Annotated in this window: 56 protein-coding genes and 1 other annotated feature; of the genes, 25 read left to right on the forward strand and 31 right to left on the reverse strand. The window is 62.6% G+C overall.

All coding sequences use genetic code 11. The features are described 5' to 3' along the window. Nucleotides 1–363: 363 nt before the first annotated feature. The 3 genes from cysN to QTL56_RS00310 all read right to left on the reverse strand — a co-directional run bounded on the left by cysN (nt 364) and on the right by QTL56_RS00310 (nt 3,617). Nucleotides 364–1,842: a sulfate adenylyltransferase subunit CysN gene (gene cysN / locus QTL56_RS00300; protein ID WP_229572689.1), complete on the reverse strand. Its 1,479-nt coding sequence runs from the start codon at nt 1,840–1,842 to the stop codon at nt 364–366. Between the two features lies 1 nt (nt 1,843). Then, on the reverse strand, nt 1,844–2,800 hold the full coding sequence (gene cysD, locus QTL56_RS00305; protein ID WP_245135429.1) for a sulfate adenylyltransferase subunit CysD: 957 nt from the start codon (nt 2,798–2,800) through the stop codon (nt 1,844–1,846). A gap of 70 nt (nt 2,801–2,870) precedes the next feature. Continuing rightward, entirely contained in the window at nt 2,871–3,617 is a 747-nt protein-coding gene (locus QTL56_RS00310) for a phosphoadenylyl-sulfate reductase (protein WP_245135431.1), read from the reverse strand. A gap of 221 nt (nt 3,618–3,838) precedes the next feature. Here QTL56_RS00310 and QTL56_RS00315 point away from each other — a divergent pair, with 221 nt between their 5' ends. Beyond that, nucleotides 3,839–4,270, forward strand: coding sequence for an RrF2 family transcriptional regulator (locus QTL56_RS00315; protein ID WP_245135434.1), 432 nt, complete (start codon nt 3,839–3,841; stop codon nt 4,268–4,270). A 90-nt stretch (nt 4,271–4,360) separates the two neighbouring features. On the opposite strand, the gene QTL56_RS00320 is transcribed toward QTL56_RS00315, so the two are convergent. The 6 genes from QTL56_RS00320 to QTL56_RS00345 all read right to left on the reverse strand — a co-directional run bounded on the left by QTL56_RS00320 (nt 4,361) and on the right by QTL56_RS00345 (nt 6,408). Continuing rightward, nucleotides 4,361–4,609, reverse strand: a complete 249-nt coding sequence (locus QTL56_RS00320; RefSeq protein WP_245135436.1) for a hypothetical protein — start codon at nt 4,607–4,609, stop codon at nt 4,361–4,363. 111 nt (nt 4,610–4,720) lie between these two features. Continuing rightward, the gene (locus QTL56_RS00325; RefSeq protein WP_245135438.1) at nt 4,721–4,969 is read right to left on the reverse strand and encodes a hypothetical protein; all 249 of its coding nucleotides are present in this window, start codon (nt 4,967–4,969) and stop codon (nt 4,721–4,723) included. 117 nt (nt 4,970–5,086) lie between these two features. Then, nucleotides 5,087–5,335, reverse strand: a complete 249-nt coding sequence (locus QTL56_RS00330; protein ID WP_245135440.1) for a hypothetical protein — start codon at nt 5,333–5,335, stop codon at nt 5,087–5,089. Nucleotides 5,336–5,454: 119 nt separating this feature from the next. Next, a complete protein-coding gene (locus QTL56_RS00335) occupies nt 5,455–5,703 on the reverse strand; it encodes a hypothetical protein (protein WP_245135440.1) in 249 nt (82 codons plus the stop codon). Between the two features lie 114 nt (nt 5,704–5,817). Next, entirely contained in the window at nt 5,818–6,066 is a 249-nt protein-coding gene (locus QTL56_RS00340) for a hypothetical protein (protein WP_245135440.1), read from the reverse strand. A 102-nt stretch (nt 6,067–6,168) separates the two neighbouring features. Then, nucleotides 6,169–6,408, reverse strand: a complete 240-nt coding sequence (locus QTL56_RS00345; protein WP_289393335.1) for a hypothetical protein — start codon at nt 6,406–6,408, stop codon at nt 6,169–6,171. Between the two features lie 557 nt (nt 6,409–6,965). On the opposite strand from QTL56_RS00345, the gene QTL56_RS00350 reads away from it, so the two are divergent. From QTL56_RS00350 to QTL56_RS00370, 5 genes are all read left to right on the forward strand, one after another. After that, on the forward strand, nt 6,966–7,982 hold the full coding sequence (locus QTL56_RS00350) for a sulfate ABC transporter substrate-binding protein (RefSeq protein ID WP_245137780.1): 1,017 nt from the start codon (nt 6,966–6,968) through the stop codon (nt 7,980–7,982). Between the two features lie 146 nt (nt 7,983–8,128). Further along, nucleotides 8,129–8,184, forward strand: a sequence feature (sul1 is cis-regulatory element that is thought to sense ions involved in sulfur or methionine metabolism; They are found in Alphaproteobacteria). 75 nt (nt 8,185–8,259) lie between these two features. Next, entirely contained in the window at nt 8,260–9,747 is a 1,488-nt protein-coding gene (locus QTL56_RS00355; protein WP_229576743.1) for a SulP family inorganic anion transporter, read from the forward strand. 132 nt (nt 9,748–9,879) lie between these two features. After that, the gene (locus QTL56_RS00360) at nt 9,880–10,254 is read left to right on the forward strand and encodes a DUF6152 family protein (protein ID WP_229576742.1); all 375 of its coding nucleotides are present in this window, start codon (nt 9,880–9,882) and stop codon (nt 10,252–10,254) included. Nucleotides 10,255–10,258: 4 nt separating this feature from the next. Further along, complete coding sequence (locus QTL56_RS00365) at nt 10,259–10,729, forward strand: DUF6644 family protein (RefSeq protein WP_245137779.1); 471 nt, start codon at nt 10,259–10,261, stop codon at nt 10,727–10,729. Between the two features lie 114 nt (nt 10,730–10,843). Beyond that, the gene (locus QTL56_RS00370; RefSeq protein ID WP_245137778.1) at nt 10,844–11,215 is read left to right on the forward strand and encodes a hypothetical protein; all 372 of its coding nucleotides are present in this window, start codon (nt 10,844–10,846) and stop codon (nt 11,213–11,215) included. Nucleotides 11,216–11,271: 56 nt separating this feature from the next. Here QTL56_RS00370 and QTL56_RS00375 read toward each other — a convergent pair whose 3' ends face one another. Further along, entirely contained in the window at nt 11,272–11,865 is a 594-nt protein-coding gene (locus QTL56_RS00375; RefSeq protein ID WP_245137777.1) for a TetR/AcrR family transcriptional regulator, read from the reverse strand. A gap of 71 nt (nt 11,866–11,936) precedes the next feature. Between QTL56_RS00375 and bdcA the strand changes: the two genes are divergently transcribed. After that, nucleotides 11,937–12,650, forward strand: a complete 714-nt coding sequence (gene bdcA, locus QTL56_RS00380) for an SDR family oxidoreductase (RefSeq protein ID WP_245137776.1) — start codon at nt 11,937–11,939, stop codon at nt 12,648–12,650. A 70-nt stretch (nt 12,651–12,720) separates the two neighbouring features. On the opposite strand, the gene QTL56_RS00385 is transcribed toward bdcA, so the two are convergent. Beyond that, a complete protein-coding gene (locus QTL56_RS00385) occupies nt 12,721–13,371 on the reverse strand; it encodes a DUF2161 domain-containing phosphodiesterase (protein WP_245137775.1) in 651 nt (216 codons plus the stop codon). A 107-nt stretch (nt 13,372–13,478) separates the two neighbouring features. After that, nucleotides 13,479–14,702 carry a hemolysin family protein gene (locus tag QTL56_RS00390; RefSeq protein WP_245137795.1) on the reverse strand — a complete coding sequence of 408 codons (1,224 nt, stop codon included), beginning with the start codon at nt 14,700–14,702 and terminating at the stop codon, nt 13,479–13,481. A gap of 304 nt (nt 14,703–15,006) precedes the next feature. Between QTL56_RS00390 and QTL56_RS00395 the strand changes: the two genes are divergently transcribed. Continuing rightward, nucleotides 15,007–15,264 (forward strand): Ada metal-binding domain-containing protein, encoded by a 258-nt coding sequence (locus QTL56_RS00395; protein ID WP_245137774.1) that lies wholly within the window; start codon nt 15,007–15,009, stop codon nt 15,262–15,264. Between the two features lie 18 nt (nt 15,265–15,282). On the opposite strand, the gene QTL56_RS00400 is transcribed toward QTL56_RS00395, so the two are convergent. The 3 genes from QTL56_RS00400 to QTL56_RS00410 form a co-directional block, all read right to left on the reverse strand. Next, the gene (locus QTL56_RS00400; RefSeq protein WP_229576735.1) at nt 15,283–16,593 is read right to left on the reverse strand and encodes a TRAP transporter large permease; all 1,311 of its coding nucleotides are present in this window, start codon (nt 16,591–16,593) and stop codon (nt 15,283–15,285) included. Further along, nucleotides 16,593–17,132, reverse strand: coding sequence for a TRAP transporter small permease (locus tag QTL56_RS00405; RefSeq protein WP_245137773.1), 540 nt, complete (start codon nt 17,130–17,132; stop codon nt 16,593–16,595). The genes QTL56_RS00400 and QTL56_RS00405 overlap by 1 nt, the downstream gene beginning before the upstream one ends. Nucleotides 17,133–17,206: 74 nt before the next feature. Then, nucleotides 17,207–18,241 (reverse strand): TRAP transporter substrate-binding protein, encoded by a 1,035-nt coding sequence (locus QTL56_RS00410; protein ID WP_245137772.1) that lies wholly within the window; start codon nt 18,239–18,241, stop codon nt 17,207–17,209. Between the two features lie 371 nt (nt 18,242–18,612). Here QTL56_RS00410 and QTL56_RS00415 point away from each other — a divergent pair, with 371 nt between their 5' ends. From QTL56_RS00415 to QTL56_RS00425, 3 genes are all read left to right on the forward strand, one after another. Beyond that, nucleotides 18,613–19,755, forward strand: coding sequence for an alpha/beta hydrolase (locus QTL56_RS00415; protein ID WP_245137771.1), 1,143 nt, complete (start codon nt 18,613–18,615; stop codon nt 19,753–19,755). Between the two features lie 212 nt (nt 19,756–19,967). After that, nucleotides 19,968–21,287, forward strand: a complete 1,320-nt coding sequence (locus QTL56_RS00420; RefSeq protein ID WP_245137770.1) for a phosphatidylglycerol lysyltransferase domain-containing protein — start codon at nt 19,968–19,970, stop codon at nt 21,285–21,287. After that, nucleotides 21,287–22,708, forward strand: a complete 1,422-nt coding sequence (locus QTL56_RS00425; RefSeq protein ID WP_245137794.1) for a virulence factor family protein — start codon at nt 21,287–21,289, stop codon at nt 22,706–22,708. The genes QTL56_RS00420 and QTL56_RS00425 overlap by 1 nt, the downstream gene beginning before the upstream one ends. 4 nt (nt 22,709–22,712) lie before the next feature. Here QTL56_RS00425 and betA read toward each other — a convergent pair whose 3' ends face one another. The 3 genes from betA to betI form a co-directional block, all read right to left on the reverse strand. Continuing rightward, nucleotides 22,713–24,365 (reverse strand): choline dehydrogenase, encoded by a 1,653-nt coding sequence (betA, locus tag QTL56_RS00430; protein ID WP_245137769.1) that lies wholly within the window; start codon nt 24,363–24,365, stop codon nt 22,713–22,715. A 77-nt stretch (nt 24,366–24,442) separates the two neighbouring features. After that, complete coding sequence (gene betB / locus QTL56_RS00435; protein ID WP_245137768.1) at nt 24,443–25,906, reverse strand: betaine-aldehyde dehydrogenase; 1,464 nt, start codon at nt 25,904–25,906, stop codon at nt 24,443–24,445. Between the two features lie 131 nt (nt 25,907–26,037). Further along, nucleotides 26,038–26,685 (reverse strand): transcriptional regulator BetI, encoded by a 648-nt coding sequence (gene betI / locus QTL56_RS00440; RefSeq protein WP_245137767.1) that lies wholly within the window; start codon nt 26,683–26,685, stop codon nt 26,038–26,040. A gap of 344 nt (nt 26,686–27,029) precedes the next feature. Here betI and QTL56_RS00445 point away from each other — a divergent pair, with 344 nt between their 5' ends. Then, the gene (locus tag QTL56_RS00445; RefSeq protein WP_245137766.1) at nt 27,030–28,862 is read left to right on the forward strand and encodes a bifunctional diguanylate cyclase/phosphodiesterase; all 1,833 of its coding nucleotides are present in this window, start codon (nt 27,030–27,032) and stop codon (nt 28,860–28,862) included. Nucleotides 28,863–28,933: 71 nt separating this feature from the next. After that, nucleotides 28,934–29,401, forward strand: coding sequence for a GNAT family N-acetyltransferase (locus QTL56_RS00450; RefSeq protein ID WP_245137765.1), 468 nt, complete (start codon nt 28,934–28,936; stop codon nt 29,399–29,401). Nucleotides 29,402–29,424: 23 nt separating this feature from the next. On the opposite strand, the gene QTL56_RS20915 is transcribed toward QTL56_RS00450, so the two are convergent. Next, nucleotides 29,425–31,140, reverse strand: a complete 1,716-nt coding sequence (locus QTL56_RS20915; RefSeq protein WP_245137764.1) for a flagellin N-terminal helical domain-containing protein — start codon at nt 31,138–31,140, stop codon at nt 29,425–29,427. 224 nt (nt 31,141–31,364) lie between these two features. On the opposite strand from QTL56_RS20915, the gene QTL56_RS00460 reads away from it, so the two are divergent. Further along, the gene (locus QTL56_RS00460; protein WP_245137763.1) at nt 31,365–32,366 is read left to right on the forward strand and encodes an NAD(P)H-quinone oxidoreductase; all 1,002 of its coding nucleotides are present in this window, start codon (nt 31,365–31,367) and stop codon (nt 32,364–32,366) included. A gap of 79 nt (nt 32,367–32,445) precedes the next feature. Here the strand turns inward: QTL56_RS00460 and QTL56_RS00465 are convergent, their stop codons facing one another. Next, nucleotides 32,446–33,612 carry a GGDEF domain-containing protein gene (locus QTL56_RS00465; RefSeq protein WP_245137762.1) on the reverse strand — a complete coding sequence of 389 codons (1,167 nt, stop codon included), beginning with the start codon at nt 33,610–33,612 and terminating at the stop codon, nt 32,446–32,448. A gap of 347 nt (nt 33,613–33,959) precedes the next feature. On the opposite strand from QTL56_RS00465, the gene QTL56_RS00470 reads away from it, so the two are divergent. Next, the gene (locus QTL56_RS00470) at nt 33,960–34,655 is read left to right on the forward strand and encodes an Ntn hydrolase family protein (RefSeq protein ID WP_229576721.1); all 696 of its coding nucleotides are present in this window, start codon (nt 33,960–33,962) and stop codon (nt 34,653–34,655) included. 227 nt (nt 34,656–34,882) lie between these two features. Here QTL56_RS00470 and QTL56_RS00475 read toward each other — a convergent pair whose 3' ends face one another. Both QTL56_RS00475 and QTL56_RS00480 read right to left on the reverse strand, forming a co-directional pair. Next, nucleotides 34,883–35,908, reverse strand: a complete 1,026-nt coding sequence (locus tag QTL56_RS00475) for a hydroxyacid dehydrogenase (RefSeq protein WP_245137761.1) — start codon at nt 35,906–35,908, stop codon at nt 34,883–34,885. A gap of 45 nt (nt 35,909–35,953) precedes the next feature. Then, nucleotides 35,954–36,259, reverse strand: coding sequence for a hypothetical protein (locus QTL56_RS00480; protein WP_245137760.1), 306 nt, complete (start codon nt 36,257–36,259; stop codon nt 35,954–35,956). Between the two features lie 145 nt (nt 36,260–36,404). Here QTL56_RS00480 and QTL56_RS00485 point away from each other — a divergent pair, with 145 nt between their 5' ends. Continuing rightward, a complete protein-coding gene (locus QTL56_RS00485; protein WP_245137759.1) occupies nt 36,405–36,824 on the forward strand; it encodes an NIPSNAP family protein in 420 nt (139 codons plus the stop codon). A 341-nt stretch (nt 36,825–37,165) separates the two neighbouring features. Here QTL56_RS00485 and QTL56_RS00490 read toward each other — a convergent pair whose 3' ends face one another. Beyond that, nucleotides 37,166–37,900 (reverse strand): DUF3750 domain-containing protein, encoded by a 735-nt coding sequence (locus QTL56_RS00490; RefSeq protein ID WP_245137758.1) that lies wholly within the window; start codon nt 37,898–37,900, stop codon nt 37,166–37,168. Nucleotides 37,901–37,972: 72 nt separating this feature from the next. Between QTL56_RS00490 and QTL56_RS00495 the strand changes: the two genes are divergently transcribed. The 3 genes from QTL56_RS00495 to QTL56_RS00505 all read left to right on the forward strand — a co-directional run bounded on the left by QTL56_RS00495 (nt 37,973) and on the right by QTL56_RS00505 (nt 41,731). Next, on the forward strand, nt 37,973–38,980 hold the full coding sequence (locus tag QTL56_RS00495) for an asparaginase (RefSeq protein ID WP_245137757.1): 1,008 nt from the start codon (nt 37,973–37,975) through the stop codon (nt 38,978–38,980). Between the two features lie 133 nt (nt 38,981–39,113). Then, nucleotides 39,114–40,397 carry a GNAT family N-acetyltransferase gene (locus QTL56_RS00500; RefSeq protein ID WP_245137755.1) on the forward strand — a complete coding sequence of 428 codons (1,284 nt, stop codon included), beginning with the start codon at nt 39,114–39,116 and terminating at the stop codon, nt 40,395–40,397. Then, nucleotides 40,394–41,731: an oligosaccharide flippase family protein gene (locus tag QTL56_RS00505; RefSeq protein ID WP_245137753.1), complete on the forward strand. Its 1,338-nt coding sequence runs from the start codon at nt 40,394–40,396 to the stop codon at nt 41,729–41,731. Before QTL56_RS00500 ends, QTL56_RS00505 begins: the two co-directional genes overlap by 4 nt. 38 nt (nt 41,732–41,769) lie before the next feature. Here QTL56_RS00505 and QTL56_RS00510 read toward each other — a convergent pair whose 3' ends face one another. After that, on the reverse strand, nt 41,770–42,525 hold the full coding sequence (locus QTL56_RS00510) for a DeoR/GlpR family DNA-binding transcription regulator (protein ID WP_245137751.1): 756 nt from the start codon (nt 42,523–42,525) through the stop codon (nt 41,770–41,772). A 120-nt stretch (nt 42,526–42,645) separates the two neighbouring features. On the opposite strand from QTL56_RS00510, the gene QTL56_RS00515 reads away from it, so the two are divergent. Continuing rightward, complete coding sequence (locus QTL56_RS00515) at nt 42,646–43,002, forward strand: DUF4406 domain-containing protein (RefSeq protein ID WP_229576712.1); 357 nt, start codon at nt 42,646–42,648, stop codon at nt 43,000–43,002. A gap of 49 nt (nt 43,003–43,051) precedes the next feature. Here the strand turns inward: QTL56_RS00515 and QTL56_RS00520 are convergent, their stop codons facing one another. Next, the gene (locus QTL56_RS00520) at nt 43,052–43,711 is read right to left on the reverse strand and encodes a glutathione S-transferase family protein (RefSeq protein ID WP_229576711.1); all 660 of its coding nucleotides are present in this window, start codon (nt 43,709–43,711) and stop codon (nt 43,052–43,054) included. A 304-nt stretch (nt 43,712–44,015) separates the two neighbouring features. Between QTL56_RS00520 and QTL56_RS00525 the strand changes: the two genes are divergently transcribed. Then, on the forward strand, nt 44,016–44,570 hold the full coding sequence (locus tag QTL56_RS00525) for a DUF2087 domain-containing protein (RefSeq protein WP_229576710.1): 555 nt from the start codon (nt 44,016–44,018) through the stop codon (nt 44,568–44,570). A gap of 48 nt (nt 44,571–44,618) precedes the next feature. Here the strand turns inward: QTL56_RS00525 and QTL56_RS00530 are convergent, their stop codons facing one another. Both QTL56_RS00530 and QTL56_RS00535 read right to left on the reverse strand, forming a co-directional pair. Beyond that, nucleotides 44,619–46,457: a putative bifunctional diguanylate cyclase/phosphodiesterase gene (locus tag QTL56_RS00530; protein WP_245137749.1), complete on the reverse strand. Its 1,839-nt coding sequence runs from the start codon at nt 46,455–46,457 to the stop codon at nt 44,619–44,621. A gap of 124 nt (nt 46,458–46,581) precedes the next feature. Then, the gene (locus QTL56_RS00535; protein WP_245137748.1) at nt 46,582–47,961 is read right to left on the reverse strand and encodes a TIGR03808 family TAT-translocated repetitive protein; all 1,380 of its coding nucleotides are present in this window, start codon (nt 47,959–47,961) and stop codon (nt 46,582–46,584) included. A gap of 217 nt (nt 47,962–48,178) precedes the next feature. Here QTL56_RS00535 and QTL56_RS00540 point away from each other — a divergent pair, with 217 nt between their 5' ends. The 3 genes from QTL56_RS00540 (at nt 48,179) to QTL56_RS00550 (ending at nt 50,557) form a co-directional block, all read left to right on the forward strand. Further along, on the forward strand, nt 48,179–48,382 hold the full coding sequence (locus QTL56_RS00540) for a hypothetical protein (protein WP_229576707.1): 204 nt from the start codon (nt 48,179–48,181) through the stop codon (nt 48,380–48,382). Nucleotides 48,383–48,863: 481 nt separating this feature from the next. Further along, complete coding sequence (locus QTL56_RS00545; protein WP_229576706.1) at nt 48,864–49,691, forward strand: L,D-transpeptidase; 828 nt, start codon at nt 48,864–48,866, stop codon at nt 49,689–49,691. Nucleotides 49,692–49,849: 158 nt separating this feature from the next. Next, the gene (locus QTL56_RS00550) at nt 49,850–50,557 is read left to right on the forward strand and encodes a L,D-transpeptidase (protein ID WP_245137746.1); all 708 of its coding nucleotides are present in this window, start codon (nt 49,850–49,852) and stop codon (nt 50,555–50,557) included. A 102-nt stretch (nt 50,558–50,659) separates the two neighbouring features. Here QTL56_RS00550 and QTL56_RS00555 read toward each other — a convergent pair whose 3' ends face one another. The 4 genes from QTL56_RS00555 to QTL56_RS00570 all read right to left on the reverse strand — a co-directional run bounded on the left by QTL56_RS00555 (nt 50,660) and on the right by QTL56_RS00570 (nt 53,103). Beyond that, a complete protein-coding gene (locus QTL56_RS00555) occupies nt 50,660–51,064 on the reverse strand; it encodes a host attachment family protein (RefSeq protein WP_229576704.1) in 405 nt (134 codons plus the stop codon). A gap of 145 nt (nt 51,065–51,209) precedes the next feature. Next, nucleotides 51,210–51,605, reverse strand: a complete 396-nt coding sequence (locus QTL56_RS00560) for a hypothetical protein (protein ID WP_245137745.1) — start codon at nt 51,603–51,605, stop codon at nt 51,210–51,212. After that, nucleotides 51,602–52,465, reverse strand: a complete 864-nt coding sequence (gene bla / locus QTL56_RS00565) for a class A beta-lactamase (RefSeq protein ID WP_370660377.1) — start codon at nt 52,463–52,465, stop codon at nt 51,602–51,604. The genes QTL56_RS00560 and bla overlap by 4 nt, the downstream gene beginning before the upstream one ends. 182 nt (nt 52,466–52,647) lie before the next feature. Next, the gene (locus QTL56_RS00570; protein ID WP_229576701.1) at nt 52,648–53,103 is read right to left on the reverse strand and encodes a MarR family winged helix-turn-helix transcriptional regulator; all 456 of its coding nucleotides are present in this window, start codon (nt 53,101–53,103) and stop codon (nt 52,648–52,650) included. Between the two features lie 142 nt (nt 53,104–53,245). Here QTL56_RS00570 and QTL56_RS00575 point away from each other — a divergent pair, with 142 nt between their 5' ends. Next, the gene (locus tag QTL56_RS00575; protein ID WP_229576700.1) at nt 53,246–53,668 is read left to right on the forward strand and encodes an organic hydroperoxide resistance protein; all 423 of its coding nucleotides are present in this window, start codon (nt 53,246–53,248) and stop codon (nt 53,666–53,668) included. Nucleotides 53,669–53,719: the final 51 nt, after the last annotated feature.

Here is a 53,719-nt window from a genome sequence, read left to right on the forward strand (position 1 = left end):
CGCGCACCTCTTCTGGCACGACGACAATCCGCCGTCCGAGTGAACGGCACACGTGGCTTCGCACCCGCGTCGAGGGCAGCCGTTCGGTCTGGAAGCGGCGAGTTCCGCCCGAAGATCAAGCAAGCCCCGCACGGTGGCCATTGCATGCGCTCAGCCGATAGACATGCAGACAGACAGGGTCCCGCGATCGGCAGCGTCCGCGATCTCGCGGTCCTCCCGTATCGCCGATCAGCGCCGCCTTCAGTATGTCCGCAAAGGGCTTCACCTGCCTTGTGGGATGCACACCCGGCCGGCCCATGGCATCAACGAATAAAAACGGCCCGCGCAAGGCGGGCCGCTTCGGGTCGGCGTCGCGATGCCGTCTCAGCCGTCGATGTCGTCCAGAAGCGCACGCGCGATGGCCGTGGTCACGCGGCGTGTCTCCACCTCGTCGCGACGGCTGGCGAGCAATTCGGTTGCCAGCAGTTGTTCGGCGAGATCGGATGGCAGCGACAGGATCACGCGGCCCTCATGGGCGTTCAGCCCGCCGAGCTCGGTGCGCTTAGCCGTGATCATGCCGCCGGCGACCGTGTTGTTGGTATCCGGATCGATCAGGATGAAGGCGCCGGTGCCGCGGTTCACGTCGTAGGGGTCGAAGATCGCGGCCTCGTCGAAGGCGAGCTGCACCTTGCCGATCGCATTCATCTGCAGCATCTCGGCCGGCTGCCACTTGCCCGACTTGAGGTCGAGCTGCTGTGCCGGCTCTACCTGCACACGCTGGCGGCGTGAGCCGGCCTTCAGCCAGTAGCGCTTGCCGGGCACGATGCCGTCAGGCTGCAGCGCCACGATCTGGGCGTCGAAGGCAAGGCCCGTCTGCGGCTGGGCATCGAGCGAGACGATCATGTCGCCACGCGCCACGTCCACCTGCCGGTCGAGCACCAGCGTGATCGCGTCACCCGCGACGGCGGCGTTGCGCACCAGGTCGAAGGTGACGATCTGCTTGACGTTCGCGACCTGACCGGAGGGCAGGATGGCGACGCTGTCGCCGGGCTTTACCGCACCGCCGGCGACCGTGCCCTGATAGCCGCGAAAACTTTCGCCCGGACGCGAGACGCGCTGGACGGGCAGGCGGAAGCCGGTCGACTGGCCGGAGCGCAGCGTGGCCAGCTCCAGCGTCTCGACCAGGGTCGGGCCTTCGTACCATGGGATGACCGAGCGTGCCGAATAGACGACGTTTTCGCCCTTCAGCGCCGACATCGGGATCGCGGTCACCTGGCGCACGCCGAGCGAGAGAGCCAGTGCCTTGAAATCATTGCTGATCTGGTCGAACACGGCGCGGTCATAGGCGACCAGGTCGAACTTGTTGACCGCCAGCACGAACTGCTTGATGCCCATCAGCGAGGCAATGGTGGCATGGCGGCGGGTCTGCTCGAGCAGGCCGGCACGCGCATCGACCAGCAGGATGGCGAGATCCGCCGTCGAGGCACCGGTCGCCATGTTGCGGGTATACTGCTCGTGGCCGGGCGTGTCGGCGACGATGAAAGAGCGTCGGTCGGTGGCAAAATAGCGATAGGCGACATCGATGGTGATGCCCTGTTCGCGCTCCGCCTGCAGACCGTCGAGCAGCAGCGCGAAATCGGGCAGGCCGAGATCGTTCTGCTGGCCCGAGTCACGGCGCAGCGTCACCGCCTGGTCTTCCTTGACCGCCTTGGTGTCCCAGAGCAGGCGACCGATCAGCGTCGACTTGCCGTCGTCGACAGAGCCGCAGGTGATCAGACGCAGCGGGCGGCTGTCGCGCGTGGCCGGTGCTGTGTCAGCCTCGGGAGCGGGGGAGGCGAGGGCGGTGTTGGCAACTGCAGTCATCTCAGAAATATCCTTCGCGCTTCTTCTTTTCCATCGATCCGGCCTGATCGCGGTCGATGGCGCGGCCCTGGCGTTCGGAGACGGTGGCGATTTCGAGTTCGGCGATCACCTCGTCGAGCGTGGTCGCCTGCGAGCGGATGCCGCCGGTCAGCGGCCAGCAACCGAGCGTGCGGAAACGCAGCATGCCTTCCTGGATCTGCTCGCCGGGCAGCGCCTCGAAGCGCGGATCTTCGGCCCACATCAGCATGCCGTCGCGCTCCACATACTTTTGGCTCTTCGCATAGTAGAGCGGCGGCAGTTCGATGTTTTCGGCCTGGATGTAGCGCCAGATGTCGACTTCGGTCCAGTTCGACAGCGGGAAGGCCCGTACGCTCTCGCCGCGGCGGACCATGCCATTATAGATGTTCCACAGCTCCGGCCGCTGGTTGCGCGGATCCCATTTGTGATCGGGCGTACGGAAGGAATAGATGCGCTCCTTGGCGCGGGAGGCCTCCTCGTCGCGCCGCGCACCGCCGAAGGCCGCGTCGTATTTGCCGGCATCCAGCGCCTGGCGCAGTGCTTCTGTCTTCATCACGTCGGTATGATGGGACGAGCCATGGCTGAAAGGGCCGATGCCCTCTTCCTTGCCGCGCGGATTGGTGTGCACGATGAGATCAAGGTCGAATTTTTCCGCCGTCGCGTCACGGAACGCGATCATTTCCGGAAACTTCCAGCCCGTGTCGACATGCAGCAGCGGGAAAGGCACGCGACCGGGGAAGAAGGCCTTGCGCGCGAGATGCAGGAGGACGGACGAATCCTTGCCGATCGAATAGAGCATGACCGGCTTTTCAAACTCGGCCGCCACTTCGCGGAAGATGTAAATGGCTTCGTTCTCAAGCGCCTTCAGATGCGGATCAAGCGGCGGCTTGGTGACGGGATCCTTGGAATGCGGATCGAATTCGGAGGCGTGTACGTGCATGGTCTTCTTTTCTTTCCCGGGGCTGTGGCCCGAAATCTCTGTCTTGCTGCGCGCGGGATCGTGCCAGCCGTCAGGCCGGCGTCGGGATCGCGGATGAAGCGGCTTCCGGAACATGCAGCCCGCATTCCCGCTTTTCGTCATTCTCCCACCACCAGCGGCCGGCGCGTTCCGGCTCGCCCGGCTTGATCGCCCGGGTGCAGGGTTCGCAGCCAATAGAGGGGTAGCCTTTGCGGTGCAGCGGATTGGTCGGAACGCTCTCGGCCTCGACATAGGCGTTGATGTCGTCGAGCGACCAGTCGGCCAGCGGGTTCACCTTGATCAGGTCACGCTCGGCGTCATATTCGGCAAAGGGCGTGGCCGCCCGATTGCCGGATTGGGAGCGGCGCAAGCCCGTGATCCAGAAGCGGGCGCCGGCAAGCGCCTCCGCCAGCGGAACCAGCTTGCGCACATGACAGCAGGCATGCCGGGCTTCGACGCTTTCATAAAAGCCGTTCAATCCGTATCTCGCCGCATAGGCATCGATATCGTCTTGGCTGGGATGAAACCGCTTGATCGCGATGCCGAAGCGGTCCTCGGTCTCGGAGATCAGGTCGACAGTTTCCTTGAAAAGGCGACCGGTCTCGAGCGTCGACACGTCGATCGGCAGACCGGATAGTCCGATCGCAGCCGTGATCACCTGGTCCTCGATGCCGAGCGAGGTGGTGAAGACGGCGCGGCCGTCGAGGCCGGCGACGATGCGGAGGCGTTCGGTGAGGTTTGCCGATGCGAGTTGCTGGTCCAGTGCTCTGGCCAGGTCTGTGGAAGTGTCTACAGTCATCTTGGGGTCCCTGCTCAGTCTCGCCATTATCTGGCAAGAGCAGCGGTGCGGACAGAAATCGACGTTCGCCGAGCCGCAGACAAAGAGCAAATATCTCTCTCCTATGCGCTAATCGCGGCAATTCGTCCTGCGTCTCGGAAATGGCCCTTGGAACGACTGGTTGAAGTGCGCTATGGCCGGAACCAAGATTTTGGAACGGTTCTGGCAGGCGCTGACGATCGATGATCACACAGAAAGCCAAATATGCGCTGAGGGCGCTGACGCTTCTCGCCCGCGCCGAGCCGGGTGAGCCGATCCAGATTCCCGACATCGCCGACAAGCAGAAGATCCCGAAGAAATTCCTCGAGCAGATCATGCTCGACCTGAAACGCGGCGGCATGGTCGAAAGTCGACGGGGCAAGCAGGGGGGCTATCTTCTCCTCAGGCCGGCAAGCGACATTACCTATGGTGAGGTGTTGCGGCTGATCGATGGTCCCGTGGCACCTTTGCCCTGCCTGTCGCTCACCGCCTATCGCCGCTGCGAGGATTGCGACGGCGAGACCGACTGCGAAATCCGCCGCGTCTTTGCGCGCGTTGCCGATGAGACCCGGGCCGTACTGCTCTCCACGAGCCTCGCGGATGCCGCAGGCGAGGTGGCCGAACGTCCTCACTGAACGGGCCGGGCGGAAGGTCTTTCACAACGTCCCTACAAACGAAAAAAGGCCCCGGGGCCGAAGCCCCGAGGCCCACCACGCACCCTTGGATCAGGAAGCGTTGGAAACCGTGCGGTTGACGAGGGTCACCGACTTGTCGGCATTGACCTTGTAGATCTCGTGGACGTCGCGGCCGTCACCGTTTGCAAACGTGTGGAAGAAGGTCGAACCAACAGGTGCCTTTTCCAGCTGAACAGTGGCGTTGTCATAGGTGATCGAACCCGGGATCGGCTGGACGGAGGCGAAAGCGGCCGAGCCGGCTGCGAAGGTGATCAGGGCGGCAGAGATGATGGTCTTCATGGTGATATTCCTTTGTGCGTTAGTTTGGCGGTGGCTCGGGGCGGTGGAAAAGGCCGAGCCTGCCGCTGGAGGTCTTTGCGTCTTGGGAGGCGCTATGTTGATCGCTTCGGATTACGAGGCGTTGGAAACCGTGCGGTTGACGAGGGTCACCGACTTGTCGGCATTGACCTTGTAGATCTCGCGAACGTCGCGGCCGTCACCGTTTGCAAACGTGTGGAAGAAGGTCGAACCAACAGGTGCCTTTTCCAGCTGAACAGTGGCGTTGTCATAGGTGATCGAACCCGGGATCGGCTGGACGGAGGCGAAAGCGGCCGAGCCGGCTGCGAGGGTGATCAGGGCGGCAGAGATGATGGTCTTCATGGTGATATTCCTTTGTGCGTTGGGTTGGCGGCGACCCGGTTGAGGGAAGGGGGAGAGGGGAACCGGGCCGGCCGCCGAAGGGTGCGTCTTGGGAGGCGCTTTGTTGATCGCTTCGAATTACGAGGCGTTGGACACCGTGCGGTTGACGAGGGTCACCGACTTGTCGGCATTGACCTTGTAGATCTCGCGAACGTCGCGGCCGTCACCGTTTGCAAACGTGTGGAAGAAGGTCGAACCAACAGGGGCCTTTTCCAGCTGAACAGTGGCGTTGTCATAGGTGATCGAACCCGGGATCGGCTGGACGGATGCGAAAGCGGCCGAGCCGGCTGCGAGGGAGATCAGGGCGGCAGAGATGATGGTCTTCATGGTGATATTCCTTTGTGCGTTGGGTTGGCGGCGGCTCGGTTGGGGCGGGGGAGAGGGGCCGAGCCAGCCGCCGAAGGGTCTTTTGCGTCTTGGGAGGCGCTATGTTTGATCGCTTCGAATTACGAAGCGTTGGACACCGTGCGGTTGACGAGGGTCACCGACTTGTCGGCATTGACCTTGTAGATCTCGCGAACATCGCGGCCGTCACCGTTTGCAAACGTGTGGAAGAAGGTCGAACCAACAGGTGCCTTTTCCAGCTGAACAGTGGCGTTGTCATAGGTGATCGAACCCGGGATCGGCTGGACGGAGGCGAAAGCGGCCGAACCGGCTGCGAGGGAGATCAGGGCGGCGGAAATGATGGTCTTCATGGTGATATTCCTTTGTGCGTTAGTTTGGCGGTGGCTCGGGGCGGGGGAGAGGGCCGAGCCGGCCGCCGAAGGGTCTTTTGCGTCTTGGGAGGCGCTATGTTTGATCGCTTCGAATTACGAGGCGTTGGATACCGTGCGGTTGACGAGGGTCACCGACTTGTCGGCATTGACCTTGTAGATCTCGCGGACGTCGCGGCCGTCACCGTTTGCAAATGTGTGGAAGAAGGTCGAACCAACAGGGGCCTTTTCCAGCTGAACAGTGGCGTTGTCATAGGTGATCGAACCCGGGATCGGCTGGACGGAGGCGAAAGCGGCCGAACCGGCTGCGAGGGAGATCAGGGCGGCGGAGATGATGGTCTTCATGGTCGGAGTTCCTTATCTTGAATTGAGTGACACGCTGCGTGTTCAGCTCATGATTGTATGTCTGGGTAGAGTTTCACCCGGGATTTAGAATCGTCTCTTGCGTCAGTCGTTCGACATGGAACGGGAAACGATCGATACGGTCCTGTCTGCATTCACCTGGTAGATCTCGCGGACCTCGGATCCACCGGTGTAGAAGGTATGAAAGAAGTTCGAACCGGTCGGGGCCTGTTCGAGCCTCGGCTGCGCACCGCCATAGGTGATGGAGCCCGGGATTGGCTCTACCGCGAAGGCGGCCGATGTGCCTGCGAGGGTTGTGAGGAGTGCTGCTGCGATGAACTTCATTGTCGTTGTGCCTTGAGAACCTTGTTCAATCGAACTGTGCGGTTCGATGATGTAGATTTGGCGCAGACGGCTGCGGATTACAATACCCCATTGCGCACAATCGAACTGATTGGTTCGGTTGGTGTACCCGGTATACGGAGAGGCACTTGAAATTTGTCCTATTGAAATCAGCGGTTTAGGCTGTGTTTTGGCTGTCATTTAACTATGACATAGAACGATTATTTTTTATTTCTCTCACCCTTTTGTGACTGCTGCTTGACTGTCCAGACCCCGATCGGGGCGTCGCAGGCGACCGCGGGTGGCCCCTGTGCGGCGGCAATCGGTCTTTCGTCCCGATATTTCAAGAAGCCTGCTCGCGGCCCTCCGCGCAAAATTCGGACGTTCCGCCATTCCAACAATCTGCGGAAGCTTTGTCCTCCATGTCGATGCTCGGCAGAACGCCTGTCGCGCCAGCCCCGGGGGCACGGGAAACGCTTTTGCGAACGCATGGATCCACGTTGACTAAGACGACTTGTCAGGTAGTCTTAAATCGTTAACGCCAGAGAGGAGGCACAGACATGAAGTGCATTGGGAAAAATCTTGCGGCGTTTCTTATCGGCCTGGGCCTGTCCACCGGCCTCGTGCTGCCGGCAGGCGCCACGGAGCTCCTGAACGTTTCCTATGATCCGACGCGCGAGTTCTATGCCGAATTCAACACGGTCTTTGCCAGGCACTGGCAAACCGAGACCGGCGAGACCGTGACGGTGAGCCAGTCGCATGGCGGTTCCGGCCGCCAGGCCCGCGCCGTGATGGAAGGCCTCAAGGCAGATGTCGTCACACTCGCCCTGCAGAGTGACATAGACATTATCGCAGAGCGGTCAAAGCTGATCGCCGCGGACTGGCGAGCCCGTCTGCCGAACAGGTCGTCCCCCTATACGTCGACCATCGTGTTCCTGGTGCGCAAGGGCAATCCCAAGGGCATCAAGGACTGGGGTGACCTGGTGAAGGGGGACATCCAGATCGTCACGCCCAATCCGAAGACCTCGGGCGGTGCACGCTGGAACTATCTCGCCGCCTGGGCCTGGGCCAACAAGAAGTTCGGCGGTGATCAGCAGAAGATTGGCGAGTATATCGCCGAGATCTACCGCCGCGCGCCGGTGCTTGATACCGGCGCACGCGGCGCGCTGACGAGCTTTGCCCAGCGCGAAATCGGCGACGTACTGATTTCCTGGGAAAACGAGGCCTATCTCGCCGGCAGGGAATTTGGCGCAGACCAGTTCGAGATCGTCACCCCGTCGCTGTCGATCCTCGCCGAACCGCCGGTTGCCGTCGTCGATGTCAATGTCGACGAGAAGGGCACCCGCAGGGAGGCGGAAGCCTATCTGAACTACCTCTATTCGGCAGAGGGCCAGGCGCTCGCCGCCAAGCATTTCTACCGCCCCTCGCGGCCGGATCTCGTGGCCGCAGGCTCCGGTCCCGAATTGCCCAGGCTCGATCTCGTCACCATCGACGATCCACTCTTCGGCGGCTGGGCTAAAGCTCAGCAGGAGCATTTCGGCGAAGGTGGTATCTTCGACCGGATCTACCGCCCCTGACGGGTGGCACCTCCCAAGGGTAAGGAAGGCGGTTCCGAAGGGGCCGCCTTCCTTGTTTTTCGGCAGAGTCGGACAAGACGATCTTGCCTTCCAGCCGACGCCTATTGTTGCGCTGCGGCATGTTTTGAGCTACAGACCCTCATCCACAAGGACCCGGTGAAAATCCGGGTGGCTCTTCTGGCCGCCGATCCGCCAGACAACACAGCAACGCAACCCATTACTTCTTTTCTGGCCCGGGACCCGCTCGGACCGTTGCAACAACTGTGAAAAATCAACAATGCAAACTCTTATCAATTACCGCCGCGAGTGGTTCTCCAACATCCGTGGCGACATCCTTTCCGGCATCGTCGTGGCGCTGGCCCTCATCCCCGAAGCGATCGGCTTTTCCGTCATTGCCGGCGTCGATCCCAAGGTCGGCCTTTATGCCTCCTTCGCCATCGCCTGCGTCACCGCCTTTGTCGGCGGCCGGCCCGGCATGATTTCGGCTGCCACTGCCGCGACTGCCGTGATCATGGTGACCTTGGTCAAGGAACACGGCCTGCAATATCTTTTCGCCGCCACGATCCTGATGGGCATCATCCAGATCCTCGCCGGCTTCCTGAAGCTCGGCCGGGTCATGCGCTTCGTCTCGCGCTCGGTCATCACCGGCTTCGTCAACGCACTCGCCATTCTCATCTTCATGGCGCAGCTCCCCGAACTGATCGGCGTGCCGGGCATGACCTATGCGATGATCGCCGGCGGCCTCGCGATCATCTACCTCTTCCCCTATGTGACGAAGGCCATCCCGTCGCCGCTGGTCGCCATCGCGGTCCTGACCACGCTTGCCTGGTGGACGGGCATGGACCTGCGCACCGTTGGCGATCTCGGTGAACTGCCCTCGACGCTGCCGGTCTTCCTGCTGCCGGATGTGCCGCTCACCCTTGAGACGCTGCAGATCATCTTGCCCTATTCGCTCACTCTCGCTGCCGTCGGCTTGCTCGAGTCCTTGCTGACCGCGCAGATCGTTGACGACATGACGGATACGCCCAGCAACAAGAGCCAGGAATGCATCGGTCAGGGCACGGGCAACATCGCCTCCGCCATGATCGGCGGCATGGGCGGTTGCGCCATGATCGGCCAGTCTGTCATCAACATTACCTCCGGTGGCCGCGGGCGCCTGTCGGCCTTCGTCGCCGGCGCCTTTCTGCTCTTCCTGATCGTGGTGCTCGACGATCTCGTCCGCATCATCCCCATGGCAGCCCTCGTCGCCGTCATGATCATGGTCTCGATCGGCACCTTCTCCTGGCGCTCGATCCTCGATGTGAGCCGCAATCCCTGGCCATCCACGGTCGTGATGCTGGCAACCGTCGTGACAGTCGTTGCGACCCACGATCTCGCCAAGGGCGTCATCGTCGGCGTACTCCTGTCCGGGATCTTCTTTGCCGGCAAGGTGGCCAAGCTGTTCAGCGTCAGCCGCCATGCCGACGGGGCGTCCGGCACGGTCACCTACCGGGTCACGGGCCAGATCTTCTTCGCCTCGGCCGAGAGCTTCATCCACGCCTTCGATTTCGCCGACGTGGCAGACAAGGTGGTGATCGACGTGACCACCGCCCATCTCTGGGACATCACTGCGGTCGGCGCGCTCGACAAGGTCGTGCTGAAATACCGCAAGGCTGGCGTCGAGGTCGATGTTCTCGGCTTCAACGAGGCGAGTGCCGACATGGTCGATCGTTTCGCTCTGCACGACAAGGACGAGCGGCTTGCCGCAAGTGCTGCCCTGCACTGATTTGAAGCAGACCGGGCGCCGGAAATTCGGCGCCCTTTTTCGACGTCACCATTCAATCAAGCAAAGGTGACGTCGAAAAACCGGATGGGTGCACTAGTCTTGCAGGGAGTGCCCACAGTCCGGAGAAAGATCATGAACCGCTTACTCTCCTTGTCTGCCCTGGCAGGCGTCGCTCTGTGCGCCGGTGCGGCCATGGCCCATCACGGCTGGTCCTGGGCCGAGGCCGACCAGATCGACCTGACCGGCAAGATCACCGCGATCTCCTTTGCCCCGCCGCATCCGACGCTCGAACTCGACACGGCCGATGGCGGCTGGCGCATCGAACTCGGCAATCCGAACCAGACCCAGCGATCCGGCTTTGTCGAAGGCGTGGTTGCTGTCGGCGATGAGATCACCGTGCGCGGCAATCGCTCGCTCGATCCCGCGGAGAAGCGGCTGAAGGCCGTGCGTGTCATCGTGGCGGGCAAGAACTACGATATCTATCCCAGTCGCATCGTGACGAACTGACTGCATGGACTGGCTGGCGGCTCTCGGCGAGACACCTGTGGCCCAGGCGCTGATGCGCTGGCCGGTGCTCTACATCTTCGTCAATGCCAGCCACATCCTCTCGCTTGGCATGCTGGTCGGGGCGAGCGTCATCCTCGATCTGCGCCTGCTCGGCGCCTTCGCCCGCCTGCCGCTGGCGGAGACGCTGACCGTCCTCTCGCGGATCGCAGCGGTCGCTCTGGGGTTTGCGGTGCTGACCGGCGCGCATCTCTTCTCCGTGCGTCCGCTGGACTATGCAACCAACACCGCTTTCCTCATCAAGATCGTGCTCGTTCTTCTTGGCACGGCCAATGCCCTTGCTGTCCACCGATCGCGCGACTGGCAGGCGATGGTGGCCGGCGCGCCCGCGACGGCGCTGCTCCGTCTGGCGGCGCTGGCCTCGCTTGTCTTCTGGCTGGGAGCGTTGCTTGCCGGGCGCTGGATCGGGTTTCTCTGAGTGCAACCGCTTCGGGATCTCTCCCCTGGATCCGCCGGAAAATGACGATTGTCAGTATCTTTGCACCGGGCCGAAGCAATGGTACTCTCCCTTCGTTGTTCGGGGGATTTCAACATGCCACAATTATCTGTCTGGTATTTCCGTACGGCCATTCTCTTTCTGATCGCCGGCATCTGTCTCGGCCTGTACATGTCGATCACGCACCAGTTTGAGGCGACCGGTGCGCATGCCCATATCAACCTGCTCGGCTGGGTCACCATGGCGATCTTCGGCATCTACTACGCATTGAACCCGGTCCAGGCCGCGAGCCGGATCGCCAAGATCCAGTACATGCTCTACACGATCGGCATTCTGGTCATGGCACCATCGCTCTTCCTGATGCTGACCGGCAATCCGGCCCTGGAACCCGTCGTGGCGATCTCCTCGCTGGTGACGTTTTCCGGCGTCCTGCTGTTTGCCATGATCCTGTTTACGCGCAAGGCGTGAGCAGGATCGGTACGGCGTAGGCCACACTTGGGGCTCGACGGCTGGGTTGGTGAGACCTAGTCGTCGATAGTCTGTGCAACCGCCTGTCCCGCGATCCTTGCGATCGCCATGAGCCGGTCGAGGGAAAGCCCCGCGCGGGCCTTGGCCGACATTCCGGTCATGGTCGCGCCGACGAAATCCGCCACTTCGCTGGCCTTGTCCGGATGTCGTGCGGCGACATAGTCAAGGATGGCCTCTTCTGCACCGCGCTGTAGGGCACAGGCGGCTGCTCGCGCGTCCGGGTCGTCCGATCGGACACCTTCCACCACCATACATCCCGTTGCGTCCGGATTGCCCGCATACCGGCGCGCCGCATCCTCGAGCACAGCTGTAAGGCACGCGGCCACCGGCTCGTCCGGCCGCAACAGTTCGGCAAGCGGGATGGCCTCGGTTGCCGTGTAACGGTCCAGGACGCGCGCATAGAGCCCCATCTTGCTGCCGAAGGCGGCGTAGAAACTCGGCGGGTTGATGCCGAGGGCCGTCGTGATGTCGGCCACGCTGACCGCGTCATACCCACGACCGTGGAAAAGTTGCTGAGCAACGGCGATCGCCTCTTCCGGGTCGAAGCGGCGCGGTCTGCCGCGTGGCCGGATATTTTTTGTATCAGTCATTACAAAAAGCCTTGAAGCTGAGAAATCAATATTTATGTAGTGCTCGTTAGGTAACCACTCAAGGAGCGAACATGTCCAAGTTTATAGGAAAATCAGTGCTGGTGCTCGGCGGCAGCCGCGGGATCGGCGCGGCCATCGTCCGGCGCTTCGCAGCCGATGGCGCAAATGTCACCTTCACCTATGCCGGATCGAAGGCTGCGGCCGAGCAATTGGCGGCCGAGACTGGCAGTACGGCAGTTGTCACCGACAGTGCCGACCGTGAGGCCGTGGTCCAACGGGTTCGCGAAAGTGGTCCGCTGGACATCCTCGTGGTCAATTCCGGTATCGGCGTTTTCGGCGATGCGCTGGACCAGGATCCCGATGTCATAGATCGGCTTTTCCAGATCAACATTCACACGCCCTATCACGCCTCTGTGGAAGCGGCGCGACAGATGCCCGAGGGCGGCCGTATCATTGTGATGGGGTCGGTCAACGGTGATCGAATGCCTGTTCCCGGCATGGCGTCCTATGCAGTCAGCAAATCCGCCCTGCAGGGTCTCGCTCGTGGGCTGGCACGCGATTTCGGTCCGCGCGGCATCACCATCAATGTCATCCAGCCAGGGCCGATCGATACGGATGCCAATCCGGAGAACGGGCCGATGAAGGATCTGATGCACAGCTTCATGGCCATCAAGCGCCACGGCCGCCCGGAAGAGGTCGCCGGCATGGTTGCCTGGCTGTCTGGCCCGGAAGCCAGTTTCGTCACGGGGGCCATGCACACGATTGACGGTGCATTCGGCGCCTGATCGGCCATCACAAGGGGCGCCCCCCGGGCGCCCCGGTTGGAGCGCGGTCATTGATACGCTGGTTGTCAGGTCACACGTGCCGCCACCGCGCCAGCGCCTCTTGACCCACAGGGGTCAAGCCATAGACACCGCGCTCCACCCGCTCGAACCAGCCATAGACATTGCCCTGCAGGATCTTGGCCGCCTCAGGCACCTGCGCCCGGACCTCCCGCACCATGAGCGGACCCGATGCGAGCGCCGAAGCGCAGCCGAGCGCCTGCTGGCGATAGGCCGTCATGAGCGGTGTCCTCGTGCTGCCGCCCACCGCAGGATCGCCCTTGCGCCGCTGGTGTTCGCGCATCAGCCGTGAGCGCCGTTTCGGATTGGTGCGGGGCATGGGCGTGACCGAACCGACGATGACGCTGACCTCGCCGGCATCGGATATGCCGAGCATGCCGATCCCCAGCCGTCGGCAGAGATCGCGGTAGCGTTTGTCGCTCTCGCGCCCCTTGCCCTTGGCCGAGACACGCCCCGCGATCCAGACTTCGTCGGCGACAGAGGCGCGATCGACAGCCTGCAGGATGAGTTCGAGATTGAAGTTGAGCTTGAGCTCGCAGACCACGAGCACAGGCGGATCCTCATCGTTCAGGCCGACGAGATCGCAGCCGCCGATCTCGCCCTTGACGCTGTAGCCGGCCTTTTCCAGGAAGGCCTTGACCGGCAGGTAGAGTGAAGTTTCCATGGACCTGCCAGAGTTTGGAAGGAGATGCCCGACAACTACTGCGATTTTCCGGCGTGTGACACCCGGCGCGGCTGCTATTCGGCGAAAAACTGCCCGGATACGCCCGATCAGCCGTCGATGCGCTTTACCAGCAGCTTGTCCACCCGGCGTCCGTCCATGTCGATGACTTCGAAGGACCAGCCCTTTGCGGTGAATTTTTCGCCGAGGGAGGGGAGGCGCTTGATCTGGTCGATGACGAAGCCCGCGACGGTCTCGTAGTCCGGATCGGCCTCGATCGAAAAGCCCATCTCGTCGGCAAACTCGTCGATCGGCATCCAGCCGGCCACGAGGAAGGTTCCATCCTCGCGCTCGGTGAGGGGAGGCTCCTCGCCGTCCTCCTCCTGAAACACGCCGGTGATGGCTTCCAGCACGTCACCCGACGTCACGATCCCTTCGAAATGGCCATATTCGTCATAGACGAGAACCATGTGGGCGGGCGAGCGACGCAACGACTGGATGACGTTGATGGCGCTGGTCCGGTCTGACACCACGGGCGCCTCGCGCATCAGGGAGCGGATGTCGAGTTCTGTACCCTGCAGGAGGGCGTCCAGTGCGTCCTTGACGAAAACGACCCCCAGGATTTCGTCCGAAGAACCGTTGCGCACCGGAAGGCGCGACCGCTGCGAATTGCGCAGCTGTTCCCGGATTGCGGCGAAATCATTCTGGATGTCGATGACCTCGACCTCGCGGCGCGGGGTCATCAGGCCACGCGCGGCCCGGTCTGCGAGGCGCATGACGCCCGAGATCATTTCCGACTCTTCTTCCTCGATCACGCCGGCGCTGTGCGCCTCGGCGAGCACGCTCCTGATTTCCTCGTCGGTCATCTTCTCGCCTTTGTCGCCCTTCTGGCCGAGAAGTGCGAGAACGAGCTTGCCGGAGGCATTGAGCAGCCAGACGAGAGGAAGCGCGACCCTCGAAAGCATCGCCATGGCTGGCGCGACCTTGGATGCGACGGCCTCTGGCGCACGAAGTGCGATCTGCTTGGGCACGAGTTCGCCGACGATCAGCGACAGATAGGTGATGGCAACGACGACCGATCCGACACCCAGGCCGTCTGAAAGTGCTTCAGACAGGCCCTGCGCCTGCAGCCATCCGGCGAGGCGCGCGCCCAGCGTCGCGCCTGAAAAGGCGCCAGAGAGCACGCCGACAAGGGTGATGCCGATCTGCACCGTGGAGAGGAAACGCCCCGGATCTTCGGCAAGCCGGATGGCGATCGCAGCACCGCGATTGCCCTGATCGGCGAGAAGCTTCAGGCGCACCGGGCGGGAGGAGACGACGGCGAGTTCGGACATGGCGAGAACGCCGTTGAGCAGTGTCAGGAAAACGACGATGGAGATTTCGATTAACACGAGTGGTCCATTGATTACGTCAGGATGCGCCGGAGCGAGCCGCTCGGTGATCCGGGATGCCGATAAGCCGGCCAGTCCCTCCGTTCAGCTGTCACGCACAATAACATGCGGCTGAGAAACGTCGACACGCTCCATATACGTGAGGAGTCCCGCTCCTGCAAACCGCAGATTTGTGACGCGCAGGTTTCGGGTGGCATCGGAACCCCTTTGCCGACATCGTCGGTCCGGCAGAAGACCGGAGGATTGCATGCATAGCGACAGGCTGACCAGCACCCATAGGAACCCGACCCCGGCGCAGTGGCAGGCGATCCGCAGTCGCGACACGTCCATGGACGGCCATTTTTTCTATGGGGTCCTCTCCACCGGTATCGCCTGCCGCCCTTCCTGTGCGGCCCGGCCCGCCCGGCCGGAGAGTGTCGTCTGCTATGAGACGGTGGCGCAGGCGAGCGCAGCCGGCTTTCGTCCCTGCCTGCTTTGTCGTCCTGATAGGCCTGAGGCCTGGTGACCTGCCGCCGGGCGCGGCTTACACGAGGAAGGTCGAGATGATCGGAAAGGCCGTGAGAATGGCGATCCGGATCAGGTCGGCACCGACAAAGGGCACGATGCCTCGATAGGTCTCGCGGATCGGCACGTCGCGGGACATGGCCGATATGATGAAGAGGTTCAGCCCCACCGGTGGCGTTATCATGCCGATCTCCGCCACCATCAACACCAGGATGCCGAACCAGATGGCGAAATGCTCAGGGCTCATGCCGAAATCCATGGCCGTCACGATCGGGAAGAAGATCGGAATGGTGAGCACGATCATGGAGAGCGAATCCATGATGCAGCCAAAGATGATGTAGAGCGCGAGGATGATGATCAGCACGGTCATCGGCGCATAGCCCTGCGCCGTCACCCATTCCGCACCGAGCTGGGGCAGGCGGGAGAAGGCGAGGAAGGAATTGAAGACCGAGGCGCCGAGGATGATGAAGAAGATCATGCCGGTCGAGACGGCCGTCTCCTTGAAACACTCGAACAGAGACTTGCGATCCAGGCCGCCATTGACGAAGGCGACGAGACCCGCGCCGACCGCGCCGACGGCGGCCGCCTGGGTCGGGGTGAACCAGCCGAGATAGATGCCGCCGACGACCGAGAAGAAGATGGCGATGACGGGCCAGACGGCAATCATCGCCGGTACCCGGTCCCTCCAGGCGACGCGTGCCGCATGTCCCGCCGAACCGGGTTTCACCCGCACATAGATGGCAATGACGATCAGGTAGGAGAGCGCCGCAATGATGCCGGGCACGAAGGCGGCAAGGAAGAGTTTGGCGATATTCTGCTCGGCGAGGATGGCATAGATGACCAGCACGACCGAGGGCGGGATCAGGATGCCGAGCGTGCCGCCGGCTGCAAGCGAAGCCGTTGCCAGCCCGCCGGAATAGCCGTTCCGCTTCAGTTCCGGCAGCGCGACCTGCGCCATGGTGGCGGCGGTCGCGAGTGACGAACCGCAGATCGAGCCGAATCCCGCACTGGCGCCGACGGCCGCCATGGCGACCCCGCCCTTGCGATGGCCGAGAAAGGCGGCCGCTGCATTGAACAGCGCCTGGCTCATGCCACCGCGTGCGGCGAACTGGCCCATCAGCAGGAAGAGCGGAATGATCGACAGCGAGTAGTTCGCATTGGTGTTCCAGGCCAGCGCCTTCATCTGCGCAAGCACCGGCGTCCACCTGTCGAGCACGAAATAGGTGCCGACGATGCCGGTGGCCAGCATGGCAGCCCCGATCGGCACGCGCATCAGGATCAGAAGGATGAGAACGGGGAAGGACCAGAGTCCGATTTCGACGCTGCTCATCAATGGGCTCCGAGCGATGCAACGATGGTGCGCCGGTTCCGGATGTCCCGGATATCGGCGACGACGACAAACAGGCAGATGATCAGGTTGGCGAACAGCAGCACGAGCGCCACGGCATAACCCCACCAGACCGGAATGAGCAGCAGCGGCGTGATTTCGCCATTGCCGAATTTGTCCATCGTCCCGACGAAATGACGCCAGGTGACGAGGCCGAGAAGCACCGCGATCAGCACGTCGCCGACGACTTGGGTGAAGTTCATCGCCTTCGGCCCGAAGGCGGAGATGATGAGATCGACACCGACATGACCGCGCTTCAGCTGGCAATAGGGCAGGAAGGCGAAGACGGCGAGACCGCACAAGGCTTCCACGAGCTCGATTTCGCCGGGCAAGGGTCGAATGGTCAGGCTGCCGGCGATCGATAGCACGGTCAGTCCGCAGGCGACGAGCAAACAGAGCCCGCCAAACGCGACCAGAGCCCCGGCAAGGGCATGGCTGGCCCGCTCGAGGCGCTCGAAGCTGCTTGACGTGGAGTTCGCCATGGGGAGGTCCTCGGGTATCAGACGAAAAAAAATCCGGGCGCCTTCCGACAGGGCGCCCGGACAGGTGTGGGAACTTACTTGGCGTTCGCCTCGATCAGAGCAAGTGCATCGTTGTAGAGGGTCGTGCCATCGAGGCCCTTGCCGTCCATTTCGGCGATCCAGGCCTTGGTGACGGCCTCTCCGGCCGCCTTCCAGCGTGCGGTCTCGGCCTCATCCAGGGTGATCGTGGTATTGCCGGCCTTGTCGGCAATTTCCTTGCCGCGAACGTCGCCTGAGTCCATGGCCTGCCCAAAGAGCCGGGCGAGTTCCTTGCCCGAATTGGCGTCGATCACCGACTTCAGATCGTCAGGCATGGCGTCGTAGCTGTCCTTGTTCATCGCGAAGAAGAACGTGCCGGTATAGAGGCCGGTCGAGCCGGAAAACGCCGTATGGTTCGGCGCGAGTTCGGCGATCTTGATCGCCGGCGTCACTTCCCACGGCACGACGGAGCCGTCGATGACGCTCTTCGACAGGCTTTCCGGGACGGCCGTCACCGGCATGCCGATGGCCGATGCGCCCATGGCCTCGAGCATCTGGTTGACCACTTTGGACGTGCCGCGAAGCTTCAGGCCCTGCATGTCTTCGAGCTTGGAAACCGGCTTGGAGGCGATCGTGTGGATGAGCCCCGGGCCATGCGTGTGGACGGCGAGCACATGGTAGTCGGTCAGCTCGTCCTTCAGGTGCTTTTCGTAATAGTCCTGGAAGGCGAGCGAGGTCGCTTCCGCGGTGGTCACCATGAATGGCAGTTCGAAGGCTTCCGACTTGGGGAAACGACCCGGCGTATAACCGAAAAGGGTCCAGGTGAGGTCGACGACACCGTCCTTGACCTGGTCGACGAGGTCGGACGGTTTGCCGCCCAGCTGCATCGCCGGATACAGTTCGACTTCGATCCGGCCATTGGAATCGGCCTTGATCTTGTCGGCCCAGGGCTGCAGCACCTTGGCCGGGATCGTCGCCTGCGGCGGCAGCATCTGATGCAGTTTCAGGGTGACGTCGGCGGCAAAGCTGGCAGTCGCCGACAGCGACATGACCAATCCGGACAGGCCGGCAATGAGAAACGGGCGCAACATGATCTCCTCCCATGTCTTGTTGAGCGCGGGGAACCTGCCGATCCGAGATCTCGTTGCGATCCGAACACATGACCGTGAGGTCATGAAAGGTCGCATCGTTGGGCTCCTCACTCCCGACCGGCAAACTTCTCCCTTGATGGTTATGCTTACAGATGGCTTCGTCGCATGCAAATAATCTTCTGGCGGTCACGCATAACCAAACTTGTATGAATGGATGCTCTGCGCCGCAATCTTTAACGCGTGTTTCAGGGCATGTCTTGCAAGCTTCGATCCGGAGTCCTTGGCGAGGACAGCGCGCTCGGTTATAGCTCGCCCCGGTCCGCTCATGACGAGCGGCGTACCGGTTGATGCGTATCGGGGATGGGTCGAGAATGAGTTTCACCGCTGCCGGAGCTGCCCGCCTGACAAGGTCGCTCTCTCTCGCCACGGGTCTTGTCGCGGCAGTTCTCCTGTCATCCTGTGCCGGACGGCCCGGTCCCGAAACCCTGGGCACGGTCGACCTCGGCGACTTTGAGCCGACCCGGGTCGAGACCCTCTACACGGTCACCACCCGCGGCCGCGCCACGACGGGCGCAAATGTCTTCACGACGGACAAGACGCGCCAACCCAATTATGCGAGCTTCGACATCTCCATTCCCCCGACCCATGTGGCGGCCGCGATCGAGTGGCCGAAGCCGGGCCGCGAGGTGGACCCGAAAACCGATTTTGCCGTCGTCTCCCAATCTGTTCTCGACCGGGCCTCGCTGCTGCAGGTTCTCCGCCGGCGCGAGGCCGCCGCTCCGGTTGTCTTCGTCCACGGCTACAACTACAATTTTCAGGAATCGCTCTTCCGGCTTGCCCAGCTGAAGACGGACAGCAATGTCGAAGGCACGCCGGTGCTCTTCTCCTGGCCATCGCTTGCCGCCTTGCCGGCCTATGTCGCGGACAAGGAATCCGCTACCTATTCGCGCGATGCGCTGGCTGACTTGCTGTCCGACATGGTGCGGGCGCGCAAGGGTGAGGTCGATGTCTTCGCCCATTCCATGGGTGGCTGGCTGACCATCGAAGCGCTCCGGCAGCTCAGGCTGGAAGGCAAGGACGATGTGCTCGACCGTCTGAGGGTGATCATGGCGGCCCCCGATATCGACGAGGATGTCTTCACCGCCCAGCTCGATGTGATCGGCCGTATGCGCACCCCCATCACCATTCTCGTTGCACCCGACGATCGTGCCCTCCAGGTGTCGAGCTTCCTCGGCGCCGGCACCCAGAGGGTCGGCGCTCTCGATGCGCGAAGCCCGGAAGTCGAGGAAGCGGCGCAGCGCTACGGCATCACGATCGTCGATATCTCCTCGCTGGAATCGATCGACGCGACCAACCACAATCGCTTCTTCGACGTGAAGCAACTGGCCGTCGCACTGAACAAGCCGGCGGCCGCCGCGACCCTGGGCGATGCCGGCGCCTTCGTGCTGGATGCCGCAGCCCAGACCGTGTCCAGTCCCTTCTCGCTGGCAGCGACCGTCCTGCGCCAGCGGTGATCCGACCGGTCTTGTCGATCAACGGGCTTTTCAGCCGGGCCTTTCCTGCAGGGCTGGCTTGCTTTGCGTCCGCTTGACGGGAGAGGCATTCGGGTGTCTCGCGCAGTTTATGCGCCGCATTACCGAAGCGTTTACCACCTTGGTGGCACAAGCTTCGATAAATACGAATGCGCTAATAAGCAGTCGAGTCTCTCCATCCAGTGGTTCCTTTCATGGCTTCTCCTTCGTCCGGTGCCGATCCGGCGGCGTCCGCGCCCGCCGCGGATCTCCCCAAGCCGCTGTCGCATGCGGCTCTCTCGCTGATTCCGCGTCTCCTCCTGCGCCTGCCGCGCACGGGGCTGCTGCTGGGCGCCATCGTCATGCTTGCCCTGCTGGGCCCGGTGCTCGCGGAGGAAAGCGCACTCCGTTTCGGCTGGAGCCTCTTCATGGCGCGTCAGGGTATCGATGCGGCCGAGGGCACGCTGGGGCTGTCGATGGTTCTCGGCGTCATTGCCTCGCGCGGCCTGGTGCGCATGCCGCGGCGGCGTCGCAATGACGCCTCGGCGGAAGGTGAACTGGCCCGTGCCGTCGCCCTTCTGTCCGGGCAGGGCAATGCCAGCGCCGGCCTTATCCGCCTTGGAGACAAGCGCGTCCTGATGTCCGACTGCGGCCAGGGCTTCATCATGTATGCCCGCCGGGGTCGCTCGCTGGTGGCACTCTTCGACCCTGTTGGACCGAGGCATCTCTGGGCGCCGCTCGTGGAAAAATTCATCGCGGAGGCCCGCCGGACCCGCAGCCGTCCCGTCTTCTATCAAGTCTCTGCCGATTTCCTGCCGGTGGCCGTGGAGATGCGTCTGCAGCCCCTGAAGCTCGGCGAGCAGGCCGTCGTTGACCTCCCCCGTTTCAGCCTTGCCGGCGGCGACTGGCTGAAGCTCAGGCGCTCGATCAACCGTGCCGAGCGCGATGGGCTTTGCTTCGAACTCGTCCCGGCCGGTTCGGTCGCGCCGCTGATCGATGAGCTCCGGCTTGTTTCCGAAACCTGGCTTTCTGCCCACGAGGCCGGCGAAAAGGGCTTCTCGCTCGGAACCTTCGAGCCGGACTATGTCGCCTCCGGCCCCGTCGCCGTGGTCCGTCTCGAAGGCCGGATCGTCGCCTTTGCCACCCTGATGACTGCGTCTTCGAACGGCGATGCCTTCATCGACCTGATGCGCCATGTGCCGGGCGTGCATCGCGGCATGATGGACCTGCTCTTCGTGAAGATCATGGAGGCACTGAAAGCCGATGGATTCCGGACGCTCAATCTCGGCATGGCGCCGCTCGCGGGGCTCTCCGTCCATCGTCGCGCGCCGACCTGGAACCATGTCGCCCGCCAGGTTTTCGAACACGGCGAACGCTTCTACAACTTCCGTGGCGTGCGTGCCTTCAAGGAGAAGTTCGATCCCGAATGGCAGCCGCGCTATCTGGCCGTCGCAGGCCAGGGTCTCCCCCTCCTGTCCCTGATCGACGTGACGCTGTTGATCGGTGGCGGGCTGAAGAGCCTGATGCGCAAGTGATGTGGATAGGCGCAAGCGTCGCTAAGTGCAGCAGCCTGCGCAGGCGGCTGACAGCGGCCGTCTTCCTCCTTTCGGTCATGGCAGGCGGCGCACCAGCAACGGCGTCGAGCGACGGCATTGTCAGTCTGCCGCAGGATCACATTGCCACCCCCGATGACCACAGGATATCAGGCGTCGTCGTGCTGATCTCCGATGCCAATGGCTGGGACATGGCCGAGCAGGCCGCGCTGGAAGCCGTGGTCGCCGGCGGCGCAATCGGCGTCGGCGTCGATCTGCGCACCTGGCGGACGGCGCTCGCGCGCGAGACGGCGCGGGAGTGCCTCTTCCTTCCCGCCGATATCGAACGGCTGACCCGTCAGTTGCATCGCAGTCACCAGGCAGATTTCTATCGCCCACCGCGCATCATCGGTTTCGGCGAAGGCGGGGCGCTGGCGCTCGCCATCGCAGCCCAGACGCCGAATCGCAGCTTTGCCGAGACGATCGGCGAGACCGTCGCCGTCGACCCGACGCAGGCAGTCATGCTTCCCAAGCCGCTCTGCACGCCAGCCCCGCGCCAGGAAACGGCAGACGGAACGGCCTATGGGCTGTCGCCAGGCCCGTTGCCCAATCCCATCCGCATCACCTTCTCGTCGCTGGCCGATGATACCTCGCGGCATCATGCGCAATCCCTGCAGACGAGCCATCCGGATGTGGTGATCGCACGAGGGGACGGTGATGCCGCGCCCATCCTTTCCACCGAAGCCGCCGATCTCGTTGCGCGATTGGCACCTGATGATGAAGCCCTCGACCTGCCGTTGGTCGAGGATCTGGTGACGCCGACCCATGATACGGTCGCGATCTTCTATTCCGGCGACGGAGGCTGGCGGGAGATCGACCAGCGCATCTCCGCCCGCTTGAACGCGAAAGGCATACCCGTCGTCGGCGTCGATGCCCTGCGCTATTTCTGGAGCGAGAAGACGCCCGAGGCGACAGCCGCGGACCTCTCGACCATCATCGACCACTACCGCGCCCGCCTCGGGGTCCGGAATGTCGTCCTGATCGGTTACTCCTTCGGCGCCAATATCCTGCCCAGGGTCTACAATCTACTGCCAGAGGCAGACCGCAAGAGTGTAACACTCCTCTCGCTGCTCGCGCTCTCCCGTCAGGCCGATTTCGAGATCGCCGTCTCCGGCTGGCTGGGTGCTGCAGGTGCCGGTAAACATGGCGATCCCGTCGATCATCTCGCCGGTGTCGAGGCCGCCAAGATACAGTGCGTCTACGGGCTCGATGAGGAGGATACGGGCTGCCCGGCGCTCGAACCCCGTGTCAGGGACGGTCTTGAACTCATCGCCCGCCCCGGCGGCCATCACTTCGACGAGAATTATGAGCTGCTGGCCGATGGCATCTTCGCGCGAGCAAGGCAAGCTGGTGCCGTCGATTGAAGCCCTACCGGTCGCTCGTCTCCCAGCGCGGATTGATCCACGGTTCCTGATTGCTGCGGGGCAGGGGTGTCTTGCCGAGAATATGGTCGGCCGCCTTCTCGCCGGTCATGATCGAGGGGCCGTTCAGATTGCCATAGGTCAGTTTCGGGAAGATGGATGAGTCCGCCACGCGCAGGCCCTCCACTCCGATCACCCGGCATTCCGAATCGACCACGGCCATCGGGTCGTCCTTCGATCCCATCTTCGCCGTGCCGCAAGGGTGATAGGCGCTTTCCAGATGCTCGCGCAGGAAGGCATCTATCTGGTCGTCCGTCTGGACCCCTTCGCCGGGCTGGATTTCCGGGCCGCGGAAGGCGTCGAAGGCCTTCTGGCCGAAGATTTCGCGGGTCAGGCGCACGCAGTGGCGGAATTTGATCCAGTCTTCCTCATGGCTCATATAGTTGAACTTGATGACGGGATCGGCCATCGGATCTGGCGAGGCGAGGGTCACCGACCCGCGCGACTTGGAGTGGTTGTAGCCCACATGGACCTGGAAGCCATGGCTCTTGGCCGCAGCCTTTCCGTCATAGGAAATGGCGACGGGCAGGAAGTGGAACTGGATGTCCGGCTGCTTGACGCCAGGCGCCGAGCGCACGAAGGCGCAAGATTCGAACTGGTTCGAGCCGCCGAGCCCACGGCCGGAAAACAGCCATTGCGCGCCGGCCACCCCCTGCCAGAACCAGGGCAGCCAGGAATAGAGCGATACGGGCTTCAAAGAGATCTGCTGGAAGTAGAATTCCATGTGGTCCATCAGGTTGGCGCCGACGCCCGGCCGGTCCACCTTCACCTCGATGCCCATTTCCTTCAGATGCGCTGCCGGTCCGATGCCGGACAGCATCAGCAGCTTCGGCGTGTTGAAGGAGGAGGCTGAAACGATCACCTCGCGATTGGCCCTGACCACTTCGATTTTGCCATTGCGCTCGATTTCGACGCCAACGGCACGGCCGTTCTCGATGACGATCCTGCGGGCAAAGCAGCGCACCAGTTCCACATTGGGCCGTTTCATCGCCGGCTTGAGGTAAGCATTCGCGGCCGACCAGCGGCGCGAGCGCCAGATGGTCTGCTCCATCAGGCCGAAGCCTTCCTGCTTCTCGCCGTTGTAATCCTCGGTCGTCTCGAAGCCCGCCTCGCGGCCGGCTTCGACAAAGGCGCGCACCAGAGGGTTCTTCGCCGGGCCGCGCTGGACATGCAACGGCCCGTCCGTGCCGCGCCAGCCTTCCTGACCGCCATGCGAATTTTCCATGCGCTTGAAGTAGGGAAGCACGTCCGCATAGCCCCAGCCGGAGGCGCCGCTCTCTTCCCAGCCGTCGAAGTCCTCGGCAGATCCCCGCACATAGACCATGCCGTTGATCGAGGACGACCCGCCGATCACCTTGCCGCGGGGGGCGGTGATCCGCCTGTTGTTGAGATTGGGTTCCGGCTCGGAGAGATAACCCCAGTTGTAGCGCTTCATGCTCATCGGCCAGGCAAGGGCTGCCGGCATCTGGATGAAGGGCCCGATATCCGACCCGCCATATTCCAGCACCATGACGGTGTGCTTGCCGTCTTCCGACAGCCGGTAGGCCATGGCCGAGCCGGCCGAGCCGGAGCCGATGATGATGAAATCTGCCTGGTTCATTGCGGTATGTATCCCAGCCTCGGATAAGTGGTGATGTCCCCCGGCCTCCCCCGCAGGGGAGGCGTCGTTACGTCAGATCAATACGGCGCCTCGCATTTGCCCATGCCGACGTAAATCGTCTTCAGCTCGGAATAATGCTCGAGCGCCGCTGCCGAATTCTCGCGACCAAAGCCCGATTGTTTCGACCCGCCGAAGGGGATTTCGACCGGGCAGAGATTATAGGTGTTGATCCAGAGCGTGCCGGCCTCCAGCTGGTCGACCACGCGATGGGCGCGGGAGAAGTCTGCGGTGAAGACACCGGCCGAGAGGCCGAATTCCGTCGCATTGGCCCGCTCGATGACCTCCGCCTCGTCCTCGAAATCGAGCACGCACATCACAGGCCCGAAGATCTCTTCGCGCGCGATGGTCATGTCGTCGGTGACATCGGCAAACACGGTCGGCTGGATGTAGAAGCCTTCGCCGGTGACGCTGTTGGGAATGCCGCCGCCGGTCACCAGCGTGGCACCCTCCGCCTTGCCCTTGTCGATATAGGAGAGCACCTTCTCGCGCTGGGCAAGCGAAACCATCGGCCCCATCTGGGTTGTCTCGTCCTGCGGGTCGCCGATCAGGATGGCTTCGGTGCGGGCCTTGAGGCGCGAGAGGAAGGTGTCCTTGATCGCCTTGTGCACGAAGACGCGCGTGCCGTTCGAGCAGACCTGGCCGGTCGAATAGAAGTTGCCGAGCATGGCGCCCGAAATCGCGCTGTCGACATCGGCATCGTCGAAGACGACAATCGGCGACTTGCCGCCGAGCTCCATGGTAACATGCTTCAGCTGCGAGGCGGCAGCGCCTGCCACCTTGCGGCCCGTCGGCACGGAGCCGGTCAGCGACACCTTGGCGACATCGGGATGCGACACGAGCAGCGGCCCGGTCTCGCGGTCCCCCTGGATGACATTGTAGACGCCCTTCGGCGCGCCGGCCTCGATCAGGATCTCGGCGATCTTCAAGGCCCCGAGCGGCGTCACTTCCGATGGCTTGAACACCATGGCATTGCCGGCGGCGAGTGCCGGCGCACCCTTCCAGCAGGCGATCTGTTGCGGATAGTTCCAGGCTCCGATGCCGGCGACCACGCCGAGCGGCACGCGCTTCGTATAGGCCCAGTCGCCCCCAAGCGGGATCTGGCTGCCATTCATCGCACTTGCAATGATGCCGCCGAAGAATTCAAAACTGTCGGCGCCCGAGGTCGGGTCGGCGACGATGGTCTCCTGAATAGGCTTGCCGGTGTCGAGCGTCTCAAGCTCGGACAGCTCGCGATTGCGCTCCCGCATGATCTCGGCGGCCTTTTTCAAAACACGTCCGCGCGCAGCCGGTGTCCAGGAGGCCCATTCCTTCTGCGCCCGCTTGGCCGATGCAATCGCCATCTCGACGATCGCAGGCGTGGCCGCGTGCAGCCGCGCGATCACCTCGCCGGTGGCCGGGTAGATGCTCTCGATTACGGCGCCGTCTGTATCCTCGACATAGTCTCCGTCGATGAAATGCGAGGCTTGCGGTTGTGCTCTCATGATGTTTCTCCGGACAGCGTTCAATCTGGTCTAATCATCGGGTCATGCCCCTCATTGCGGGCACAAGGTGTTGCGCCTGACCCGGCCTGGCACCGTCTCCCGTCTGAACGGGGAGGCGGAGAGGAGGGGGCTTAGCCTTCGTCTTTTCCTCTCCCCACGCGCGGGGACGGGGTTGGGTGAGGGGCAATCCTTGCTGCGATCGTGGTCTGCAATTGCCCCGCCACATAATCCTCGACCAATGCGACAGAGGCATCAATCGATAAAGGTGCCGCTTTCAGAGATTGACGGATATAGAGCCCGTCGATCATCGCGGCTGCGCCATCGGCAATCCGCCCCGCGTCGGCGGCCCCGCAAAGCGGCTTCAGCCCCGAGAGCAGGTTCGAATGCAGCCGCCGCGCATAGACGACGAGCAGTCGGCGCACCTCTTCCGAACGCTGCGCTTCCGAATAGAAGGCGAGCCAGGCGGCGACGACGTGAGGCGCGAACTGGTTGGCCTGGAAGGAAATGCGCAGCACGGCCGAAATCCGTTCGCGCGGCGTCTCCGACGACGCAAGTGCGGTCACCGCATCGGCGCGCAGCTGGCGCAGCAGCGAGCGGATCGTCTCGACCAGCAATTGATCCTTGGAGCCGAAATAGTGATGGGCGAGCGCCGGCGAGACACCCGCCGCGCGGGCGATCTCCGACATGGTCACGGTGAGCGATCCGTGATGCCCGATCGTTTTCAATGCGGCATCGACAAGCGCCTTTCGACGCACCGGCTCCATTCCGACTTTCGGCATTCCAGATCCCCTTGTCTTGCACCACCATACTTTTGATTGACTGATCAATCAACTAAAAATCGGAAACGTCTCTCGATGGGCCGCAGCGGCGTTCCATTAACGGTAAACCGGTGAGGCTGGCGCATGGGGTTTCGCCGGGCGATATGTCGACGGGAACCGAAAACGAGTTGCCAAAACGCATGTTTCGCGGCCTTTCCCGGCTTCGGGAGCCGCCCAGGTCTTATCGTCATCCGGTTTTGTGCCATGAAACTTTCATCGCACTGTCACACTGCCGAAAGCCTTTGTTGACGATTGAACCGCCAAATTTCCGCCCATAAAAACAAATGCATACTGGAGTATCGCCTATGGGTGCGGGGGTCGCGGAAGATTTGGGCGCATTGCGGCGCTTCGCCAGTGACCAGTTGGTCACGCTTGCCAAGCTTGTCGTGGAAAATGCCTTCCAGCCGATCGTCGAGGTCGGAACCGGGGCGGTGTTCGGTCATGAAAGCCTGATGCGCGGTCAGGACCGCATCGGCTTTGAAAGCCCTCTCGATCTTCTCGACCAGGCCGCCGCCACGGGCCAGCTTCTGCCGCTGGAGCAGATGGTCGCGACCCGGGCGCTTGCCAAGTTCGCAACGCTCCCCGATCGCGCCGGCGCCACGCTGTTCCTCAATCTCGACGTTCGCCTCATCCCCGAAGGCAATGAGCTGGTTGATACGCTGCTCGACCAGCTTCGCAAGGCGCATGTGCCGCCGTCTTCCGTCTGCTTCGAACTGTCAGAGCGCTTCGACAACACCCGTGTCCCGGAATTTGCCGCCCTTGTCGAGCGTCTGCGCCGTTCGGGCTTCAAGCTCGCCATCGACGACTTCGGTGTCGGCCATGGCGAGATGAAACTGCTCTGCGACTATCCGGTCGACTATGTGAAGATCGACCGCCATTTCATCACCGGCCTCGACAGCAATCCGCGCAAGCGCCACCTGGTGAAAAACATCGTCAATTTCTGCCATGTGCTCGGCGTGCGTGTCATCGCCGAGGGCATCGAAACCGAAAACGAATTCCTCGCCTGCCGGGAGTTCGGTGTCGATCTGGTCCAGGGCTGGTATATCGCCCGCCCCAGCACCATTGTCTCGGAGCTGAAGAGCGCCTTTCCCCATCTCCAGGATGTGGGCAAGGCTCGCCGCGCCACGCAGTCGCTCGACGAGATCTTGATCCGCAAGCAGATCGAGACCCTGCCAACAGTCTTCGAGCACGAAAACATCGACCATGTCTTCGATCTGTTCCGCCGCAATCCCGGCCAATCCTTCTTCCCCGTCCTGAATGCCAATGGCGAGCCACGCGGCATCATCAATGAGCGGCATCTGAAGGAATACATCTACCAGCCCTTTGGCCGCGATCTTCTGAAGAACAAGCTCTACGAGCGTTCGATTTCCCACTTCGTCGACCGCGCCCCGATTGTCGGCCTCGATGCCGATGCCGAGCGGCTGATGACGATGTTTGCCAATATGGAAGGTTCCGACTGCGTCATCCTGACGGAAAACATGCGGTATGCAGGTGTCGTCTCGGCTGCCTCGCTGATCCGCATCATGAGCGAGAAGCAGCTGAAGACCGCTCAGGACCAGAACCCGCTGACGGGCCTGCCCGGCAATCGCGCCATCCGCGATTTCATGCGCTCGGCGGCCCTGGATGGCGATGGAACACGATTCTGCTGTTACTGCGATTTCGACCATTTCAAGCCGTTCAACGACCATTACGGCTTCCACCAGGGCGACCACGCGATCTCGCTCTTCGCGGCCCTCCTGCGCCGCTATTTCTTCTCTGAAGACGATTTCCTCGGCCATGTCGGCGGCGATGATTTCTTCATCGGCGTCAACGATTGGACCCGCGAGGAACTGGCCGAAATCCTCGACCGCCTCCTGTCGGATTTCCACGACGACGTCATCGACCTCTATTCCGAGGCCGACCGCCAGGCCGGCCATATCAGGGGCCTCGATCGCCAGGGCCTGGAGCGCGATTTCCCGCTGATGCGCTGCTCGATCGGCGTTCTCGAACTCCCCTCAGGCCTCGTCATCGACGATGTCAATCGCATCAGTGGCGAGATCGCCGAGCTGAAGAAACAGGCCAAGGAAAGCGCCGAAGGCGTGGTGATCGGCGTGTCGGGCGACAAAGAGGCGACGTTATCCTCCGGCCGTGCCGCTTGAACCTGCAGTCTTATTCGTCATGATGCCGCAAGTGTGGACAGCGCCGCGCGAAGACCATGAATGAGAGACAGATGTTTTCGGTGGCCAAGGAGCCCGCAGACCAGCCAGAGATCCAGCGCCTTCTGGACCTTTCGGACGCCGTTGCCGCATCCCTTTATCCCGGTGCCTTTCGCCAGCCGTTGAACTGCGCCACCCTATCGCGGCCCGACATCGCGCTTTATGTCGCGCGCAATACCGCCGACATTGAGGGGAGCCGCGCGCTCGGTTGTGCCGCACTCCTTGATCTGTCGGACGGCACGGCTGAACTCAAGCGGATGATCGTCGACCCTGAATACGCAAACCGAGGCATAGGCAGCGGGCTCATCCACGCAGCTCTGGAGGGGGCCCGCCAACGCGGCATGCGAAGCGTGCTGCTCGAAGTTGGCATCCGTAACATCAAGGCCCGCCGTCTATACGAACGCGCCGGTTTTCGCGACCGGGGTCCATTCGCGTCGTACCTTGATACGCCGATTGCCACGTTCATGGAGATCAGCCTGTAAGGCGGGTGAGGCGTATCCGGATATCAGCGAAACAGCTGCATCAATGTCTCGCTGTTGCTGTTGGCGATAGACAGCGACTGCACGGCAATCTGTTGCTGGGTCTGCAGCGCCTTCAGGCGTGTGGAAACCTCGTTCATGTCTGCATCGACAAGGCGGCCGACCCCGCTGTCGATGCTGTCGGAGAGCTTGTCTGCAAACTCTGCCTGCATCTCGATGCGCGTCTGCAGCGCGCCCAGCTGGCTGGCGCTGCTGATCGCCATCTTTTCCATGTGGTCGACACCCCTCAGATACTGGTCGATGGTTCGGACGTTCTGGGTGATGTCGACTTCCGCCAGATCGAAGTCCGGCGCATAGGGCGGGTTTGACTGGATGTTGCCAACATAGACACGCGCGGCAGGATTGCCGGCTTCCGGATAGACGGTCTGGTCGGCGGAAAAGCTGATCAAGTTGCCGCTTGCAACGGCCATCAGATTGCTCCCGATGGAGGCCTGGCTGATGACGGCAGCCAGGTCTGCTGCGCTGCCGATATAGCCGTCGACCGTACCGAGTGCCGCATCAACGACCGCCCGGTTGATCGTGTAGGTCGTCGTGGCGCCGGGGCCGACCTGCACATCGAAATAGACCTCTGCCAGGGGGGATACCGTAAACGCCGTGGTGAACGAGATCGACGCTCCGGGATACATGTTGTCATGGTTCTGATCCGGCGCGTCCTCCAGACCCATGGCAAAATTTGCCGGATAGGCGCCGCTGGCAAAGCTGGAGGCGACATTGGAGATCGTGATGCTGGATCCCGGATGGCCGGAAGTTTCCAGCGACCCGATCTCGAAATGCGTGGTGGAACCGCCGCCGGAAAACAGGGACTCGTAAGCCGTCGCAGGAACACCATTGTCGGTGAAGGCACGTTCCAGCACGGCACGCAATTGTGCCGGACTGGCGACGATCCCGTCGGTGGTGCCGAGTGCGGCATCCACGAGAGCCTTGTCGATCGTCAGTGTATGGTCATTGCCCGTCGAATGGGTCCCGGAATCGACATTGATGTCGAAGGTGATGGTATCGCCCGCGGCAAACGTCACGCCACCGGTGAACTTGTGGCGCTCATGCCCCTGATGCGCGACGGAATTGACGCCGGTGCCGCGGAAGCCGCCGATATCGCCGACACTGTGGATCTGTTTCTGCAGGATGCCCCCACCGCCGCCTTCGTTCAGCATGCTGGACTGCTTCAGGTCGATATCCATGGTCTTGACCTGGACATTGCCGCTCGCGTCGCGGACGAAGGAAGAGACCACGCTCGTCGTCATCGGCCCTTCTTCGAGGAGTGGCAGAGTGGATTTTGTCTTCAGCAGGTTCTCGCCGCTGAAACTTGCCGATTCCACGATGGATTCGGCTTGCGCGTTCAGCTGCGAAAGCTCTTCCTGGATCTTCGCCCGGTCGACGCCTTGTTCCTTGGCCGCAACCAGTTTTGCCTTGAACTCCCCGAGGATGTCGGTGATGGCGGCCGTGCCGGCATAGGCGGTGTCGAGTTTGGCAGCGCCGAGGCCAAGCGCGTCGGATACGGCGGAAATTGCCATGTTGTCCGAGCGCATCGTGGTGGCTATCGACCAGTAGGCTGCATTGTCTGAGGCTGCTGCAACCCGCAGTCCGGAGGCTGCCTGCTGCTGTGAGACGGTCAGATTTGCGGCAACGCTCCGCAGTGTCTGGAGCGCAGCAATGGCGCCCAGATTCGTGTGAATACTGGTCATGAAAAAGACTCGCGGAGGGGGATGATGGCGACGCATCATGCGTCAATAAGTGATATCTGTTTAAGGGCCTGCATGGTTAACGAAATGTAAATCGGCCAATGCGAGGTTTCATACTTTCATCATTGCAACCAAAAATGATCACCTTGCCAGCCGAGGCAATTCACCACATTTCTGCTGACGGTATCGTGCGTTAGCTATCGTTTCTGTCAATTGGAGTTCTCCCGATGTCACTGCCCGCCACCATGCGCCACGTCGATTTTCCCGCCCATGGCGGCCCGGAGGTCATGAGCCTCATCAAGGGGCCACTGCCGAGCCCGCGCACCGGCGAAATTCTGGTGAAGGTGGCGGCTGCGGGCGTCAACCGGCCGGATGTCGCCCAGCGCCAGGGCGCCTATCCGCCGCCGAAGGATGCAAGCCCCATCCTGGGCCTTGAAATCGCTGGCGAGATCGTCGCACTGGGGGACGGCGTCACCGACTTCCAGATCGGCGATCAGGTCTGCGCCCTGGCGAACGGCGGTGGCTACGCGGAATACTGTAGCGTGCCGGCCACCCAGGCCCTGCCATATCCCAAGGGCTATGACGCCGTGAAGGCAGCAGCCCTTCCCGAAACCTTCTTCACCGTCTGGGCCAATCTCTTCCAGATGGCGGGCCTCACCGAAGGCGAGACCGTGCTCATCCATGGTGGCTCCTCCGGCATCGGCACAACCGCGATCCAGCTCGCCAGGGCATTCGGCGCCACCGTCTACGCGACGGCCGGCTCGGCCGAAAAATGCGCCGCCTGCATGGATCTCGGCGCTGCCAGGGCGATCAACTACAAGGCCGAGGATTTCGTCGAGATCGTCCGCGAAGAAACCGGCGGCAAGGGCGTCGATGTGGTGCTCGACATGATCGGCGCTGCCTATTTCGAGCGCAATCTTCAGGTTCTGGCGAAAGACGGCTGCCTCTCGATCATCGCCTTCCTGGGTGGTTCGACCGTCGAAAAAGCCAATCTCTCACCCATCATGGTCAAGCGCCTGACGGTGACAGGCTCCACCATGCGCCCGCGCAGTCAGGAAGAAAAACGCGCTATCCGCGACGACCTGATGACGCAGGTCTGGCCCCGCCTGGAACGCGGGGATCTGGCTCCTGTCATCCATTCGGTGCTGCCGTTCGAGTCTGTCGTGGAGGCGCATCGGCTGATGGAAAGTTCGGCGCATATCGGCAAGATCGTGCTGAAGCTGGGGTGAGGCTGCGGCGCACTTCGGGACATCTGGCGCTTCGCTCGCCTTGCAATCCATGGCCCAAAAGCGCCGACCGGGACCCTGGTCAGGCAACATACGAAAACTTGCTCAGGTCCAGCGCGGGTGAGATTTCGTGTTCGATGCCGCCGCCGCTTCGCTTTGCCCGGTAGGAGGCCCGGTCTGCGGTCGCCATCATGTGCTCCAGTTTCGCAGAGCCCGAAAGTGCCATCGTGTATCCCAGGCTGACGCCGATGGCGATCTCCTCACCGCCAATCCGATACGGCAGGCCGAGCACATCCAGGATCTTTCGCGCCAGGGTTTCAGCGTCTGCGGGATCCCTGATGTCGGGCTGCAGAATGACGAATTCGTCGCCGCCAATCCGCGCGGCAACAATAGGCGGATCCAGGGTCTCTTGCAGCCGCTTGGCGATACCTGCGAGCAAAGCGTCGCCGACCGCATGACCAAAGCGATCATTGACGCCCTTGAAGCCGTCAAGGTCGAAGAGATGGATGCAGGTGAGCATATCGTCAGTGCATTCGAGGCTCGAATAGGCCTCGATCAACGCCGTTCTGTTGCGTAGCCCTGTCAGCGGGTCACGGCGTGCCTGCCGTTCCATATCCAGACGCAGGCACATTTGTCTCGTCGTGTGGCGGTAGACGTGCAGGACGCTCTGCATCGCAGCGAACAGGAAGAGCACGCACATCATGCCCAGGATCCAGTGGACCGTATCGCCATACAACAAGACCGAGATTGTCGTCGGCAGGCCTGCAATCAAGATCGCGGTTGCCGCGATGAACGGCCGGACGGATATCCTGACCGCCACCCCGGCAGAGTATCCATAGATCAGTGCTGCAGCGAGGAGGTGGACTGACAGATCCCGGTAGGAGAAGGCGGAGGTGGTGATTGTCCCCACGCAGCCCGCAATGAGAAAGATGAGAAGTCCGTGGGCCGCCTGCCAGCGGGCGGCATCCGCAACCGTCACGGACTGCCTCGCGTCTGCGTGCCGATGGGCGAGGGTCACGGCGATTTTGGCCAGCGAGGCAATGGCCCCGATGATCGTGGCAATCAGCAGCGGCGTGCTTCCAAGGCTCTCATAGGCGAACAGGCCGACGGCGAGAATGGTCACGGCCATGATTGTCGTCGGGGTCAGTGTCGAGTTGAGCTCCGACACCAGCATCTTGAACACATCGTCGGTCTCTCTGTAGCGCACACCGAACCCTTTATTCAGACCGTCGGCCCGGTAGAGGGCCATTGTTCCCTCAAGAGTGAAAGGCGGAGCTTAAGATTCCGTCAGGCCCACCCCTAAAATCTGGCCGGCGAGCCGGGCTGTCGCTGGGGCTATCGGTGACAGCGCAGGAAGGTGTCGGTGCGAACCTGCCGGATGGCAGGCCGATTGAGCATGCCTTGCCCCGCGTTTTCCAGGCGTCGTGGCGGAAAAGCGGTGACCTCGATGGAACGGCATCAGGGCCGCAGGCGTCTAGGAAGAGCGATGATGCGTTCCCTCGCATTGTCTTGAGCGTCAGGACATCAAACGTCGGGCCATCCCTTGGTGGTGGTCGGTGGGGCATCTGGGACGCCGAATGTGAAAGGAACTTCTATATGACCGTCGTGCTTGCCACCGTTTGCCAGGATGGCGTCGTTCTCGGCTCGGACTCCCAGATCACCGACAAGGGGAGAGGCATGACCTATCCCGCCGAGAAGCTTCATCCCCTTGGAGAATCGGCGGCCTGGGGTGGCAGTGGTGCGCGATCCGTGCTGACCGATGTGAAACGCTGCTTCAATGATAACAGCGCATCCATTCTGGAGGCACCCGACATTGGCCGTGCGCTGCAGGCGCAGGTTCTCCCGATCCTGCGCCACCATTACGACACCTTCATTCCCGACGTGCCGGGCGAGGAAGGCGGCGGCACGCCATCGGCCTATGTGATGGCCGCCGGATGGCGGGAGGGCGAACCCTGGATCATCGAGATAACTCCCTCGGGCATGATCGGCCACTATGCCGATATCGGTTTTCACGCGATTGGCAGCGGTGCGGCCATGGCCCAGCAGGCGGGGTCGCTCTTGTCCCACTTCCACCTGAGCGAGCGGTCGACGCGTTTTGGCTGCGCGGCGGTGTTGCGGGTCCTGCAGGCGCTCGATCTCACCTCGGCCAGCGTCGGCAAGCCGTTCAGCCTGTGTCGGATCGATGCCGAGGGCGCCCATCACCTCAGCGACGAGGAGATCGAGGAACTCAGCGGTATCGTGGGCCGATGGGAGGAGGCCGAGCAGGCCATCATCGGCGACATCTTCGACTGATCAGGCCGGCACGGAACGCTCCTGGCCGACGCCTTTGGAAATGCTCCCTGCAGCGCATGGACCCGAAAAGATCCGATCCGGCTCGGTACTAGACGTCAGTCAGGGCCGCCACGGCACCCGAAGAGCGCCAAGTGATGCAGCCGGTACCTGCCCCTGCATCAGGACTGAGGCCGACTGTCGCTCCGGGCTTTCGGATCGGAGCGCCGACCAGAAACCCGTCCCCCCCGTCAAGACACTGTGACCGGCTTCGACCGCAGCATGCTGGCCGTAGCCGGGTCGGCGCGCCGACAGAGGCGGGGCGGCAGTCCTTTCATGATCAGTTCGGCATCGACGACCGCCATCGAACCCAGGGCATAAAAGGCGTCCCGTGTCCCGCCCGTCCTGTGCGCGGACAGCAGAATGCCGGAGGTTTTGCGCACGGGATCGTCTGCGGCGACGGGCTCCTCCGGAAACACGTCCGTTGCCACCTTGATATGGCCGGATTGCGCAGCCTCGATCATCGCCGGGAAGTCGACGACGGCAGCCCGGCTCATCAGCAGAAACGCCGCACCCGGCTTCATCAGGGCGAATTCCCGTTTTCCGACGAAGCCCTCGTTTTCGCTGGTGACGCTCGCAAATACACAAACCACCCGGCTTTCGCTGAGCACGTCGTCGAGCGTAGTCGGCTCGCAATCCTGGCGTTCGATAATCTCCTTGGGAAGCCAGGGGTCAAAAACGCGGACCTTGTTTCTGAACGGGCGAATGAGGTCCCGAAACTCCCGGCCGAGATCGCCGAAACCGATGATTCCGACGGGTGCGCCTGAGAAACGGAAGGTGTTCGCATTGCCCTCCAGACCATAGCGCTCGACACCCTGACGAAAATCGCGATCCGCCGCGGTGATCCCCCGGGCAAGATCGAGCGCCATGGCAAGGGCCGCCTCCGCCACCGGAGAGGCGAAGGCCGAGGCCGGCGTGATCACCCAGATCCCGCGCTCGACGCAGGCCTGATAGTCGATATTCGGCAGGAAGTTCGATTCGACATTGATGATCGCCTTCAGCTTGGGCGCCTTGTCCAGACGTTCCCTCGGCATGTCGGTCTGGCCGAAGATCAACACCGTCTCGGGAAGAAGTCGCTCGACGTCTTCGGCAGGCATTGCCCGGTCTTCCGAGACGATGACCTCGCCCAGCGCCTCAAGCCGCGCTCTGACCGAAGGCTCCATGATCAGTTCGAGTGTCCTGGGCAATGGATCGACCAGAATGATGTTGCGGCCCAATGTTTCCTCCCTTGAAACCCGCGTAAGACACGCGGGAGCGCCTGCTCAAATCCCCGAGCCGTCCAGCTCCTTTTCGTCCTTCCCCTCCCAGGCCGGCGGCCGGACCATCGCATCCAGGTTGACCCCCGGAAGCGGCATCCAGCATTTCAGCTCCGGCTCCGCATAGGCAACGATCAGGCCAGGCGTCGAGTCCGACGAGCGCCAGCCATCGGCTCCGAAGCGGTCCCCGTTCGACCAATAGACGAGATCGACCGCGCCAGGCCCCTGTTCGGAGGCGCGGATGGTCACGAGGATACGGCTGCCGTCTTTCGGCGCCGTGCGCATGTTTCGCCAGCGGTTGGTTTCTTCCATGTTGTAACTCCTCCCATTGCGGAGGCGAGTGTCACCGCCGGAGCAGGGACGGTCAATATAAATTGGCGATTGGATCAGCGCTGAGCGCTTGGCGACGGGTTCACACCATCTTTTTTCAGGCCTGTTTCATGCCATAGGATATGGCATGTCTGCCGAAACCCTGAACGAACCCGCACTGCGACAAGGAATGATCCTCATGCCCAAAAGCCCTGTCACGTGTGAAGTTCGCTATCACCTCGATCTGGAGCGCATCGCGGAATTCGAGGCCTATGCCCGCATCTGGATCAAACTGATCGAACGTCACGGCGGCACGCACCATGGCTATTTCATGCCGCGAGAAATGCCGCAGGATGCCAAGGTGAGCTTTCAAGGCTTGGGGAGCGAGGGGGCGGCCGACATGGCGATCGCGCTGTTCACCTTCGCGGATGACGAAGCCTATGCGCGCTATCGGGAGCAGGTGGCAAAAGATCCGGATGGCGTGGCCGCGAACGCACGGTTCGGCGACGATCCACCGTTTCGCAGCTATGAGCGCGTTTTTCTGACGCCTCTAGCGACCGCAGTCTGATCTCGTCACCGGCGCGCGAATTGTGGACGAAACCTGCCGCAATGCAACACAATTATCCCAACAAAACGTCACACAATGTGCCTTGTCGAATCCGCGAACGCACCCTACCTTTCAATCATCGGCAACGTAACGAAAGGAAGGTGATCCAATGTCTAATGAGATTTCGGTCTGCGTGTGTGACTTTGGAAAGGGTGCGGTTTTGACGGGGCAGCCCTCGGCCTGATCCAGCCTTCCTTCGGATGGTTTTCCATCCGGGTCCAGACAAAGGACTAAAACTCATGGGAGCCACCCTCGCGGGTGGCTCTTTTGATTCAAGGGTTTTGCATCGAGGGCAGGATGCCCTAGGGTCCGACCGTCCCGAAGCCCGGCACCTTGATGCCCGGCCGGGCGAAATCCACGCCCGCCACGAGACCGAGGAAATTCACCTCCAGCCCGCTGCGCACCCCGACCGACAGTCCGGCGAGCCCGCCGAGGCTCAAGTGCAGGTCGCGTCCATCCTTGTCGAGATGATAGAAGGCCCCGCCGGCCAGATAGTCGCGGCCCACGGCATCGGCCGGCAGCACGGCGCCCAGTTCCGGCACTTCGCGCAACACATGCGCGACGAAGGTGTTGGAGTTCGGCCCCGGATAGATCCGGTAGCCTCCAGGCTGGCCATACTGATAGCCGCCGATCGCAGCCTCCACCATCGGGATCAGACGCTTCGCCTCTTCGCCCTTCACCTCCGCCACCAGTCGCGGCGGGTTGGAATACCAGAAGGCATCGGGTGCCCGGTGGTTGCGGCGGATAGGGGAGCCCCATCCCACCTTGTCATAGCGCTGATAGGCGCCGTTCTCCTCCTTGGTGACGATCCAGGCATGGCTGGCAATCGCGCCCTTCAATCCGCCCGTCATGGCGGAAAAGACATAGATCGCAGCTTCCGGGCTCTCTTCAGCCGTCGGCAACAGGCCCGACGAGCCCCATTTTGCCGCACTCCAGCCGTCGGGATGGTCCCGGGTCGCCCAGAGCCCGGCGGAAACCAGGGTCGGCAGCACGAAGACGAGCAGGATGACGGAGATGATGCGCAGCAGAAATTTCAATCCGGACCTCGAACGGGATGGAGATGCATGCTTTAAGAAGCATCAGACAATATTGGCATTTTGAGGCAGATCATGGAAAATCCGATCACGGTCGAGGTCACGCGCGGTCAACTCGTCGAGAGCCGCCATCGCGGTCTGGCGATCGTGGTCGATGCCGAAGGCAAAATCGTCTTCTCCGCCGGTGATGTCGATGCCGGCGTGTTCCCGCGCTCGGCCTGCAAGGCCATGCAGGCTTTGCCACTGGTCGAAAGCGGCGCGGCCGATGCCTATGGCTTCGGCAACCGGGAACTCGCACTCGCCTGCGCCTCCCATTCCGGTGAGCCGGAGCATGTCGCAACCGCTGCCGCCATGCTGAAGGCGGCGGGTCGTGATGAAAGCGTGCTCGAATGCGGCGCCCACTGGTCGTCGCACCAGGCCGTGCTGATCGAGCAGGCGCGCACGCTGGACAAGCCGACCGCACTTCACAACAATTGTTCGGGCAAACATTCCGGCTTCGTGTGCACCTGCTGCCACACCGGCGAGGACCCGCGCGGCTATGCCGGTTTCGACCATCCGCTGCAACAGGCGATCCGCGCCATCATGGCGGATCTCACCGGTGCCGTGCTCTCCAGAGACAATTGCGGCACCGACGGCTGCTCCATCCCCACCTATGCCGTGCCGCTGATCGGTCTCGCGCGCGGCTTCGGCAAGCTCGCAACGGGCAGTGGCTTGGAGCCCATCCGGGCCGCCGCCGCCCGCAGGCTCATCAACGCCTGCATGGCCGAACCCTTCTATGTTGCCGGGACCAGGCGCTTCTGCACGAAACTGATGCAGGTGGCACCGGGCAAGATATTCGCCAAGACCGGCGCCGAAGGCGTCTTCTGCGCACTTCTCCCGGACAAGGGCCTCTCGTTTGCCGTAAAGGCCGAGGATGGCGCCACCCGCGCCGCCGAGGCCATGATCGCCGCTTTGCTTGCCCGCCATTTCGATGAGGGCAGCGCGGAACACACCACGCTCACGGGAATGTCCCGCCACGGCATGAGCAACTGGAACGGTCTTCATGTCGGCACGATCAGGGTGACGGACGTGCTCTTCGCCTGAGCACGAGATTCCAGCTTCGGCGCTGGTCGAACGTCACCCTCCCTGCCGCAAGGGAGGTTTAACCCTTCTCGGGCTAGACTGCGCGGCGAGCGATCCTGCGCAACCGACGAGGCCGATTTCCATGGATGCTTCGATGAGAAGCCCGTACCGGATCCCTGGCGATACCGCCCTTTGTGCCTCGGCTGTGCCGCTTGAGTGCAATGGCCGTATGCTTCAACTCGATTGCCGCGAAACTTGCGATGAACTCTATGCCCTGAAAGAGGCCTGGCAGGCCCTGGAGAGCCGGTGTTCCGAGCCCTTCGCCTATTTCCAGAGTTTCGACTGGTGCCTGAACTGGTGCCGTGCCTTTCTCGAGGACGAGGCAGGCGATCACCCCCGCCTTCGGGTCTATGCTCTCTGGGACGGTGCCGAATGCCTGATGATCTGGCCGCTGATGACCCGCCGGGTCACCCCCGCCATCACCGTTCTGGTGCCCCTGACGGCTCCGATGAACCAGTATGCGACGTTGCTCCATGATCCCGCCCGGTTCGATCCCGCCCTTGGTCGTTCGGTTTTTGCCGCGATCCGCAAGAACAGCGGCTGCGATGCCATCTGCCTTGACCATGTGCCGCAATCCGCGCTGCTGGCCGAGATTCTCAAGGGCGAGGGATCCAGCCCTGACGGGGTGCAGAAATCCTCCATCCTCGATCTGAGCAAGGTGTCGGACTGGGAAAGCCACCATGCCAGCCTGCCGAAAAAGCAGCGCCTGCAGCGCAATAGCCGCCGCAACCGGCTGGAAAAGCTGGGGTCACTCGATTACCGGGTCTATCCCGCAGGCAGTCGGGGCTATGCCGAGCATATCGACCACTGCATCGCCATGAAACAGGACTGGCTGAAGGGCACCGGCCGTCTCGGACGCGATCTCTTCGATCCGCGCTTCGCCACTTTCCTGCACGATCTCGGCAGCACGCCTGGCAAGGACGATGACGGCGTCTTCCTGCATGCGCTGACGCTCGACGGCGTGCCGATTGCGATGGAACTCGGCATGCGCTTCCGGCAGGATTACTACTGCTTTCTCGGCGCCATCGATCTCGCCTATCAGAAATTCTCGCCCGGCAAGGTGCAGATGGAACAGGCCCAGCGCTGGGCGATCGAAACCGGCATCCGCCGCTTCGACTTCCTCAATGATCCCTCCACCTACAAGTCGAGCTGGACCAACACGACTGCGCCGCTCACGGCCTGTTACATCCCCTTCACCAGCCTCGGCCAGCTCTATTGCCGGCATTGGAAGGCCGGCCTTCGACCGCGCCTGCGTGCGCTCTATGATGGCATCGGCCCGGCTTGGCGATGCCGCTTCAGGAAAGTGGTCGATGCGCTGCATCGCTTCGTCTGGCGCAATGGCGGCAATATGAGCCTCGTGCTGTGCTGCATTCCATGATCGGCAAACTTCGGCGCAAGGCCCTCGATCTAGTCGGCGATCCCGGCCTGCGTGGTGCGCTGGTCAGTATATCCGTGCGCATTGCCGCTGCCTTTGTCGGGCTCGCCCTGCAGATCCTGCTCGCCCGCCTGATGGCGCTCGAGGATTACGGCATCTATGTCATCCTGTGGACATGGGTCAGCGTCGTCGGTCAGGTCGGCGTCCTCGGCTTCTACGATTCCGCCGCCCGCTTCATTCCGCGCTACGGAAGGCGTGAGAAGCATGCCCATCTCGCCGGCTACCTGGCCACGGGCTTTCGCGCGGTCATGATGGGGTCGGGCCTGCTCGCGGCCCTTACACTTGTTTTCCTCACCGTGCTGCCCGGCTTCGTCGATCCGGCTTTCCTGCTGCCGCTCGGCGTGTTGGCACTTGGCTTTCCCGTCCTCTCGCTCGAATCCTATCTGACGGGTGTCTCCAGAGGTTTCGGCTGGTATGCGCTGTCCACCATCCCCGGCTACATTCTCCGGCCGGTGCTGATCATGCTCGGCATCGGCATCGCCCGGGCGGTGGGGCTGCCGCTCGATGCCGTCACGGTTCTCGCCATTGTAGTCCTCGCCTCCATCGTCGTCCTGCTTGTCCAGGCTCTGCTCCTGCGCGCGCGCCTGCCGAAAACTGAGCGCATCGTGGCGACGCCACAGCGCCGTCGCTTCTGGCTGCTCGCCTCCGTCCTGATGATGCCGGCCATGACGGCGGAGGAGCTCTTCGTCTGGATCGATGTCCTGATTCTCGGCTTCCTCGTCGCCCCGGACGAAGCCTCGCTATATTTCGCCGCCCAGCGCTCGCTGTCGCTGGCAGCCTTCGTGCAATACGGCTTCATGCTGGTCGCCGCGCGCGGCTTTTCGCTGTCGCTCGCTTCGGCCGACCGGGCAGGCCTTCAGGCGCAGATCACCCGCTCCACCAATGCCACCTTCTGGCTCACCATTCCCTCCGTCGCGCTCACGCTCCTTGCCGGCTATCCCTTGCTTGCCCTGTTCGGCCCGGAATTCCTCGCCGCCTATCCGTGTCTCGCCTTGCTTGGTCTCGCCTATGTCATCCGTGCGGCAACTGGCCAGGCGGCCGAATTGCTGGTGGTCCAGGGACGCTATCGCCTGAGCCTGCTCATCGTTTCGATATCGGTGGCGACCTGTCTCCTGCTGATGCTTTTCCTCGTCCCCCTCTGGGGTATTGTCGGCGCAGCCATGGCCATGGTCATCGTCCAGGTGCTGCGTCTCGCCGTGGTGACATGGCTCGTTCATCGCCAGACCGGCTACTGGGTGTTGGTGCGCCTGTTCGCGCAGAGAACGCAGGAGGTGTAGGCCTCGGCGTCTCATCTGGAGCTCGGGCGCCCGAAGGCTCAGGCGAGGATCACGTTGGCCCCCCTGGACCTGTAGCCCTCGAGCACCGTGTCCTCAGCCTCCGACACCACGATCATGCCCGTGAGCTCGGGGATGGCGGCGATGCCGAAAGGCGAGACGCTGTCGAGCTTGTCCAGGGTCAGCGGGCAATAGGTTGCAAGGCTCCGCTCCAGGATCCGCCGTTTGATCGCGGCCTCCTCGAAATCGCCGGTCGTCAGGCCGTCGCTCGCATGCGCGGCCGTCGCCCCGAGGAAGAAGACATCCGGCCGCAAGCGCTCGATGGCGGCAAGCGCGGTCGGTCCGACCGACACCATGGAATGTTTGTAGATCCGCCCGCCGATCAGCACGACGTCCACGGCGCCATGCGCTTCCAGCTCCGCAGCGATGGTCGGCGCATGGGTGATCACGGTGAGCGCCATGTCCCGCGGGATATGGCGCACGATCTCCGCCGTCGTCGTGCCGCCGTCGAGGAAGATCACCTGCTCGGGCGCGATCAACTGCACGGCTGCCACTGCCAGTCGCCGTTTTTCCTCGGTCGCGAGACCACGCCGCACCGAAAGCCCGGGCAGGGGAGCGGCAACGGGCAACGCTCCGCCATGCACGCGCTTCAGAAGCCCGGCCGAGGCCATGTCGCGCATGTCTCTGCGGATTGTGTCCTCCGACACGCCCCATAACCGCGCAAGCTCGCCAGCCACTGCCCGCCCGTCGCGCTTCAGCATGTCGAGGATTTGCCGTCGTCTCTGTTCTGTCAGCATGAACCTACCCGAAGTGTCACGATAATGCATGATTCTAGCGAAATAGATTCGACAATCCAGAAGAATCGTGCGGATGTGTGCATGTCTCTGCATGAGGCGGAGGACGTGAAGGAGAATGAAATGTTGATTTTGATTGCCGGTCCCTATCGCTCGGGCACCGGAGACGACCCGGAAAAAATGGCCGCCAATCTCAAGGTGCTGGAAGCACCATCTCACGCCTTGTTCAAGGCGGGCCATGTGCCGATGATTGGCGAATGGGTGGCACTGCCGATCTGGCATGCAGCCGGTGGAAAGTCGGTCGGTGACGATCTCTATGAGGAAATCTTCCATCCGGTCGCCGGCCGGTTGCTGCAACTCTGCGAAGGCGTCCTGCGCCTGCCCGGCGCCTCGAAGGGCGCCGACAATGATGTGCGCATCGCGACTGAACGCGGCATTCCGGTCTGGACCCGGCTGGAAGATGTGCCGGGCTGCGGGTGAGGGAAGGTGAGGCCATCTGGAGACAGCCACACCCCTCTGCGCGAAATGGTTACTCCACTTCTGCCAGCCGCTTCGCCCACATCGCCTTGAAGCACGGGCGGGACTGGATGCGGGCGAGCCAGGCTGCCGTTTTCGGATGGGCGTCGAAGAGCGGCTGATAGGCCTGGGCGTAGCGCACGATCTCGCCGAGATTGATGTCGGCCACGGTAAACCGTCCACCGACGGCATAATCGTTGCCGGCAAAGTGCTTTTCCAGCACGCCGAAGGGGCGGGCGAGGATGCGGGCGACGGCCTTGGCTTCCGCTTGGCCGGCCTCGGTGGCGAGGCGTCCGTCAATATTGGCCATGGAGATCTTCAGGGCCTCTGACTCGATCGATGTCGCACCGAAAAGCGTCCATTGCAGCATCAGCGCGTCTTCCGCCGCATCCTTCGGCGCAAGCGGCCCGCCTGATGTCTTCGCCACGTAGAGCGTCTGCGCCAGCGACTCGTTCAACACCAGACCGTTATCCTCGATCGTCGGGATGCTGCCCATCGGGTTGATGCTGAGGAATTCCGGTGAGCGCGTGTTGAGCCGCGCGCCGTCTGCCATGGGGTCCTTGAGCTTGTAGGCCTGCAGAACCGGCACCAGTTCGAAGGGCGAGCCCAGTTCTTCCATCAGCCAGAGAATGCGCGTCGCGCGCGACTTGTAGACGCCGTAGATTTTCAGCATGTGCCACTCCCGTGATTGTTGCGCGGGAAGCTATCCTGCGTGGGGCGTCCGGAAAAGCCGCTTGCGCTGATCGCATCGATGAAATTTCCTGATCGCGGCTGGAATTGACAAAAGCCGGCCTCGGCGCGTATTCCTTCGGCTCCAGGGTCTGCAGTTCACCCAGGCGTCACCGCCCCGATGAGGGGAGCTAAACCTGCTTCTCTCTTGTCGACGTCAGCTCGTTTTCCCGTGCCCCGTCGGAAGTCGGTGACCACCGGCCAGCTTGGCTGCTTTCGGGCGCCAGGGCACGACCAGGAGAAATGAGATGTCGAGGATGACACATGCCTTTGCGGCACCCGATCTGTCGGCGCTGGCGAAAAGCCTGAAGCGCGAACTTGATGCGCGGACAGACCTGCCCGGCCATGTCGAACTTTTGAACATGCTTACCCGCGCCGTCGGCTTCCGCAACTACCAGCATTTCAAGGTGAGCCACGCGGCGCAGGAGCGTCTCGCCAATCCGCCTGGGATCGAAGCGGAGCCCGCAATCGATTACCGGCGTGTGGAACTCACCGCCCGCTGCTTTGCCGGGACGGACATACTCGTCCGCTGGCCGGGCAAGTTCAACCAGCAGCAACTGGCGCTCTGGGTGCTCTGGTCCTTTCTGCCGTCGGGGGAGGATGTGGGGGAGAAGGCGGTCAATGCCGTGCTGATGCGTCACAACGGCTTCGGCGACCATGTCCTGATCCGCCGCGAGTTGGTCAATATGGGGCTCCTGAACCGCACGCAGGACTGCCGTCTCTATCGCCGTGTGGAAAAACGACCGCCGCCTGAGGCGCGTGAGCTGATCCGTCTGGTAACGAGCCGCCGCCGCGAAAGCTGAGAAGACCGGCAAACGGATATGGGACGCGGCGGGTTTGCCGGTCGCGTCTCACCCGGCCTTGTGAAGAATTAGCCGCTCGCGCTCCCGCAGGATGCGTGTCCATTCGGGATGGAAATTGCTGACCTCGAGCATTTCGCGCACGCTGTCCCGGTCGATGGGGCGGGCGAAGAAATAGCCCTGGCCGGCCCTGCAGTCCAGCGACAGCAAATGCTCGGCCTGCGCCTGTTCTTCGATGCCTTCGGCCACGACCTGTATGTCGAGCCCTCTGGCGATATCGAGCAGGCCGCGCGTGATCACGCTTCCGCTGCCGGCATCGGCCAGGCGACGGACGAAACACTTGTCGATCTTGATGATGTCGACGGGGACCGTGAGCAGGTGGGTCAGCGAGGCAAAGCCCGTGCCGAAGTCGTCGAGGGCCACCTTGATGCCTGCTTCGCGCATCGTGTGGATCTCTTCAGCCACGACATTGTCCTTCTGCGCGAGATAGACGGATTCCGTGACCTCGGCCACGATATGGTCCGGAGAAAGCCCGGCGCGGCCGAAACTGTCCACGATCCGCTTCGTCAGCCCGCCGCGATGGAAGTCGGCAGCCGCGAGGTTCAGCCCCACGCGCGCGAATTTAAGCCCTTCACGATGCCAGTCGCCGGCGGCGGTCGAAATGCGTTCCAGCATGCGCTCAGTAATCTCGATCGCCGCATGGGCGTCTTTCATCGCCTCGTGAAAATGCGCAGCCGCAATCAGGCGGCCGTCCGGCATTTTCATCCGGCAGAGCGATTCAAAACCCGTGATGCGCCCGGTCGCAAGTTCGATCAGCGGCTGGAAATGTGCATCGATCCGGTCTTCACGCAGCGCCTGGTCGACCTCCTGCACCGAGCGGAAACGTTTGGCGATCGCGGTGCCGAGACCCGGCTGATATTCGACGTAGCGCCCACGCGCCCGTTCCTTCGCGTGATAGAGCGCGTAGTCGGCGTTCTGTCGCACCTGTTGCGGGCTCCGCTCCACGCCGGCCCGGGCGCCACCCAGCGTCGCGGCCGGATAGATCAGGTGCCCCGCGCAATCGGCCGGTTCCTTGATGCGGGCAATCAGCGTATCGGCGAGAGCCGCCGGATCGGTCGTTGCGATGCAGGGCACGATTACGGCAAATTCGTCACCACCGAGACGGAAGGCCATGCCGGGCGCTGCTTCCTGCTTCATGCGTTCCGCCACGACCTGGATCAGATCGTCACCCGCGCCGTGGCCGAACGTGTCGTTGACCATCTTGAGGTTGTCGAGATCGACAAGCATCAGGGCCCAGTCGGGCTCGCGCCGGGAAACTTCGTTGATGACCTCGGTGAACCGGCTGCGATTGGGCAGGCCTGTCAGGCCGTCTGTATCGGCCATGCGCCGCCGTTCGGCCATGCGCTGGTCGCGTTCGATGGCAATGGCGCAGAGATGCACGCAGGCGCTGACGATCTGCCGCTCCAGGTCCGACGGTCCGCGGATGGTGCGGTAGTAGAAGGCGAAGGTCCCCAGCACTTTGCCCGAGCCGATGATCGGCGTCGACCAGCAGGCCCTCAGCCCGAGTGGCAGGGCGAGTTGCTTGTAGGGCTGCCAGTATTCATGGGTGTCGATATCCTCCACCAGAACCGGCTCGCCGTGATAGGCCGCCGTTCCGCAGGATCCGACCCCGTGGCCGATCGCGACGCCGTCGATGGCGGAAATGTATTCGAGCGGAAGTGAAGGGCCGGCCAGATGGCGCAGCCGCCGCTCTTCGTCGAGCAACAGAACAGAGCAGACGATATCATCCTTCATGGTCTCCACTTCGCGGCACAGATAATCCACGGTCTCAGCCAACGACTGCCCTGTCGCGATTTTCTCGAGGATGATGTTCTGCAAGGGTAGAAGCATGGGACCTGCAACATGTTGACTGCCGCAGACTAGATCAGGTGAGCCTTAAATAGACATTACGACCATTCGAAAGCTCTGATGTTGGTTTCCGGATCATTAATCAATTCACCCGGGGCGTCCCGGTTTAGCCGCCGGCCATGCGGTTCCCGGAAAGCGTCAGATGCGGGAAGGTCGTATCCCCGTCTTCGAGCGCACCACCCACCCGGTCTTTCCAGCGATATCCGACGATGGCGCCCCCCGTGGCCCCATCCACGATATTGTTGCGGATCACAGTCTCGCCGGCGCCCTCCACCACACTCACCCGCATGCCCTCGGCGCTGCCGCGCAGGATATTGTCACTGACGATGACATTGCGCAGATAGGGTCCCCAGCCAATGGCGAGTGCCGCCGTCTCGGCGCCATCGACGAGATTGTCCGTCACCAGCGTATCGGCCTCGACCGAGATGCCGAAGCCAAAGCCGCTCACCGTAGGCTCGTAAGGTCCCTTGTCGACAATGCCGCGCACGATGTTGCCGCTGACCGTCGAGAGCCGCCCCCCATGATCGAAATTGGCGACCGAAATCCCGATCGCCGCCCCATCGATGACATTGCCCTCGATCATTGCCCCCTCGAATTCGAACTCGGCATAGATGGCGGTCTCGCCGGAGCGGAAAGCCTGGTTGCCGCTGATGGTGATGTTGGAGGCGGAATTGGCGCGGATTGCGGAAAATGCGCAATCGGAGACGTGATTGCCGGAAACCAGCATATTGTCGGCCCGGAACACATTGATGCCATTGCCATATTGCCCGGTGCCGCCATTGGTCGCGCCGATCCGCGCCACCCGATTGCCCGAGATCACGCTGCCGTCCTCGCCCTTGGTCCAGCGATGCACGAGAATGCCGCCATTGCCGCAGTCGAATATCTCGTTGTTGCGCAGCGTGAAGGCCTTGCCCTCGATCGACCAGATCCCCGCTTCCGCCGCCCCGGCCACCCGGGTCGTCTCGATGCGACCGCCGGAACGTGCGAGATAGATGCCGCATTTGCGGCTGCCGATGATCTCGCAGGCTTCGATCACCACATCGTCGACGCTGCGAAAGGCGAGAAGCCCCTCCGTATAGTCCGCAAGCCATCGATTGGCGCCATCGAATGTGATGCCCGAGAGGCTGACCCGTCGGATGTCCTGGGCTGCGATGAGATGCCCGTCGCCGCGATAGACGAGCCGTGTCAGGCCTGGAATCCCGGTCAGCCGACTGCCGTCGCGCAACTCCAGATTGGCCACCTCATAGGTGCCGGCTGGGAGGAAGACCGGTTGTCCGACGGCCGCCGCCCGGTCGATCAGGGTCTGCAGCTTGCGGCTCTGGTCGTCCTCGGTACCGGGCAGGATGCCCGCCTCTGCCGCATCGAAACCGCCCCGCAGTTCCGCCATTGCCAGCGTCTGTGCCAGGGGCGCGCGGATGCTCACGGGCAGGCCCGCAGTGGCGAGCAGCCCGCCCAGTCCTGCAATGACCGAGCGTCGTGAGGGCATCTTGTCGTTCCGTTCGAGACGATTGGATATCGCTGCGAACTTGGCGGAACGGGCCTCTGGCGGCAAGAAGAGGCTTAAAACAGTGTTAACGCCCCAGATGAAGATCTTCGCCTTTGGTCTGGGGACGTCATCGCAAGGAGTTGAGCCAGATCAAGGAAAGGCGCCCGGATGCGCCTAAGGTGATCCTCGAAAGATAGGAACACGAAGGAAAACGATCATGCTTCGTCTCGCTGCAGTCCTCTACATTCTTGTCGCCAGCGCCGTCGGCGGTGCGGCGGTGATCACGGTTCTGTCGCTCGACATGCGTGAAGGCTGGCAGATCGCAGCCGCCTTTGTGGCAGGTCTGGTGATCTCGATCCCGATTGCTGCCGTGCTCGGCAAGAAGATCTACAATGCCCTGCAAGGTCCAAAACCCGTCTGACCTCACGCCATCCCGGCAATGGCGGGAACCGGCTTCGCGTGCGAAGTGGCGTGACTACGGAGAGAGATCGCATTGATGGCGAAACTGCTTCGCCAGGCAGGCTTCAGACTTTCGATATGGGACGCAAACCCTTTCGGTCCTGGCGGAGTGGAAAGGGCGGTGGATACCAGTCCCATGGCGACCGGCCGGCATTTTCTCGGGGGAGGGCGTGCCGGTCGGATCGATTCTGCCGTTTGTCGATTTCGTCTGTCGGCTTTCGTCATGTTCGATATGGTCGAACTGCGCCGCGAACCCTTCGTTGAACCGCAAATGGAGGCGCCTGAAAGCCTCCGTGTCCGACCCTCCGGCTGTCACCACCCGGATTGCCTTTGAGCCGCGTGCAAATCCTGCGCCGAGGCGCGAAGCTGACCTTCGGCATAAGCTTCGCGCCAGCCGCGCCTGACAGATTGCGGCCTACGACGTCAGTGTGATCAGGTGCAGCATGTCCAAGGTTTCGAGCTCATCATCGGCAAGACCGCAGTCTTCGGTCGCAAGGCGGGTTCTGTCGCTCGGGCTCGGCACTGCGCTGGTCGGCTCGCTCTCGGGCTGCATCCTGATGACCGATACCAGCCGCATGAACATCGATGTCTTCCAGGATGAGGTCGCCCCCGTCTGGTACGATCCGGCCCGCACGCCGCCGGCCGCCGATCAGACGGCGCCGCAGAAGCGCGATCTCTACAAGACCCAGTTCCATCAGACCTATGGCCTGCCCGTCAGCAATCCGCTGCACCGCACCATCTACGGCCTGATGGTCGATGATGGCCACACCCTGCCGCCGATCCCGCTCGACCGCGTCCGCTCTGACATGCTGCGCCACGAGGTGGACTACCAGACGGCGGAAGCGCCCGGCACCATCGTCGTCGACACCAAGGCGCATTACCTCTATCTGGTCCAGCCCGGTGGCAAGGCGGTCCGCTATGGCGTCGGTCTCGGCCGCGATGGTTTTGCCTGGTCGGGCAGGGGTGTCATTCAACGCAAGGCGAAATGGCCGCACTGGACGCCGACCGATGACATGGTCGAGGCCAATCCCAACCTGCGCCCCGTTTCCGCCGAGCGCGGCGGTCTGGTCGCCGGTCTCAACAATCCGCTCGGTGCCCGTGCGCTCTACATCTATCAGGGCGGCAAGGACACGCTCTACCGCGTGCACGGCACGCCCGACTGGCAGTCGGTCGGCAAGGCCACCTCGTCTGGCTGCGTGCGCATGTTCAATCAGGACGTCATCGATCTCTTCGATCGCGTGCCCGACAACACCCCGATTGTTGTCATTTAGCGACAGTCGTTTGCGACGGGATCCATCTCTCCAAAACGTGAGCGGGGGTCGGCGTTGCATTAAGTGAAGCTTTCCTGTTTGCATCGCATCATCGCGGAACAAAGCGCACCTCCCGGCGTCTTCCTCCGCAGCGCTGCCACAGGAAATTTGTAACCTACATGTCTTCAATGCCTCCCCTGACCCGCCGTTCGCTTCTGTCGTTGACAGGCCTCGGAGCCGCCTCGCTGCTCGCAAGCTGCACCACCTCCCGTCCGCTCCCTCCCGGCGTTCGCCTCGATGGCCCGGCCGTCCCCGCCGCCCCGAAGGGTCGCACGCCCGAACTCGACGCCATGTATGGCGAAGTCTATGACGGCGGTTTCGTCATTCCGGCCGTCCCTTACTGGAAGATCCCCGACCGCTTCTATCGCCAGCAGGTCGTCGATCCCACCGGTGAGGTCCCCGGCACGGTCGTCGTCGATACGCCAAACCGCTTCCTCTATCTCGTCGAGCGCGGTGGCACCGCCATGCGTTACGGCGTCGGCATCGGCCGTGACGGCTTTTCCTGGGGTGGCGCCGGTGTGATCCAGTGGCGCCAGAAGTGGCCGAAATGGACCCCGCCGGACGAGATGATCGCCCGCCAGCCGGAACTGGAGATCTATTCGGTGCGCAACGGCGGCAAGCCGGGCGGTATCGACAACCCGCTCGGTGCCCGCGCGCTTTACATCTTCCAGAACGGACAGGACACGCTCTACCGCCTGCATGGTTCGCCGGAATGGAATTCCATCGGCAAGGCCGTCTCGTCGGGCTGCGTGCGCCTGATGAACCAGGACGTCATCGACCTCTATGAGCGCGTGCCGAACAAGGCGAAGATCGTCGTCCGGCAGTAACGGCCGGCAACGCCGTTCAGCGATTTCAGCACAGACGAAAGGCCCCGCCGGCAAGCCGACGGGGCCTTCCTCATATTGGCCTGTGTTCCGCGCTGGCGGAGGTCAGGCGGCCTCGAGCGCCTTTTCGATGTCCTGAACCGTATGGCCGGTCAGGTCCTTGTCGAGTTCGCCGATCAGGACGGCCGAAAGCTGCTTGTGATAGCCCTTGCGCATCTCGCCCAGCGTCCGCGGCGCGGCGATGATGACGAGGTTCTTGATCTTGCCGTCCAGCACATGGCGGTTCAGCATGTCGGTGATGCCGCTGCCGAAACCGTCTTCCTCCTGCTGGCTGTCGTCAGGATTGGCGGCGCTGCTGGAATGACGGTTGCCGGAGGTGATCTTCGAGCTGTCGATCTCTTCCGCCGGCATGGCCTTCAGCTTGATATCAAGCGCGTTGCCCTCGTTCTGGAAAAGGCTCAGCTTCTCGCCGTCGGCGACGGCAATGACGGTGTTCTGGGGCACTTGCATGAAAGTTCTCCTTGCTGGTCTGTGCGAGGTCCACCGAAGGTGGCGCTGCCGCAGGTGACCGGAGGACAACCCCTCGGGCTTTTGATCGTTCCTTCATCGCAGGCCCCGATCGCCGGCATGGCACTCCGACCTCCTGCCTTTGGCCTCACCCCCGACAGCGAAACGGGCTGAAAGAACTCGCAGCCCCGGCATTCATGGTGGCAATGGTCAGCCCGTTGGCGACCTCGATATCGGTATCGGTCTCCGGACAGGCATCGACATCGGCGAGGCAGCCGCTGGCGATAAATTCCCGGTTCCGGGCCAGGAAACGGTCGGAGACGCCGTCATGCCCGACGTGGTCGAGGATGTCGTCGAGGGCCCTGGCATAGACCTCGCATTTCGTCCGTTGCCAGTCCGACCGCCCCTCCACCGTCGTGCCGGCCTCCTGCGCCCATGCCTGGGCGTTCAACATCGTCATCGAAACGACACCCGCCGTCAGACAGGCAAGGGCGAGGCCGAGACGGAAAATCGCGTGGCCCGTCGTCGTCGCATGGCCGGTCATTGACCGTATTCCGCAAAGATCGCAGCACCAATCTCGGCAATGGCGGCATCCCTTGTCTTCAGTGGGTGCTTTCGCCCGTCCATGTAGATGGCGACGACCAGTGGCGCACCCTCCGGCGGTCGCAGAAGGGCGATGACGCCGCGCGTGCCGTGACCACCGGCACCGCTGCGGTCGGCGATCCTCCAGCCCTTCGGCAGCTCGGCGCGCAGCAAGCCGCCCGCCACGGCATTCGCCGCCATCCAGGATTCCAGCTGGTCCGCGGCCTCAGGCTCGAGCGCACCGTCCAGCAGCAGCCGGCGCAGGGTGCTGGCCATGGCCTGGGGCGTGGTCGTGTCGCGCGGATCACCGGGGGTTGCCTGGTTGAGTTCCGGTTCGTATCGGTCGAGCCGTGTCGTGTCGTCGCCGGTGCGCCGCAGAAAATCCGTCAGCGCAGGCGGTCCGCCGATCGCTTTCAGGACGGTATTGGCAGCCGCATTGTCGCTGGTGCGCAGGGTGATCTCGCAGAGTGCACGGGTGGAAAGGCTCGTGCCGACCCGCTTTTCCGTGACGGGGGAATGCGGGCGCAGATCTGCCTGGCGGATCTTGTGTTTCTTTTCGAGCACGGGGTCGCCGGAAGAGAGGGCAGCGGCGCAGGCGAGCGCCTTGAAGGTGCTGGCCATGGTGAAGCGTTCACCCGCCCGGTAGCCGTGCATTGCGCCGGTGCCGGTATCGATGACCGCAAAGCCGACGCGCATGCCGAGCGTCGTCTCGACGCGCTCTGCGGCTGCTGTCACCGGATCGGCGTCCTTGACCTGCGCCGACGCCGGCCCGGGCGCATGCAGCAGTGCCGGCAGGACAATGCCCAACAGAAGGGCGGTCATGCGAAATGGCGTGATAGGTCGGATGCTTGTCATGCGGTTCTCCCTGTCGCGCCTTTCAGATTGAAGGCGAACAAGGCAGGAGCGAGGCGCAGCGATGACAGGCCTGGCTCCCTTCCGTGTCCGATGACGGGGCGGAATTTCCGCTTTCCGCTCAGCCTCTGTGGCCGGGGATGATCCCGACCTCACCGCTCGTGCACGGTCTCCAGCTGGTCCTTCAGCCGGTTCAGGCTGTCGCGCAGGCTTTCGATCTCGGCAATGTCGCAGCCGGTCTGGTTGCCGATCGTCGAGAAGACCTCCAGCGCCCGGCGTTTCAGCGCCCGGCCTTCCTCCGTCAGGGTGATGAAGACCACGCGTTCGTCAGCGGCATCGCGGCGACGGGAGACATACTGGATCTGTTCGAGCCGCTTCAGGAGCGGCGAAAGCGTGCCGGAATCGAGCCCCACCTTTTCGCCGAGCGCCTTTACCGAAAGGTCGTCCTCCTCCCACAGCGCCATCATCACCACATATTGCGGATAGGTGAGGCCGAGCGGCGTGAGCAGCGGCTTATAGGCGCGCGTGAAGGCGTGTGCGGCGCCGTAGAGCGCAAAGCACAGCTGCTTGTCCAGCCTTAGTTCCTTTTCGAGTGTTTCGTCGGTCATGGCCCTTGATGAACCCCCTTCGGCATCTATTGTTTCCACAGTGGCCAAAACTGGCGCACATTTCAATGCGCAAAAAACAATTGCGCACAATTCAATTGTGCTCTATATAAACATTACCAACCGTCAAACAAGGAGAACACCCATGGCAATCCTCTATACCGCGCACGCCCATGCCACCGGCGGCCGCTCCGGCCACGGCGTAAGCGACAACGGCGTACTTGATGTGACATTGACGACCCCGAAGGAAATGGGTGGCGACGGCGCGACCGGCACCAATCCCGAACAGCTGTTCGCCGTCGGTTATTCCGCCTGCTTCCTCGGCGCGCTCAAGTTCGTCGCCTCGAAGGAAAAGGTGAAGATTCCGGAAGATGCCAAGGTGCATGCCGCAGTCGGCATCGGCCCGCGTGAAGACGGCGGCGGTTTCGGCATCGAGGTCAAGCTCACCGTCGAAGTGCCCGGCCTTGACCGCGAACTGGTCGAGCGCCTCGCAGCCGCAGCCCATATCGTCTGCCCCTACAGCCACGCCATGCGTACCTCGACCGAAGTGCCGGTCACGGTCGCCTGATCGCCTGGCCCCTTTAAGATCCACCGCCCGAAGGCCGGCCTTGTGCCGGCC

The sequence above is a fragment of the Peteryoungia algae genome (assembly GCF_030369675.1).
Classification (GTDB): domain Bacteria; phylum Pseudomonadota; class Alphaproteobacteria; order Rhizobiales; family Rhizobiaceae; genus Allorhizobium; species Allorhizobium algae.

Bases quoted from the DNA above. Each gene is read 5' to 3' on its own strand.
- cysN (WP_229572689.1), bottom strand. From the start codon at position 1,842: ATGACTGCAGTTGCCAACACCGCCCTCGCCTCCCCCGCTCCCGAGGCT.
- cysD (WP_245135429.1), bottom strand. From the start codon at position 2,800: ATGCACGTACACGCCTCCGAATTCGATCCGCATTCCAAGGATCCCGTC.
- QTL56_RS00310 (WP_245135431.1), bottom strand. From the start codon at position 3,617: ATGACTGTAGACACTTCCACAGACCTGGCCAGAGCACTGGACCAGCAA.
- QTL56_RS00315 (WP_245135434.1), top strand. From the start codon at position 3,839: ATGATCACACAGAAAGCCAAATATGCGCTGAGGGCGCTGACGCTTCTC.
- QTL56_RS00320 (WP_245135436.1), bottom strand. From the start codon at position 4,609: ATGAAGACCATCATCTCTGCCGCCCTGATCACCTTCGCAGCCGGCTCG.
- QTL56_RS00325 (WP_245135438.1), bottom strand. From the start codon at position 4,969: ATGAAGACCATCATCTCTGCCGCCCTGATCACCCTCGCAGCCGGCTCG.
- QTL56_RS00330 (WP_245135440.1), bottom strand. From the start codon at position 5,335: ATGAAGACCATCATCTCTGCCGCCCTGATCTCCCTCGCAGCCGGCTCG.
- QTL56_RS00335 (WP_245135440.1), bottom strand. From the start codon at position 5,703: ATGAAGACCATCATTTCCGCCGCCCTGATCTCCCTCGCAGCCGGTTCG.
- QTL56_RS00340 (WP_245135440.1), bottom strand. From the start codon at position 6,066: ATGAAGACCATCATCTCCGCCGCCCTGATCTCCCTCGCAGCCGGTTCG.
- QTL56_RS00345 (WP_289393335.1), bottom strand. From the start codon at position 6,408: ATGAAGTTCATCGCAGCAGCACTCCTCACAACCCTCGCAGGCACATCG.
- QTL56_RS00350 (WP_245137780.1), top strand. From the start codon at position 6,966: ATGAAGTGCATTGGGAAAAATCTTGCGGCGTTTCTTATCGGCCTGGGC.
- QTL56_RS00355 (WP_229576743.1), top strand. From the start codon at position 8,260: ATGCAAACTCTTATCAATTACCGCCGCGAGTGGTTCTCCAACATCCGT.
- QTL56_RS00360 (WP_229576742.1), top strand. From the start codon at position 9,880: ATGAACCGCTTACTCTCCTTGTCTGCCCTGGCAGGCGTCGCTCTGTGC.
- QTL56_RS00365 (WP_245137779.1), top strand. From the start codon at position 10,259: ATGGACTGGCTGGCGGCTCTCGGCGAGACACCTGTGGCCCAGGCGCTG.
- QTL56_RS00370 (WP_245137778.1), top strand. From the start codon at position 10,844: ATGCCACAATTATCTGTCTGGTATTTCCGTACGGCCATTCTCTTTCTG.
- QTL56_RS00375 (WP_245137777.1), bottom strand. From the start codon at position 11,865: ATGACTGATACAAAAAATATCCGGCCACGCGGCAGACCGCGCCGCTTC.
- bdcA (WP_245137776.1), top strand. From the start codon at position 11,937: ATGTCCAAGTTTATAGGAAAATCAGTGCTGGTGCTCGGCGGCAGCCGC.
- QTL56_RS00385 (WP_245137775.1), bottom strand. From the start codon at position 13,371: ATGGAAACTTCACTCTACCTGCCGGTCAAGGCCTTCCTGGAAAAGGCC.
- QTL56_RS00390 (WP_245137795.1), bottom strand. From the start codon at position 14,702: ATGTCCGAACTCGCCGTCGTCTCCTCCCGCCCGGTGCGCCTGAAGCTT.
- QTL56_RS00395 (WP_245137774.1), top strand. From the start codon at position 15,007: ATGCATAGCGACAGGCTGACCAGCACCCATAGGAACCCGACCCCGGCG.
- QTL56_RS00400 (WP_229576735.1), bottom strand. From the start codon at position 16,593: ATGAGCAGCGTCGAAATCGGACTCTGGTCCTTCCCCGTTCTCATCCTT.
- QTL56_RS00405 (WP_245137773.1), bottom strand. From the start codon at position 17,132: ATGGCGAACTCCACGTCAAGCAGCTTCGAGCGCCTCGAGCGGGCCAGC.
- QTL56_RS00410 (WP_245137772.1), bottom strand. From the start codon at position 18,241: ATGTTGCGCCCGTTTCTCATTGCCGGCCTGTCCGGATTGGTCATGTCG.
- QTL56_RS00415 (WP_245137771.1), top strand. From the start codon at position 18,613: ATGAGTTTCACCGCTGCCGGAGCTGCCCGCCTGACAAGGTCGCTCTCT.
- QTL56_RS00420 (WP_245137770.1), top strand. From the start codon at position 19,968: ATGGCTTCTCCTTCGTCCGGTGCCGATCCGGCGGCGTCCGCGCCCGCC.
- QTL56_RS00425 (WP_245137794.1), top strand. From the start codon at position 21,287: ATGTGGATAGGCGCAAGCGTCGCTAAGTGCAGCAGCCTGCGCAGGCGG.
- betA (WP_245137769.1), bottom strand. From the start codon at position 24,365: ATGAACCAGGCAGATTTCATCATCATCGGCTCCGGCTCGGCCGGCTCG.
- betB (WP_245137768.1), bottom strand. From the start codon at position 25,906: ATGAGAGCACAACCGCAAGCCTCGCATTTCATCGACGGAGACTATGTC.
- betI (WP_245137767.1), bottom strand. From the start codon at position 26,685: ATGCCGAAAGTCGGAATGGAGCCGGTGCGTCGAAAGGCGCTTGTCGAT.
- QTL56_RS00445 (WP_245137766.1), top strand. From the start codon at position 27,030: ATGGGTGCGGGGGTCGCGGAAGATTTGGGCGCATTGCGGCGCTTCGCC.
- QTL56_RS00450 (WP_245137765.1), top strand. From the start codon at position 28,934: ATGTTTTCGGTGGCCAAGGAGCCCGCAGACCAGCCAGAGATCCAGCGC.
- QTL56_RS20915 (WP_245137764.1), bottom strand. From the start codon at position 31,140: ATGACCAGTATTCACACGAATCTGGGCGCCATTGCTGCGCTCCAGACA.
- QTL56_RS00460 (WP_245137763.1), top strand. From the start codon at position 31,365: ATGTCACTGCCCGCCACCATGCGCCACGTCGATTTTCCCGCCCATGGC.
- QTL56_RS00465 (WP_245137762.1), bottom strand. From the start codon at position 33,612: ATGGCCCTCTACCGGGCCGACGGTCTGAATAAAGGGTTCGGTGTGCGC.
- QTL56_RS00470 (WP_229576721.1), top strand. From the start codon at position 33,960: ATGACCGTCGTGCTTGCCACCGTTTGCCAGGATGGCGTCGTTCTCGGC.
- QTL56_RS00480 (WP_245137760.1), bottom strand. From the start codon at position 36,259: ATGGAAGAAACCAACCGCTGGCGAAACATGCGCACGGCGCCGAAAGAC.
- QTL56_RS00485 (WP_245137759.1), top strand. From the start codon at position 36,405: ATGTCTGCCGAAACCCTGAACGAACCCGCACTGCGACAAGGAATGATC.
- QTL56_RS00495 (WP_245137757.1), top strand. From the start codon at position 37,973: ATGGAAAATCCGATCACGGTCGAGGTCACGCGCGGTCAACTCGTCGAG.
- QTL56_RS00500 (WP_245137755.1), top strand. From the start codon at position 39,114: ATGAGAAGCCCGTACCGGATCCCTGGCGATACCGCCCTTTGTGCCTCG.
- QTL56_RS00505 (WP_245137753.1), top strand. From the start codon at position 40,394: ATGATCGGCAAACTTCGGCGCAAGGCCCTCGATCTAGTCGGCGATCCC.
- QTL56_RS00510 (WP_245137751.1), bottom strand. From the start codon at position 42,525: ATGCTGACAGAACAGAGACGACGGCAAATCCTCGACATGCTGAAGCGC.
- QTL56_RS00515 (WP_229576712.1), top strand. From the start codon at position 42,646: ATGTTGATTTTGATTGCCGGTCCCTATCGCTCGGGCACCGGAGACGAC.
- QTL56_RS00520 (WP_229576711.1), bottom strand. From the start codon at position 43,711: ATGCTGAAAATCTACGGCGTCTACAAGTCGCGCGCGACGCGCATTCTC.
- QTL56_RS00525 (WP_229576710.1), top strand. From the start codon at position 44,016: ATGTCGAGGATGACACATGCCTTTGCGGCACCCGATCTGTCGGCGCTG.
- QTL56_RS00530 (WP_245137749.1), bottom strand. From the start codon at position 46,457: ATGCTTCTACCCTTGCAGAACATCATCCTCGAGAAAATCGCGACAGGG.
- QTL56_RS00535 (WP_245137748.1), bottom strand. From the start codon at position 47,961: ATGCCCTCACGACGCTCGGTCATTGCAGGACTGGGCGGGCTGCTCGCC.
- QTL56_RS00540 (WP_229576707.1), top strand. From the start codon at position 48,179: ATGCTTCGTCTCGCTGCAGTCCTCTACATTCTTGTCGCCAGCGCCGTC.
- QTL56_RS00545 (WP_229576706.1), top strand. From the start codon at position 48,864: ATGTCCAAGGTTTCGAGCTCATCATCGGCAAGACCGCAGTCTTCGGTC.
- QTL56_RS00550 (WP_245137746.1), top strand. From the start codon at position 49,850: ATGTCTTCAATGCCTCCCCTGACCCGCCGTTCGCTTCTGTCGTTGACA.
- QTL56_RS00555 (WP_229576704.1), bottom strand. From the start codon at position 51,064: ATGCAAGTGCCCCAGAACACCGTCATTGCCGTCGCCGACGGCGAGAAG.
- QTL56_RS00560 (WP_245137745.1), bottom strand. From the start codon at position 51,605: ATGACCGGCCATGCGACGACGACGGGCCACGCGATTTTCCGTCTCGGC.
- bla (WP_370660377.1), bottom strand. From the start codon at position 52,465: ATGACCGCCCTTCTGTTGGGCATTGTCCTGCCGGCACTGCTGCATGCG.
- QTL56_RS00570 (WP_229576701.1), bottom strand. From the start codon at position 53,103: ATGACCGACGAAACACTCGAAAAGGAACTAAGGCTGGACAAGCAGCTG.
- QTL56_RS00575 (WP_229576700.1), top strand. From the start codon at position 53,246: ATGGCAATCCTCTATACCGCGCACGCCCATGCCACCGGCGGCCGCTCC.